Source organism: Corallococcus sp. CA054B (assembly GCF_003611625.1).
GTDB lineage: Bacteria > Myxococcota > Myxococcia > Myxococcales > Myxococcaceae > Corallococcus > Corallococcus coralloides.
In genome coordinates, this window is the sequence record NZ_RAVY01000065.1 from 1 (window position 1) to 43,828 (window position 43,828).

37 protein-coding genes are annotated in these 43,828 nt (G+C 69.9%); 21 read left to right on the top strand and 16 right to left on the bottom strand.

The window, feature by feature from the left end:
- On the top strand, positions 1 to 4,663 hold a 4,663-nt coding region (locus D7V80_RS41830), incomplete at its 5' end, for a response regulator receiver protein (RefSeq protein WP_120589294.1).
- Between the two features lie 53 nt (positions 4,664 to 4,716).
- The gene (gene def, locus D7V80_RS17740) at positions 4,717 to 5,244 is read left to right on the top strand and encodes a peptide deformylase (RefSeq protein WP_120589295.1); all 528 of its coding nucleotides are present in this window, start codon (positions 4,717 to 4,719) and stop codon (positions 5,242 to 5,244) included.
- Here the strand turns inward: def and nth are convergent.
- Positions 5,241 to 5,951, bottom strand: a complete 711-nt coding sequence (nth, locus tag D7V80_RS17745; protein ID WP_120589296.1) for an endonuclease III — start codon at positions 5,949 to 5,951, stop codon at positions 5,241 to 5,243. The two genes, def and nth, sit on opposite strands and share 4 nt — an antisense overlap.
- Positions 5,952 to 5,986: 35 nt before the next feature.
- Between nth and ltaE the strand changes: the two genes are divergently transcribed.
- Both ltaE and D7V80_RS17755 read left to right on the top strand, forming a co-directional pair.
- Complete coding sequence (gene ltaE / locus D7V80_RS17750) at positions 5,987 to 7,012, top strand: low-specificity L-threonine aldolase (RefSeq protein WP_120589297.1); 1,026 nt, start codon at positions 5,987 to 5,989, stop codon at positions 7,010 to 7,012.
- A gap of 156 nt (positions 7,013 to 7,168) precedes the next feature.
- Positions 7,169 to 8,182, top strand: a complete 1,014-nt coding sequence (locus tag D7V80_RS17755) for a M23 family metallopeptidase (RefSeq protein ID WP_120589298.1) — start codon at positions 7,169 to 7,171, stop codon at positions 8,180 to 8,182.
- Positions 8,183 to 8,212: 30 nt separating this feature from the next.
- Here the strand turns inward: D7V80_RS17755 and D7V80_RS17760 are convergent, their stop codons facing one another.
- Positions 8,213 to 8,482, bottom strand: coding sequence for an HU family DNA-binding protein (locus D7V80_RS17760; protein WP_014394187.1), 270 nt, complete (start codon positions 8,480 to 8,482; stop codon positions 8,213 to 8,215).
- 324 nt (positions 8,483 to 8,806) lie between these two features.
- Between D7V80_RS17760 and D7V80_RS17765 the strand changes: the two genes are divergently transcribed.
- A complete protein-coding gene (locus D7V80_RS17765; RefSeq protein WP_147447129.1) occupies positions 8,807 to 10,264 on the top strand; it encodes a hypothetical protein in 1,458 nt (485 codons plus the stop codon).
- On the opposite strand, the gene D7V80_RS17770 is transcribed toward D7V80_RS17765, so the two are convergent.
- Entirely contained in the window at positions 10,255 to 11,373 is a 1,119-nt protein-coding gene (locus D7V80_RS17770; RefSeq protein WP_120589300.1) for an alpha/beta fold hydrolase, read from the bottom strand. The two genes, D7V80_RS17765 and D7V80_RS17770, sit on opposite strands and share 10 nt — an antisense overlap.
- 116 nt (positions 11,374 to 11,489) lie before the next feature.
- Here D7V80_RS17770 and pssA point away from each other — a divergent pair, with 116 nt between their 5' ends.
- Genes pssA through D7V80_RS17790 form a run of 4 tightly spaced genes read left to right on the top strand, consistent with a single transcriptional unit; the run spans position 11,490 to position 15,730 of the window.
- Positions 11,490 to 12,344 (top strand): CDP-diacylglycerol--serine O-phosphatidyltransferase, encoded by an 855-nt coding sequence (pssA, locus tag D7V80_RS17775; RefSeq protein ID WP_120589301.1) that lies wholly within the window; start codon positions 11,490 to 11,492, stop codon positions 12,342 to 12,344.
- 57 nt (positions 12,345 to 12,401) lie between these two features.
- On the top strand, positions 12,402 to 13,667 hold the full coding sequence (locus D7V80_RS17780) for a CinA family nicotinamide mononucleotide deamidase-related protein (RefSeq protein ID WP_120589302.1): 1,266 nt from the start codon (positions 12,402 to 12,404) through the stop codon (positions 13,665 to 13,667).
- Positions 13,664 to 15,163, top strand: coding sequence for a hypothetical protein (locus D7V80_RS17785; protein ID WP_120589303.1), 1,500 nt, complete (start codon positions 13,664 to 13,666; stop codon positions 15,161 to 15,163). The genes D7V80_RS17780 and D7V80_RS17785 overlap by 4 nt, the downstream gene beginning before the upstream one ends.
- Before the next feature lie 57 nt (positions 15,164 to 15,220).
- On the top strand, positions 15,221 to 15,730 hold the full coding sequence (locus D7V80_RS17790; RefSeq protein WP_199738717.1) for a DUF1285 domain-containing protein: 510 nt from the start codon (positions 15,221 to 15,223) through the stop codon (positions 15,728 to 15,730).
- On the opposite strand, the gene recA is transcribed toward D7V80_RS17790, so the two are convergent.
- Positions 15,727 to 16,752 carry a recombinase RecA gene (recA, locus tag D7V80_RS17795; protein WP_120589305.1) on the bottom strand — a complete coding sequence of 342 codons (1,026 nt, stop codon included), beginning with the start codon at positions 16,750 to 16,752 and terminating at the stop codon, positions 15,727 to 15,729. The genes D7V80_RS17790 and recA overlap by 4 nt on opposite strands.
- Before the next feature lie 281 nt (positions 16,753 to 17,033).
- Between recA and D7V80_RS17800 the strand changes: the two genes are divergently transcribed.
- A complete protein-coding gene (locus D7V80_RS17800) occupies positions 17,034 to 18,413 on the top strand; it encodes an NAD(P)/FAD-dependent oxidoreductase (RefSeq protein WP_233585449.1) in 1,380 nt (459 codons plus the stop codon).
- Here the strand turns inward: D7V80_RS17800 and D7V80_RS17805 are convergent.
- The 5 genes from D7V80_RS17805 to D7V80_RS17825 form a co-directional block, all read right to left on the bottom strand.
- A complete protein-coding gene (locus D7V80_RS17805) occupies positions 18,336 to 19,973 on the bottom strand; it encodes a YifB family Mg chelatase-like AAA ATPase (protein WP_233585451.1) in 1,638 nt (545 codons plus the stop codon). The two genes, D7V80_RS17800 and D7V80_RS17805, sit on opposite strands and share 78 nt — an antisense overlap.
- Before the next feature lie 229 nt (positions 19,974 to 20,202).
- Positions 20,203 to 20,718: a biopolymer transporter ExbD gene (locus D7V80_RS17810; RefSeq protein WP_120566598.1), complete on the bottom strand. Its 516-nt coding sequence runs from the start codon at positions 20,716 to 20,718 to the stop codon at positions 20,203 to 20,205.
- Positions 20,718 to 21,131, bottom strand: a complete 414-nt coding sequence (locus D7V80_RS17815; protein ID WP_014394198.1) for a biopolymer transporter ExbD — start codon at positions 21,129 to 21,131, stop codon at positions 20,718 to 20,720. The genes D7V80_RS17810 and D7V80_RS17815 overlap by 1 nt, the downstream gene beginning before the upstream one ends.
- A 101-nt stretch (positions 21,132 to 21,232) precedes the next feature.
- The gene (locus D7V80_RS17820; protein ID WP_120589306.1) at positions 21,233 to 21,910 is read right to left on the bottom strand and encodes a MotA/TolQ/ExbB proton channel family protein; all 678 of its coding nucleotides are present in this window, start codon (positions 21,908 to 21,910) and stop codon (positions 21,233 to 21,235) included.
- A 75-nt stretch (positions 21,911 to 21,985) separates the two neighbouring features.
- Positions 21,986 to 22,729: an energy transducer TonB gene (locus D7V80_RS17825; protein WP_120589307.1), complete on the bottom strand. Its 744-nt coding sequence runs from the start codon at positions 22,727 to 22,729 to the stop codon at positions 21,986 to 21,988.
- A gap of 230 nt (positions 22,730 to 22,959) precedes the next feature.
- Between D7V80_RS17825 and D7V80_RS17830 the strand changes: the two genes are divergently transcribed.
- The 4 genes from D7V80_RS17830 to D7V80_RS17845 all read left to right on the top strand — a co-directional run bounded on the left by D7V80_RS17830 (position 22,960) and on the right by D7V80_RS17845 (position 29,692).
- Positions 22,960 to 26,157 carry a TonB-dependent receptor gene (locus D7V80_RS17830; RefSeq protein WP_120589308.1) on the top strand — a complete coding sequence of 1,066 codons (3,198 nt, stop codon included), beginning with the start codon at positions 22,960 to 22,962 and terminating at the stop codon, positions 26,155 to 26,157.
- Positions 26,158 to 26,187: 30 nt separating this feature from the next.
- Positions 26,188 to 26,994: a hypothetical protein gene (locus D7V80_RS17835; RefSeq protein ID WP_120589309.1), complete on the top strand. Its 807-nt coding sequence runs from the start codon at positions 26,188 to 26,190 to the stop codon at positions 26,992 to 26,994.
- Between the two features lie 115 nt (positions 26,995 to 27,109).
- Positions 27,110 to 28,654 (top strand): radical SAM protein, encoded by a 1,545-nt coding sequence (locus tag D7V80_RS17840; protein WP_120589310.1) that lies wholly within the window; start codon positions 27,110 to 27,112, stop codon positions 28,652 to 28,654.
- A gap of 99 nt (positions 28,655 to 28,753) precedes the next feature.
- A complete protein-coding gene (locus D7V80_RS17845; RefSeq protein WP_199738719.1) occupies positions 28,754 to 29,692 on the top strand; it encodes a hypothetical protein in 939 nt (312 codons plus the stop codon).
- 11 nt (positions 29,693 to 29,703) lie between these two features.
- Here D7V80_RS17845 and D7V80_RS17850 read toward each other — a convergent pair whose 3' ends face one another.
- Positions 29,704 to 30,318: a hypothetical protein gene (locus D7V80_RS17850; RefSeq protein ID WP_233585453.1), complete on the bottom strand. Its 615-nt coding sequence runs from the start codon at positions 30,316 to 30,318 to the stop codon at positions 29,704 to 29,706.
- A gap of 26 nt (positions 30,319 to 30,344) precedes the next feature.
- On the bottom strand, positions 30,345 to 30,920 hold the full coding sequence (locus tag D7V80_RS17855; protein WP_014394206.1) for a DUF4920 domain-containing protein: 576 nt from the start codon (positions 30,918 to 30,920) through the stop codon (positions 30,345 to 30,347).
- 89 nt (positions 30,921 to 31,009) lie between these two features.
- On the opposite strand from D7V80_RS17855, the gene D7V80_RS17860 reads away from it, so the two are divergent.
- On the top strand, positions 31,010 to 31,441 hold the full coding sequence (locus D7V80_RS17860) for a DUF2752 domain-containing protein (protein WP_014394207.1): 432 nt from the start codon (positions 31,010 to 31,012) through the stop codon (positions 31,439 to 31,441).
- Positions 31,442 to 31,464: 23 nt separating this feature from the next.
- Positions 31,465 to 32,043: a glycerol-3-phosphate 1-O-acyltransferase PlsY gene (gene plsY, locus D7V80_RS17865; protein ID WP_120589312.1), complete on the top strand. Its 579-nt coding sequence runs from the start codon at positions 31,465 to 31,467 to the stop codon at positions 32,041 to 32,043.
- On the opposite strand, the gene D7V80_RS17870 is transcribed toward plsY, so the two are convergent.
- The 3 genes from D7V80_RS17870 to D7V80_RS17880 form a co-directional block, all read right to left on the bottom strand.
- Positions 31,969 to 33,198, bottom strand: coding sequence for a class I SAM-dependent RNA methyltransferase (locus D7V80_RS17870; protein ID WP_120589313.1), 1,230 nt, complete (start codon positions 33,196 to 33,198; stop codon positions 31,969 to 31,971). The genes plsY and D7V80_RS17870 overlap by 75 nt on opposite strands.
- Before the next feature lie 42 nt (positions 33,199 to 33,240).
- Positions 33,241 to 33,525 carry an antibiotic biosynthesis monooxygenase gene (locus tag D7V80_RS17875; protein WP_120589314.1) on the bottom strand — a complete coding sequence of 95 codons (285 nt, stop codon included), beginning with the start codon at positions 33,523 to 33,525 and terminating at the stop codon, positions 33,241 to 33,243.
- 96 nt (positions 33,526 to 33,621) lie between these two features.
- Positions 33,622 to 36,702 (bottom strand): DNA translocase FtsK 4TM domain-containing protein, encoded by a 3,081-nt coding sequence (locus D7V80_RS17880; RefSeq protein ID WP_199738722.1) that lies wholly within the window; start codon positions 36,700 to 36,702, stop codon positions 33,622 to 33,624.
- A gap of 202 nt (positions 36,703 to 36,904) precedes the next feature.
- Here D7V80_RS17880 and D7V80_RS17885 point away from each other — a divergent pair, with 202 nt between their 5' ends.
- From D7V80_RS17885 to gatB, 4 genes are read left to right on the top strand one after another with little or no spacing between them, the layout of a single operon-like run.
- Positions 36,905 to 37,252 carry a zf-TFIIB domain-containing protein gene (locus D7V80_RS17885; RefSeq protein WP_120589315.1) on the top strand — a complete coding sequence of 116 codons (348 nt, stop codon included), beginning with the start codon at positions 36,905 to 36,907 and terminating at the stop codon, positions 37,250 to 37,252.
- Positions 37,253 to 37,279: 27 nt separating this feature from the next.
- Positions 37,280 to 37,567, top strand: a complete 288-nt coding sequence (gene gatC, locus D7V80_RS17890) for an Asp-tRNA(Asn)/Glu-tRNA(Gln) amidotransferase subunit GatC (protein WP_014394213.1) — start codon at positions 37,280 to 37,282, stop codon at positions 37,565 to 37,567.
- A 6-nt stretch (positions 37,568 to 37,573) separates the two neighbouring features.
- Positions 37,574 to 39,037: an Asp-tRNA(Asn)/Glu-tRNA(Gln) amidotransferase subunit GatA gene (gatA, locus tag D7V80_RS17895; protein ID WP_120589316.1), complete on the top strand. Its 1,464-nt coding sequence runs from the start codon at positions 37,574 to 37,576 to the stop codon at positions 39,035 to 39,037.
- A 27-nt stretch (positions 39,038 to 39,064) separates the two neighbouring features.
- Positions 39,065 to 40,510, top strand: coding sequence for an Asp-tRNA(Asn)/Glu-tRNA(Gln) amidotransferase subunit GatB (gatB, locus tag D7V80_RS17900; protein WP_120589317.1), 1,446 nt, complete (start codon positions 39,065 to 39,067; stop codon positions 40,508 to 40,510).
- On the opposite strand, the gene D7V80_RS17905 is transcribed toward gatB, so the two are convergent.
- Positions 40,507 to 41,544, bottom strand: a complete 1,038-nt coding sequence (locus tag D7V80_RS17905) for a carbon-nitrogen hydrolase family protein (RefSeq protein ID WP_120589318.1) — start codon at positions 41,542 to 41,544, stop codon at positions 40,507 to 40,509. The genes gatB and D7V80_RS17905 overlap by 4 nt on opposite strands.
- A gap of 109 nt (positions 41,545 to 41,653) precedes the next feature.
- On the opposite strand from D7V80_RS17905, the gene D7V80_RS17910 reads away from it, so the two are divergent.
- On the top strand, positions 41,654 to 42,601 hold the full coding sequence (locus D7V80_RS17910) for a hypothetical protein (protein WP_147447130.1): 948 nt from the start codon (positions 41,654 to 41,656) through the stop codon (positions 42,599 to 42,601).
- On the opposite strand, the gene D7V80_RS17915 is transcribed toward D7V80_RS17910, so the two are convergent.
- Positions 42,594 to 43,556 carry an isopenicillin N synthase family oxygenase gene (locus D7V80_RS17915; RefSeq protein ID WP_120589320.1) on the bottom strand — a complete coding sequence of 321 codons (963 nt, stop codon included), beginning with the start codon at positions 43,554 to 43,556 and terminating at the stop codon, positions 42,594 to 42,596. The genes D7V80_RS17910 and D7V80_RS17915 overlap by 8 nt on opposite strands.
- Positions 43,557 to 43,828: the final 272 nt, after the last annotated feature.

Genomic DNA, 43,828 nt, shown 5'->3' on the forward strand with positions numbered 1-43,828 from the left:
CTCTGACGGGACGGACTTCGGTTCGGTCGCGGACGACGTGGCGGCGGAGGAGGGCGCGCCCGCGGAGCCGACCGCGGAGGAGCTGGCGGCGGCGGGCCTGTCGAACTGGGACGTGCTGGAGGCGGACCTCAAGGCCTCCGCCGACGCGCGTGAGCGGGATGAGGAGTCCTCCTCTTCTAACGCGAAGCCGGTGGGGTCGGACTGGTTCGACTCGGAGACCGTCGAGGATGCGAAGACGGAGGGGTCCAAGCCCCTCCAGTGGGCGGAGCCGGCGGGCACCGGGAGCCCGACGGAGGCGGCACGCGCGAAGGGTGATGCCGCGAAGCCGGACAAGGCGGGGTCGCGTCCGGATGAGGCCAAGGCGTCGCGCGATGGTGGAGCGGCGGAGCGTGCGAGTCCCGAGCGGCCGCTGCGTGTCGCGGCCCGGGTCCCGCTGCGCTCGTCCGGGAAGAGCAGCGCGGGCGTCGTGGCGACTGTCGGCGCCTCGCCCGCGAGCTCGGGTGACGCAACAGGCGCGGGAAGCAGCTTGGGCAATTCGGCAGGTGCGGGCGTCAATGCCGCGGGCCTGAGCGACAAGGCCGGTGCTGCGGCATCGGACGGCACCTCCACGCGCCCGGGCGACGAGTCCGGAGTGGGCGATGCGGCGCGAGCTGGTGGCAGCGCCGCGGGCCTGAGCGACGCGTCCGGAACGGGTGAGTCGGCCTCCTCGAATCCGCGCGACGGGGCCTCGTCGCGCGCGGACGCACGGCTCGAAGCCCAGGCACCGTCGTCGCCGCTGCAGGTGCCCGGAGGACTGCAGCGGGCGAACAAGACGCGCACCCAGGAGCAGGAAGCCTCCGCGCCAGCGCGCACGGACGCGGCCGAGCCGTCGTCGGAGCTCGCCGCGGAGCTGGAATCGCTGCGTGAGGAACTCGCGCTGGCCCACGCCGCCATCGAGGAGGCAGAGGCCCGGGCCGCGGACGCGGAAGCCCTGGCCGAATCGGAGCAGTCGCTCCGCGTCGAGCTGGAAGAGCGCATCGCGAGCGAAGAGCGGGCACGCGAAGACGCGCGGCTCGAAGCGGACGCGGAGGTCGAGGCCCGGAGCGCCGTGGAGGTGCGGGCCGAAGCGGAGGTCCACGCCCGAGCCCGAGCCGAGTCCCTGTTGAAGCAGGCCTCGGAGGCGAAAGAGGCCTCGGAAGTCCGGGCCGTGTCGGCGACGGAGGCCCTCGCGGAGGTCGAGGCACGGCTCGCCTCCGAGGCTGGAAGCCGCGTGGAGGCCGAAGCCCGCGCGGAGGCCGAGGCGCGCGACCGCCGCGAAGCCGAAGCCCTCGCGGAGATGGCCCGGCTCGAACTCGTCGAACTCGAGAAGCGCCTGGCCACGGAGGTCCAGGCGCGCGAGGAGGCCGAGCTCCGAGCCCGCCAGGAAGCGCAGACGCGCGAGGAGGCCGAAGCCCGCGCCGAGCTGGAGCAGGCCGCACGCACGGACGTGGAAGCGCGGCTCGCAGCGGAGACTGAAGCAAGAATCGCGGCCGAAGCCCGCGCGGAAGCCGAATCCAGGGCCCGAGAGGACGCGCGTCAGCGAGCGCAATCCGAGTCCGAGCAGGCGGAGGGCCGCGACAGCAAGGACGCCGCGCTCCGCTCGGACCTGGAAACGCGGCTCGCCGAGGCGGAAGCCAGGGCCGAGGCGGAGGCGAAGGCGCGCACCACCGCCGAAGCGAAGGTGAAGCACTCCGCGCAAGCGCTGTCCCTGGTGGAGGTGCGAGCGCACCAGCTGGCCCAGTCGCTGGCCGAGTCCGAAGCGAAGTCGAAGCAGTCCGTGCAGGCGCTGGCCCAGGCGGAGACGCGGGTGCAGCAGGCCACGCAGGCGCTGGCGCAATCCGAGGCGAAGGCGAAGCAATCCGCGCAGGCACTGGCGCAGGTGGAGGCCAGGGCGCAGCAACTGGCGCAGGTGCTGCTCCAGGGTGAAACCAAGGCAAGACAGTCCGCCCAGGCCGTGAGCCAGGCCGAGGAGGCCCGAGCCGCCGCGGAAGCCACCGCTGAACGAAACGCCGAAGCCCTGGCCCAGGCGGAAGCCCGTGCCGCGAAGGCCGAGGAAGCCCTGGCCGAAGCCCTGGCCCGAGCGGAAGACGCGGATGCGGCGAGGCAGCAGAACGAGGCGCGGTTCGCGGAGACGCTGAACCAGGCCAACGCCCGCATGGAGCAGCTCAAGCAGGCCCGCCAGCGAGCCGAAGCCCAGGCCGCGCAGCCCGCCGAAGCACTGCTCCAGGCGGAGGCCCGCGTGGAGCAGCTGACGCAGGCCCTGAATCAGGCCGAAGCACGAGCCACCGAAAACACCGAGCAGCTGAAGCAGGCCCTGGCCCGCGAAGAGCAGCTCAACGCCGAAGCGAAGAAGACCGCCGAGCAGCTGGAGCAGGCACGTGCCGAAGCAGCGGCGCGCGCGGATCAGCTCACGCAGTCGCGCACTGAAGCCGAAGTTCGCATCGAAGAACTCGTCCGCGCGCGCACCGAAGCGGAAGCCCAAGCGGAACAGCTTGAGCAGGCGCGCACTGAAGCCGAAGCCCGAGCAGATCAGCTCACGCAGGCACGTGCCGAAGCCGAATCGCGCATCGAGCAGCTCACTCAGGAACACGCCGAAGCGAATGCCCGTGCGGAACAGTCCCTTCAGGCGCGCACCGAAGCAGAGGCCCGCGCGGAGCAGCTCCTTCAGGCGCGCACCGAGGCCGAAGCCCGCATCGAACAACTCACGCAGGCACGAGCCGAAGCAGAGGCCCGCGCGGATCAGCTAGCGCAGGCGCGCACCGAGGCCGAAGCCCGCATCGAACAACTCACGCAGGCACGAGCCGAAGCAGAGGCCCGCGCGGAGCAGCTCGCGCAGGCGCGCACCGAGGCCGAAGCCCGCATCGAGCAGCTCGCCCAGGCGCGCACGGAGACCGAGGCGCGCGCGGAGGAATCCACCCGCGTTGGCACCGAGGCCCAGGCCCGCATCGAGCAGCTCACGCAGGAGCTGAACCAGGCCAAGGCCCGGGCGGATCAACTCGCGGAGTCCCTCGCCCAGGCGGAGGCCCGCGCGGAGCAGTCCACGCACGCCCGGACCGACGCGGACGAACTCGCACGGACCCGCCTGGCCCAGGCCGAACAGGCCCGCGCCGAAGCGGAAGCCACCGCCGACCAGCAGCTCCAGGCCCGCACCGCCGCGGAAGCCCGCGCCCTTCAGGCCGAGCAGAAGGCCGCCGAAGCCACCGCCAAAGCCACCTCCGAGGGGCGGCTGCGCACCGTGCTGGAAGTCCGCCTCGACTCCGAGGCCCGTGCCCGCCAGGACCTCGAAGCCCGCCTCGAAACCGAGTCCCAGGCCCGCACCGCCGCGGAGTCCCGCCTCGCCGCCGAGACCCAGGCGCGCACCGAAGCCGAAGCCCGCGCTCGCTCCGAATCCACGGACCTCACGCAGGCCAGAGACACCCTGCAAGCGCAGCTCGACCAGCTCCGCGAGGAGCTCACCCGCGAGCGCGAAACCCGCGCGAGGCTCGAAGCGGAAGCCGTCGAACAGCGCCTCCAGGCCGAACGCGAGCGCGAAGAACTCGAAGCCCGAGCGCAGCGGGACGCGGAGGAAGCCGCGGCCCAGGCCCGCGCCACCATCATCCCCCTCGAATCGCCCGGCCGTCCGGAGATGGCGGTGGCCCGCAGTGGCAGCCTCACGCAGGAAGGCCTCGCGCGCCTCATCCTGCGCCTCTGCGACGCGCGCATGGAGGTGCGCCTGGAACTCAAGGTGATGAACGCCTTGCGCGTCCTCTGGCTGCGCGACGGAGCCCTGGTCGGCGCCGCGTCCTCCGCGCAGGGGGAATCCCTCGTCGACCGCGCCCGCGCGGACGGCCTCATCGACGCGCGCCAGGAAGCCGAGCTGCGGCTCGTGCGCAGCGCCACCACCGGCACGCTGCTGGAAGCCCTGCGAGGGCGCGGCTACGTGCGCGAAGCCGAGTCCGTCCCGCTGGTCCAGCGCTACACCGAACAGGTCTTCCTGGACGCGCTCTCGGAGCCCTCCACGCTCTACCGCCTGGTGCCGGAGCCCGCGCCCCACGAGGTGGCGCTCGCCGCCGCCACGCGCCCGCCGCTGCACCTGCTCGCGGAAGGGCTGCGCAACACGCTCACCGCCGAATCGCTCCTGGACGCGGCGGGTTCCCTGCGAGCCCAGGTCGCCCGAGGCGACGCGCACATGCCCCCCGCGGACTTCGGCCTCTCCGCCCGCGAGCTCCAGCTCCTCCAGGCCGTGGACGGCGAACGCACACTGGAGTCACTGCTCCTGGGCGCGGGCCTGCCGCAGGACGGCGCGCTCAAGACGCTCGCGGTGGCGAGGACGCTGGGCCTCATCGCGCTGCATCCGCCGTCGGAGGACGCCCAGGGCAACCTGCCGCCGGAGCTGGACGTGCACCGCCTGGAAGCCAAGTTCGAGGAGATCCAGGACGCGGACTACTTCACCGTGTTGGGGCTCGCACGCTCGGCTGGAAGCGAGGAGGTCAAGCGGGCCTACGCACTGCTCGCCGCCGAGTTCCACCCGCTGCGCTTCGCCGGCCATCCGGACCCCGCGCTCCAGCACCGGGCGCAACAGATCCGCGCGGTGTTGACGGAAGCCGCCCGGGCCTTGGGAGACGACCGCCTGCGGGGCGAGTACGCCCGTAATCTGCTCGACTGATGCCCGGTGGAACGGTTGCCCGTCGCGGTCCGGAGGGGTTAAGAGTCCCCTCCATGGTTCGCGAGATTCTCATCTGGCCCGACCCCATCCTGAAGCAGAAGGCCAAGCCGGTGGCGAAGGTGGACGACAAGGTCCGCGCGCTCATCAAGGACATGTTCGAGACCATGTACGCCGCCGAGGGCGTCGGTCTCGCCGCCCCTCAGGTGGGCATCCTCCAGCGCATCATCGTCCTGGACACCCGGCCGCAGCAGCCGGACTCCAAGCCCCTGGCGATGATCAACCCGGAGTTCGTCCTGCTCGAAGGGGAGACGACCTACACGGAGGGCTGCCTCTCCATCCCCGGTGAAGCCGAGGACGTGGACCGCGCCGCCTTCGCCACGGTGCGCTACCTGGACGAAGAGGGCCAGGAGCAGACGCTGCGCTGTGACGGCCTCCTGGCCATCGCCGTGCAGCATGAGACGGACCACCTGGACGGCACCGTCTTCGTGGACCACGTCTCCACGCTCAAGCGCGAGTTCATCCGCAAGCGCATGAAGAAGCTCAAGGCCTCGCGCGAGCAGGGCGCTCCGGCGTCCGCTTAGGCCTTCGCGGTGGCGCGCACGCCCTTCTTCGGGCACCGGTCCGCCACCACGCAGGAGCCGCAATCGGGCGAGCGCGCGAAGCACGTGCGCCGCCCGTGCCACACCAGCAGCTGATGCCCCAGCGTCCACCGCTCGCGAGGCAGCAGCGCCTGCAGGTCCTTCTCCACCTTGTCCGGGTCTTCGTGGGTGGTGAAGCCCAGCCGGTACGCCAGCCGCTTCACGTGCGTGTCCACGGGGAAGGCCGCGTCGCCGCCCAGGTGGATGCACACCACGCCCGCCGTCTTCAGCCCCACGCCCGGCAGCTGCGCCAGCGTGTCGCGCGTCAGCGGCACCTGTCCGCCATGCTCCGCGACCAGCGCGCGCGCCGTGGCGACGATGTTCTTCGCCTTCGCGCGGTACAGCCCGCAGGTGCGGATGAAGGGCTCCACGTCCGTGGGCTCGACGCGCGCGTAGGCCTGGGCATCCGGGAAGCGGGCGAACAGGGCAGGGGTCACCAGGTTGACGCGCTTGTCGGTGCACTGCGCGGACAGGATGACGGCGACCAGCAGCTCCAGCGGCGTGCGGTAGTCCAGCTCGATGCGGGCGTCCGGCATGGCTGCTTCCAGACCGTCCAGGACCGACACCGCACGCTGCCGCTTCTCACCCACTGTCTCTCGCCGGGCCACGCGGGCGTTGTATGTCACGGGGCGGCCCCGCCCAAGCGCCATGGCGGGGCATCCCTTTTCACGCAGCGAGGAGAACCATGAAGCCCATCGACTTCCGCTCCGACACCGTGACGAAGCCCACGCCCGCCATGCGCAGGCTCATCGCCGATGCGGAGGTCGGTGACGACGTCTACGGCGAGGACCCCACAGTGCGCCGGCTGGAGGAGCGCGTGGCCGAGCGGCTCGGACTGGAGGCCGCCGTCTTCGTCCCCTCCGGCACGCAGGCGAACCAGATCGCCATCGGCGCGTACTGCCGCCCCGGCGACGAGGTGCTCACGGAGGAGGGCAGCCACATCCTCCAGTACGAAGGCGGCGCGGTGCCGGCGCTGTGGGGCGTGCAGCCGGGGCCCCTGCCGGGCGAGCGCGGCCTGCTGAAGCCGGAGACCGTCACGGCGGCGGTGCGCGAGGACAACATCCACAACCCGCGCACGCGCCTGCTGTCGCTGGAGAACACGCACAACCGCGGCGGCGGCACGGTGTGGCCGGTGGAGCGCTTCAAGGCGGTGGTGGAGGCGGGGCGCAAGGCCGGGCTCGCGGTGCACCTGGACGGCGCGCGGCTGTTCAACGCGGAGGTGGCGGCGGGCCAGCCCGCGTCCGCGTGGGCGTCGCTGACGGATTCGACGTCGGTGTGCTTCTCCAAGGGGCTGGGCGCGCCGGTGGGCTCGGCGCTCGCAGGCAAGAAGGACGTCATCCGCGAGGCGCGGCGGCTGCGCAAGCGGCTGGGCGGAGGCATGCGGCAGGCGGGCATCCTCGCGGCGGCGGCGCTGTACGCGCTGGAGCACCACGTGGAGCGCCTGGCCGAGGACCACGCCAACGCGCGCCGGCTGGCGGAAGGCCTGGCCCAGGTGCCGGGCGTGAAGGTGGACCTGGCGCGGGTGGAGACGAACATGGTGTTCGCGGACCTGGTGCGTCCGGCGGCGGAGGCCTCCGCGCTGCTGCTGAAGCAGGGCGTGCTCGCCAACCCCACCGGCCCGCACTCCATCCGCCTCGTGTGCCACCTGGACGTGTCCGCCGCGGACATCGACGACGCCCTGGCGCGCATCCGCAAGGCCTTCGCCGGCTGACCCGGGCAGCACTGGCCGCGGACGGGCAGCCCCGAGAGGCGAGCCACCCCGTCCACGCCACCAGGTGCGAACCGCACGCACCTGTGCGCCATGGGAAATGATCCACGCCCCCAGGGTGGGTGGACGGCCCGGCGCGCGTGGTAGGCTCGCCGCGCCGTGCGCCGACCCGCCGTCCTTGCCCTGTTGGCCCTCTCCGCCTGCGCGACGCCGCGGCCGGGGAAGATGAGCTTTGAAGAGCTGTACGCCACCTCGGGCGACAGCGGCTTCGCCAGCACCGGCACGCCCTTCCTTCCCCGCGAACCTGACCGCGCCCGTGGGCCCCTGACGCCCGAACGCTCCCCGGAGCTCGAAGCCGCCCTCGCCGCGTTCACGCAGCAGGCCCAGGCCTACCGCGCGAAGGTCCAGCGCGGCAGCGCCATGCCCGCCGAGCAGGTGCGCAACTGGGAGGCGATGAACGCGGCCCTGGACGCCTTCCTGGCCCGGCCGGTGGAGCACACCGACACCCGCGACCTGACGCGCGCCCGGGGCGTGATGGAGGCGGAGCTGGAGCAGGACGCGCGCCTGTACGGCGACATGCCGGGCTCGCTCGCGGAGGCCGTCGTGGTGCGCGTGGGCCGCCTCATCGTGCGCGCGTCCACGCTGCGCCGCTGGGAGCAGCCGCCGGAGCCCTCCGGCCCGCCGCGCCTCGCCTGGCCCGTGGAGCCGGTCACCATCACCAGCCTCTACGGCGACCGCTGGCACCCCATCACCGGGCGGCTGCGCCGCCACTCGGGCGTGGACCTGGCGGCGCGCCGGGGCCAGCCCGTGGGCGTCGCGGACCGGGGCGTCGTCCTGCGCGCCGGCTGGAACGGCGACCACGGCAAGATGGTGGAGGTCCAGCACGACGGCCAGTGGGTGACGCGCTACAGCCACCTGTCCGAGGTCCTGGTGACGACCGGCGAGGTGCTGGCGAGGGGCGAAGTCGTGGGGCTCGCGGGGGACACAGGCCTGGCGACCGGCGTCCACGTCCACTTCGAGCTCTGGCACGACGGCAGTTCGTTGGATCCGCTGGAGGCGCTCGTCGCCCCCGAGGCGGCCCCGGACGAGGAGCGTCCCGTGGCCCGCATCCCGGCGGAATCCCCCGTCCTCACGTCCCAGGGGCGTCACCCGGCCACGGGTTCGCGCCCCTGAGGGGGACGGGCCTTCACGACGGCCCTGCGACTACAGCGAGTTCTTCAGCTCCTTGGCCGGACGGAAACCGACCGTCTTCGACGCCTTGAGCTTCATCATCTCGTTGGTCTGCGGGTTGCGGATCTTCCGAGCCTTGCGCGAACGCAGCGACCACGTGCCGAACCCGGGGTAGCTGAAGCGGGTGTCCTTCTTCACCGCCTTGCCGATGTTGGTGAAGACGCTGTCGAGGATCTGGGCGGCCTGCTTCTTCGTGAGCTTCGACTGCGCAGCCACCACTTCCACGAGCTCTGCCTTGGTCATGACACCCCTCCCTCTTGCGTTGTCTGGCGTTGATCGAGCGGATGGCGGAGGTAACAAATCGAGGTTTCGACTGTCAATGCGCCACCTGCTCCCAGGCCGGAAAATCGGCCTCCGGATGAAAACTGGCCTCTGAAAATACCCCCTGTAGAGAGAGGGGAGGATCGCATCTTTTGATACATCCTCATACTCCCGCTTTCCACATCAGGGAATGTGATCGCCTGGTGATCGAATCCGCATGAAAGGCATTGGAAAATCGATCACTTAGCAGTCGCTGCTGATCCAGCTCCAGCAGGGTGCCATCAGGGGGCTAGAGTGCCTGCCCGCGTGCCCGCCCGACTGCTTCCATGGCTCCTCGTCCTGTTGTGCACCTGCTCGCGGCCGTCCCCACGGCCCCAGGCGACGGGCGAACTCTGGGTGGACGGAGGGGCCTCGGGCGGCGACGGCACCCGGGAGCGGCCCTTACGTTCGCTGGCTGACGCCCTGGCCCGCCCCGGTCCGAAGCGCGTGCACCTGGCCTCCGGCCGCTACGAAGGCCCCTTCCGGCTGCCGGAGGGCACCCGGCTCGTGGGAGAGGGGTCCTCTACGATCCTGATCGCAGCGGACCTCGACACCGCCGTGGTGGAGGCGCCAGGGGATACCGCCCTGGAGGCCCTGACGGTCGAGGGCGGCGGCTGGGGGCTGGAGGCCCGGGGCCCCGTGCGGCTCCAGACAGTGACCTTCCGGAATCAGGCCCGGGGCGCCATCCGGCTGGGCGCGGGTCCGCTGGAGGGCAGGGGGCTTCGCTTCGAGGCAGGGGCGGGCAGCCAGGCGCCGGTCGCGGTGGGCGTGCTCGTGGAGGCCGGACCCGTGGCGGGCTCCGCGCCGTCCCTGAGCCTCCGGGACAGCGCGTTCACAGGGGCCCACGACCGCGCGGTTCGGGTCCGGGGTGGGGCCACGGTGCGCCTGGAGGGGGTGGACTTCCAGGGCCCCCGGATGGCGCTGAGCCAGGACGGCGGCGTGGCGGAGGTCGAACGGGCGAGAGCCTCGGGGGGCTCGGGCACGGCGTTCTCCACGGTAGGGGGCGCGCTGACGCTGGTGGACGTTCGGGTCCAGGGACACGAGTACGCCGTGACGGCCCACCAGGCCCAGCTGTCGGTGCGGGGCTTCAGCTCGGAGCACGCCACGCGCGCGGGGATGGGGCTCACCGCGACGACCGGCCTGCTGGAGGACGTGGCGGTGAAGGACGCGGGCAACTACGGAGCGCTTCAGCTCACCGCCTCGGACCTGGAGGTGCGGCGCTTCCGCCTGGAGGGCTCACGGGAATACGGCGTGGTGGCGCTGCAGGGCCGCGTGCGCCTGCGGGACGGCGTCATCAAGGGCGTGAGCACCGCGGATGGCCTCGCGGGAGACGGGCTCCACCTGCGCCAGGTGGAAGCGGACGTCGACACCGTGACCGTCGAGGGGGCGAAGGGCACCTGCGTTCTGGCGACGCAGCGGGCCCGCGCGACGCTCCGCGGCGCCCGGCTCTCGGGCTGCGGGCTCGCCGCGCTGGCGGTGGATTCGAAGGCCACCCTGGAGTCCCGGAACGTCGACGTGCGCGACACCCCGGGCTCCATCCTGGTGGCCATCGAAGAGGGCCAGTTGCAGGTGGAGCACCTCACCGCGAAGGACGCGCGGGGCGAGCTGGTCTCCACCGACTGCGAGGGAAAGACGCGCGTCCAACTCCGCCACGTCGACGCGGGCACCCGGCGAGGACTGGGCTCCCCCTGCGTCCAACTCGACGCTCGCCCGCCTCAGCCCTGAGCGGGCGCGGGCGTGGGAGGCAGGGGCGTGGCGCGCTGTTCGAGCCACTCGCGAATGACGGGGTAGACCTCCATGGGCGCGCCGGTGCCGAAGATGAGGTCGCCGTGGCCGTAGTCCATCTTGTCCCCGCGGTCCCGGCCAAAGACATGCAGTGTGCGATCCGGTGACGTGAGCAGCGCGTACTGCGCTTCCACGTTGGCCGCGGTGGCCAGTCGGTCCGCGCTGCCGCCCATCACCAGCACGGGCAGCTGGAGCTTCGCGATGCCCGCGCGCCAGTCCGTCTTGCGGTCGTAGGAACGGAACGCGTCGTGGGAGATCCAGTCCTGGAACTGGAGCAGCACCTTGCGGCTCATCGCCGCCATCATGTTGACGGACAGCTGCCGCAGGACGCGCGGCGGAACATGCCGGGGGTTCACGACGATGTCCGACAGGGGCAGCGCGAGGTAGCCCAGGAAGGGCGCCATGCTGGCGCTCACCCACGACTGCCGGATGCTCCCGGGCCACGCCGCGCGCACGCCCAGCGAGACGAGCGTCCGCAGGAACGGCTCCGACTTGAGATACACCGGCGCGCCCAGCTCGAGCAGCCCCGCAAGCTTCCCGCCATCGGGCCCCTGCGCCACGCCGTACCCCACCAGGCCCCCCAGCGAGTGGCCCAGCCAGAAGGCCTGCTTCGCGCCGGTCTCCTTCAGCGCCAGCTCCAGCAGTGCCGGCCCATCGTGATGGATGTGGTCGTCCACGGTGAAGTCCGTGGGCCGCCGGCCCCTGGGCGGACGCTGCGAGTGCCCGGTGCCGCGCCACTCCACGCTGAAGCAGTCGAAGCCGGCCTCGGTGAGGTAGTGGGCCACGGAGTAGGGCGGCTCGAAGTCGAAGGTGAAGCGGTTGGCCGCCAGCCCGTGGCACAGCAGGACGGGCTCCGCGAAGCGGCGCACCGGCGCGCGCCGGGCGTGCACGGTCAGCTCCCACCCATCCGCGCACTTCACGCGCAGCAATTCGGGAAGGGGCCCCTTGAGGCGGTACCAGCGCCTCACGAGCAGGACCCACACCACGTTCACCAGCAGCAGGACGGCCGCCGCGGCCAATCCCCACAGGGCCCACTGCCCGTACGGCATTTCTCCTCCCATAGGACCGGGGACTGACTCCGGCGCGAATAAAACCCTGCTAAGGTCCGTTCCCTCGCCGTTTCTGCCACATGGGCAGCCGACCACCTGGGGAAGTCGAGGGAACGATGAAGCTGCGGAAACTGATGTTCGTGCTCCCGAACCTCTTCACCGTCACCTCCATCTTCTGTGGCTTCTACGCCATCACCCTGTGTTCGGGTGAGGCTGAACCGGTGCAGCTGTACCAGGCGGCCCTGGCCATCCTCTTCGCCATGTTCTTCGACGGGTTCGACGGACGGGTGGCCCGCCTGACGAAGACGCAGAGCGACTTCGGCATGCAACTCGACAGCCTCGCGGACGTCATGTCCTTTGGCGCGGCGCCGGCGCTCCTCGTCTACAAGTGGGCGTTGGCCCCCATGGGCTTCTGGGGCCTGTTCATCTCCTTCGCGTTCATGGCCTGCGGCGCCATGCGGCTGGCGCGCTTCAACGTGCTCGCCATGCGCAACCCGCACGGCGGTGGCGGCGGCTTCTTCGTGGGGCTCCCCATCCCGCTGGCGGCCGGCGTGCTCGTCTCCCTCATCATCTCCCACCACGTGGCCAGCCAGGGCGAGGCGCTCGGTGACGGCGCGCGCGTGCCGGTGGCGGTGGCGGTGGGCGCCCTGGCGCTGCTGATGGTGTCCACGGTGCGCTACCGCACCTTCAAGGACGCGCGTCCCAGCCGCAAGACGGCGCTCGTCTTCATGGCCATGGCCCTCACGGGCGCGTTCATCGCCCAGCAGTTCCACCCGGCCTGGGTGCTGGTGACGTACTTCGCCGCGTACCTGGTCATGGGGCTGGTGGAGTCCGCGGTCTCCGTGCGCAGCCGGCTGGCGTCGCGCAAGGTCGGCGCCGTCGCGGCGGTGGCGGTGGCGGCCGGGCTGGACGAGGACGACGACGAGGACTCCGAGCCCAACGCCACGGACGACGGTCCCGCGTTCCTCTGAGCAGTCAGGCGCGGGAGCCGGGACGCGGACCGTGCTGGCCGCTAGGATGCCCGGCCCATGCGCGTCGAGCTGCTGTGCACCGGTGACGAGCTCGTCACCGGCCTCATCACGGACACCAACAGCACCTACCTGGAAGCCCGCCTCTTCGACCTGGGCGTGAAGGTCGCACGGGTGACGCTGGTGGGCGACGTGCGTCCGGACATCACGGGCGCGCTGCTGGAAGCCTCGGCGCGCGCGGACGTGGTCATCGTCTCGGGAGGCCTGGGGCCCACCGCGGACGACTTCACGCTGGAGTGCGCTGCCGCGGCAGCGGGCGTGTCCATGGAAGAGGACGCGCGGGTGCTCGGCTGGCTGAAGGAGCGCTACGCCGCGCGGGACATGGCCCTGAATCCGGGCGCCCTGCGCATGGCGCGCATCCCCGCGGGCACCGAGCCGGTGCGCAATCCCCAGGGCTCGGCGCCGCTGGTCATCCAGCAATTGGGCCGCGCCCACCTGTTCTTCCTCCCTGGTGTCCCGCGCGAATACCGCGCCCTGGTGGACGGAGAGGTGCTGCCCCGCGTGCGGACCTGGCTCGCCGCCGAGTCCGGTCGCACGTTCCGGGCCTTCCGTCTGCTGCGGACCGTGCGCCTGCCCGAGTCCGTGCTGAACGAGCGGGTGATGCCCCTGGCCCCCAGCCACCCCAGGGTGGTGTTCGGCTTCCGGACGCACGCACCGGAGAACCACCTGAAGCTGATGGCGGAAGCCCCCACGCAGGCGGAGGCCGACGCCGCGCTCGCGACCGCGGAGGCCGCATGCCGGCAGGCGCTGGGCACGCACGTCTACGGCGCGGATGGCAGCGAATACGCTCCCGTCCTCCTCGACCTGCTGGCGCGCGGCGGTCACACGTTGGCGGTCGCGGAGAGCTGCACGGGCGGCCTCGTCGCGCAGGAGCTCACGGCCGTCCCGGGCTCCAGCCAGGTCTTCATCGGAGGGGCGGTCGCCTACTCGGAGAAGATGAAGTCCGCCTGGGTGGGCGTGCCCCCGGACATCCTCGCGAAGCACAGCGCCGTGTCGTCCCAGACAGCGCTCGCCATGGCGGAGGGAGTCCGCGCCGCCTGCGGTGCCACGTTCGGCCTGTCCGTCACGGGCTACGCGGGGCCCGGCGGAGGCACGCCCGAGGATCCCGTGGGCACCGTGTACTGCGGGCTGGCCGGTCCCGGAATGGAGCCCCGCTGCGAGCGGATCTCGCTCTCGGGTGACCGGGACCGGGTCCGCCTGTTCGCCGCGTCCCACGTGCTGGAAATGTTGAGGTTGCACCTGCTCGCCGTCCCCGTGTCGCCATGAGTCGCTCCAAATCAAAGCGTCCCCGTCCTTCCGCCCTGGAAGCGCCGTCCACGGTGCCCCCGGACTCCGCCACCGCGGGCGAACCCGTCGCTGCCACGCCCGAGCCCTCCGCGCCGCTCGCCAGCCCCACGACGGCGACGGAGTCCACCAGCCCTCCCACGTCGCCGCCCGGAGCAGGAGCGCATCCGGTGCGGAGCGCGGTGCGCCTGTGGCTGTCCGCCTACCGGGTGGAGGTGGTGCTGTTCCTCATCGCGTTCGCGGTGCTGTCCAGCTTCAGCTCGCAGCGCTTCCTCCGGCAGAGCGCCGCGCCGCACTTCATCTACCAGGCGCAGTCCTGGCTGGAGGGGCGGCTCGACGTGGACCCCAAGGTGCTGCCCAACCTGGAGGACTGGGCCTGCGTGCGGCTGGTGGACGGCCACAAGGTGCGGTGCGAGGGGCGCCCGCTCCGCGATGACCGCTGGTTCGTCAGCTTCCCGTCCTTCCCCGCGGTCGCGATGCTCCCCTTCGTCGCGCTGCACGGCTACCAGTTCAACGACACCTCCTTCGGCGTCTTCGTGGGCGCGCTCGCGGTGGCGCTCTTCTATTCGCTGCTGCGCTTCCTCGCGCAGGAGGGGGAGACGGAGCGCAACCGCGACGACAACGTGGCGCTGTCGCTGGTGCTCGCCTTCGGCACGCTGTTCTTCTACTGCGCCATCCGGGGCGAGGTCTGGTTTGGCGCGCAGGTGATGGGCGTGGCGCTCACGTGTCTGTACGTGCGCAACGCCGTCAAGGCGCGGCGCCCCGTGCTCGCGGGCCTCTTCTTCTCCATGGCCGTGCTCACCCGCACGCCGCTGGTGTTCGCGGGCCTCTTCTTCGTCCTGGAGGCGCTCTGCCCCGGGCCGGACCGGCTGGCCCAGCTGAAGGCCCTTCCCACCGCGTGGAAGCCCGCCCTCCGCAAGCTCGTCCTCTTTGGCGCGGGGGCCGCGCCCCTCGCCGCGCTCGCGGCCGCGTACAACGTCTACCGCTTCGGTAAGCCCGGCGAGTTCGGCCACTCGTACCTCTTCAACAACCGGGTGAACGTCGACATCGACCGCTTCGGGCTCTTCAACATCGAGTACCTGTCGCGCAACCTCCAGGCCGCGTTCCTCAAGCTGCCGCAGGTGTCGCTGTCTCCGCTGAAGCTGTCGTACGACCCGCATGGGCTGACGCTGCTGCTCACGCTGCCCCTGCTGGTGTTCCTGCTGGTCCCCCGCACGCGTCCCCGGCTGCACTGGCCCCTGTGGCTGACCGTGGCGGTGTGCGCGCTTCCGGGGCTCTTCTACCAGAACACCGGTTACATGCAGTTCGGCTTCCGGTTCAGCCTGGACTACACGCCCTACCTGTTGTTGCTCTTCGCCATTGGCGGATGGTCGCTGCGCAACCGCGCGGTGATTGCCGTGCTGGCGCTTGGCGTGCTGGTGAACTTCTGGGGCGCCGTGGCCTTCCGTGGCTACACGGAGTACGTGCGGAACTGGTAGGCATCGAGGCTCCGGCGGCTTGAATCCGCCGGCCTTTCTCCGCACATGAAGGGCGACATGCAACCTCCCACTGGTCAGCCCCCTCCAGGCAAGCGTTGGCACACCCGTGAGGACAGCGGCATCCGTCTGGATGCGGCGTTGCGCTGGTGGCACGACGACGAGCCCATCGAGCACCCGAAGATCATCGAGCTCTTCAATGCCTCGCTGGTCCTGGATGACGACGGGCGCTACCAGCTCCGCATCGCCCAGGACTGGTGCTACGTCCAGGTGGAGGACGCGGCCTACGAGGTCCGCACCGTGGACATCACCCCGGACGAGCGTGTGTCCCTGCGGCTGAGCGACCGGACGGCCGAAGCCCTGGACCTGGGGTCGCTCCAGCTCTCGCCGGACGGAGTCCTCACGTGCCGCGTGAAGCAGGGCAGGGCGAAGGCCCGCTTCTCTCGCGATGCGCAGTACCAGTTCGGCGAGCTGCTGGAAGAGAGCCCCGAAGGGCACCTGGTGCTGCGCGCGGGCGAACGCCACTGGGAGGTTCCCCTCTCGCTGGAGGCACTCCAGGCCGCGACCTAGGCCGCCGCGGCGTCCCCGGCCGGCACGGCGGGCGCGGTGGTTCCCACCAGGTCGCGAGCGAGGGCCTCCAGGACGTCCGGGTGCTCCCGCAGCCACTCGCACGCCCGCTCACGGCCCTGGCCGATGCGCTCACCCCGCAGGCTGAAGTGGCTGCCCGACTTCTCCACCACGCCCGCGCTCACGGCCAGGTCCAGCACCTCGGCGGCGCGGTGGATGCCCGTGCCGTAGAGCACGTCGAACTCCGCCTCCTGGAACGGAGGGGCCAGCTTGTTCTTCACCACCTTCACGCGGGCCCGTGAGCCCACCACCGCGTCGCCCTCCTTGATGTTGCCCGTGCGGCGGATCTCCATGCGCACCGACGAATAGAACTTCAGCGCGTTGCCACCCGTCGTCGTCTCCGGGTTGCCGAACATCACGCCAATCTTCATGCGGATCTGGTTGATGAAGATGATGCAGGTGCCGGAGCGGCTCACCGCGCCCGTGAGCTTCCGCAACGCCTGGCTCATCAGCCGCGCCTGGACACCCATGTGCGCGTCACCCATCTCCCCTTCGATCTCCGCCCGGGGAACCAGCGCCGCCACGGAATCCACCACGATGAGGTCCACGGCGCCCGAGCGCACGAGCTGCTCGGTGATTTCGAGCGCCTGCTCCCCGGTGTCCGGCTGCGCCACGAGCAGTTCCTCCGTACGCACCCCCAACTTGCGCGCATAGGACAGGTCCAGCGCGTGCTCCGCGTCGATGAAGGCCGCAACGCCTCCCACGGCCTGCACCTGCGCGATGGCATGCAGGGTGAGTGTCGTCTTGCCGGAGGACTCGTTGCCGAACAGCTCCACCACGCGCCCTCGCGGATAGCCCCCCACGCCCAGCGCGCGGTCCAACCCCACCGAGCCCGTGGGAATGACCGCCACCTTCTGCTCCGGTGCGTCCGCGCCGAGCGTCATCACCGCGCCCCGTCCGAACTGTTTCTCGATGGACGCCACCGCCGCCGCCACTGCCTTCAACTTCTCCGTCAGCCTGCTCATCTCGTCTGCCTCCCTCGCCGCCCTGCGGGCTGGATGCCTCGGGGGTGGGCAGAGCAACGCGCATGCCGCGCGGGCTTCCTGGCGGAAGGACCTGCAAGGGCGTCCAGGTTCGCCGGAGCCGTCCGAAATGGCGGAGCGGCGTGGCTGTCTCCCGTGTGCTGAGAAGGCGCAAAGGTGGGGGCGTCTCCGCATAAGCAGACACGAGGGAAGGTGACAGTCCGGCTTGAGGGGATGGAAGGCTTTACGTTGAAACCCTGGCGCGTCGCCGTGACATTTCTCACGTGAATACGACCCGTGAGAACCTTCCCCATGTGGTCATCCTGGGAGGCGGCTTCGGCGGCCTCTACGCGGCCCGGTACCTGCGAAAGGCAGGGGTTCGCGTCACGATGGTGGACCGTCACAACCACCACCTCTTCCAGCCGCTGCTGTACCAGGTGGCCACGGCGACGCTCAGCCCCAGCGACATCGCCGCGCCACTGCGGGCGATGCTCGGGCGCGATCACGTCCAGGTGCTGCTCGCGGAAGTCACTGGCGTGGACACCGCGCGCAAGCGCGTCCTGCTGGCGGACGGCGAGCTGGCGTATGACTTCCTCATCGTCGCCACCGGGGCGACGCACTCGTACTTTGGCAATGACGCCTGGTCGCGACACTCGATGGGATTGAAGACCGTCGAGGACGCGCTGGAGGTCCGCCGCCGCGTGCTGCTTGCCTTCGAGCAGGCCGAGCGCGAACCGGACCCCGAGCGCCGCCGCGCGCTGCTTACCTTCGCCATCATTGGCGCGGGTCCCACGGGCGTGGAGCTGGCGGGGGCGCTGGCGGAGATCAGCCGCAATTCATTGTCGGGTGACTTCCAGAACATCGACCCACGGGATGCACGCGTCATCCTCATCGAGGGAATGGACCGCGTACTCCCCACTTATCCCGAGAACCTCTCGGCGGAGGCCCGCCGGGTGCTGGTGGGGCTCGGCGTCGAGGCCCGCACGGGCACCCGGGTCACGAACATCGACGCCGCGGGCGTGGACATGGGCCCTGAACATCTGGCGGCCCGCACGGTGCTCTGGGCCGCGGGGGTGGAGGCCTCGCCCGTGGCCCGCTCGCTCGGCGTGACGCTGGACAGGGCAGGGCGCGTCCCGGTGACGCCGGAGCTCACCGTGCCCGGGCATCCCGACATCTTCGTCGTGGGGGACCTGGCGCTCGTGAAGCAGGAGGACGGAAGCGCAGTGCCGGGAGTTGCGCCCGCGGCGATGCAGGAGGGCAAGCACGCGGTGCTCAACCTCCGCCGTCAGCTCGCGGGTCAGCCCATGCAGTCCTTCCACTACTGGGACCGGGGAACCTACGCGGTCATCGGCAGGGGCCATGCCGTGGGTGTGGCCTTCCGCCGGGTGAAGCAATCCGGCTTCGTCGCGTGGTTGGCCTGGCTCTTCATCCACATCACCTTCCTCATCGGTTTCCGGAGCAAGCTGGCCGTGCTGCTCAACTGGGCGTACTCGTACCTGACCTTCGGCAGGTCCGCGCGCATCATCACCGGCCCCGCTCCCCGACTGGAGGAGCGGGTCGTGCAGCCCCTGCCCTCGAGTGGAAGGTCAGCCCAGGTCGAAAGGAGCCCTGAGCCGTCCATCCAGCTCGGAACCCTGGTGCCTGACAAGAGTGGGACGGGATGAGGCATTCACCGCGCCCCGGGTATTGGCGTGGAGCCAGCCCCGGCGGTCCAGCATCCGGCAATCGACGGCGAGCCGCATGTCCACGTCTTCGATACGTCCGTGTCCCTCCAGGTCCGCGCGCGTCAGCGCGAGCTTGAGGATGCGGTCATGCGCCCGAGCGGACAGGCCGAATTGAGTGACCGCGCTCTTCAGCTCCTCCTCCGCCTTCGGTGACAGGGCGCAGTAACGGCGCAGCAGGTGCGAGGGCATCTGGGCATTGCAGTGCACCCCTGGCGTGTCGTGGAAACGGGCGCGCTGCCGCTCGCGCGCGGCCTCCACCCGCTGCCGGTAGTAGTGGCTGGGCAGTTCCTGGCTCTTTTCGGCGAGGTGGTGGTACTCCACCGGCCGCGTCTGCACGGTGATGTCGATGCGGTCCAGCAGCGGCCCGCTGATGCGCGAGTGGTAGCCAAAGATGCGGTGCTCAAGGCAGCTGCACGTGCGTCCGGGGACGTTGAAGTAGCCGCACGGGCAGGGATTCATCGCCGCCACCAGCATGACCCGGCAGGGATAGGTGATGTGCTGTGTGGCCCGCGCCAGATGGATGGCGCCTTCCTCCAGGGGCTGGCGCAGCACCTCCAGCACGTTCTTTCGGAACTCCGGCAGCTCGTCGAGGAACAGCACGCCATGGTGGGCCAGGGACAGCTCGCCTGGACGGGCCATGGGGCCACCGCCCACGAGCCCCGCATCGGACAGCGTGTGATGGGGCGCGCGAAACGGACGCTCGCGGATCAGCGCCTGCTCGTCTCCCAGCAGCCCCTGGATGGAGTAGACCTTCGTGACCTCCAACGCCTCGTCGAAGGTCATCTCGGGCAGGATGCCTGGCAGCCGTCGCGCCAGCATCGTCTTGCCCGAGCCTGGCGGTCCGGCCATCAGGATGTTGTGGCCGCCCGCCGCCGCGAGCTCCAATGCCAGCTTGAGCTCCGGCTGCCCCCGCACGTCGGCCATGTCCGCGGCCACCGTGCGAGGACGGCTCAGCGCGCTCCCCGTGCGCGTCAGCGGCGTCAGCGGGGCCTTGCCAGTAAGGTGTCCCACGGCCTCTTTCAGGTGGGCCACGGACAGCACCTGGAGGCCTTCCACCAGTGCGGCCTCCGCCGCGTTGGCTGCCGGCACCATGACCCCCTGGAAGCCGCCATTCCGGGCCGCCACGGCCAGCGGAAGCACTCCCTTGATGGCCTTGATGGAGCCATCCAGCGACAGCTCTCCGCCAAAGAGGTAGCGCTCCAGCGGTTCCTCCTCCAGCAACCGCGCCGCCGCCAGGACGCCCAACGCGATGGGCAGCTCGAAGGCCGCCCCTTCCTTGCGGATCTCCGCGGGCGCCAGGTTGACCGTGATCCGCTTCTGCGGAAGGTCGAAGCCCGCGTTCTTCAGCGCGGAGACCACCCGGACCTTCGACTCCCGGGCTGCTCCCTCTGGCAGCCCCACGACGTTGAAGTAGGGCAGCCCGAGGGCCATGTCGACCTCGCACTCCACCACCACCGCGTCGATGCCCATCAATGCCCCCGACCGCACCCTCGCCAGCATCGTCTCCCCCTTCCAACAACCCGTACCGAGGAGGGGAGAGCAATGCCCATACCGGCGCGCTGCCCTCACAGGCGGCCATCCGCGGCCATCCCACGCGGCAGACGTCGGGTCCCGAGCGGGGACATGGGAGGCCTGAAAAGAAGAAGCCCGCTGGCGTCGGAACGCCAGCGGGCTTCGGATGGAATCGGTGACGGCGTGTCCGCGCGTCAGCCCTGACGGAAGGCGCTAATCAGGGCGTCGGCGGGGCAGGGGGCGCGGGCGGCGCACCGTCCGGCGTGGTCTGCGTACCCTGGATGACCGCGTTCTGGGGAAGCTCGGTGGCCATGCCCAGGATCTTCGCTCCCGCGGCACGGGCGCCATCCAGCGCCACCACGAGCTTGCCGTAGTTCGCCGCGTCATCCGCCATGAAGAAGACGACCTTCTCGTCCGGCTTCTTGGCGTTCAGCATCCGCTTGAGGCGGGCGACGTAGTCCGACGCGGGGATCTGCTCCGTGTTGATGGAGTAGGCGCCGCTCTTGTCCACCTGCACGACGATCTGCTGATCATCGGGCTCCGGCGGCGGCTGGTTCTCCTCCACCTCCGTCTCCGGGACGCGGACGAGGATGTCCTTCTCCAGGAGGGGCGTCACCACCATGAAGATGATGAGGAGCACCAGCACCACGTCCACCAGGGGCGTGACGTTGATCTCCGAGTTCGGCGCGGACGCGGGCTTGACCCACTGACGCTGCTTGTGTCCTCGGGACATTACTTCTTCTCCTCCACACCCAGGGCGATCTGCTTCGCCTTCGCCTTGCGGGCCGTGTCCAGCACCTTGCGCACGTCGCCCACGTTCAGGGCGTTGTCGCCCTTCAGGAGGATCTTCTTGCCCGGATCCTTCACCAGCTCCGCGGCGATCTTCTCCTGGAGCCCCTTCTCGTCGACCTCATCGTTCTCCACGAACATCTTCTTGTCCGGGGTGATGGAGAGGATCAACGGATCGGCGTCCGTCTTGCCTTCCTTCTCAATCTCCGTGGCCTTGGGCAGCTCCACGGACTTTCCGCGCTGGAGCATGGGCGTCACGACCATGAAGATGATGAGGAGCACCAGCACCACGTCCACCAGGGGCGTGACGTTGATCTCGCTCTTGATGCCCCCTTTGGGGCCTGCTGACATTCCCATGCGTGCACCTGTATCCGGGAAGGAACGCCCACCCCGGGGCAGCGCGGCTTCTCAGCCGGACCGCCCACATGGGTGGGGACGTCCCAGGGTGGGGCTTAAGACTAGGCCGTGTGCGACGAACCGCCGCCCACGTGCCGGGCCACCACGTCCAGGAACTCGTTGGAGGACTCGGAGATGTCCACGGAGCGGGCATCCACCCAGCCCTGCAGGAAGTTGTAGGCCATCACCGCGGGGATCGCCACGAGCAGACCGAACGCCGTGGTGATGAGCGCCTCGGAGATACCGGCGGAGATCGTCGCCAGACCGCCGGAGCCCGCCGCCGCCATCAGCTGGAAGGCGTTCACGATACCCATCGTGGTGCCCAGCAGGCCGACGAACGGCGCCGTCGAACCGACCGTGGCCAGCAGGCCCAGGCCGCGCTTGAGGCTCTGCACTTCGCGCTGCGCCTGGCGCTCCAGCGCGCGGGCCACGGACTCCACCGCCAGGTCCTTGTTGCCGGGGGTGATCCGGTACGCCGTCAGGCCGGAGTTGATCACGCGGCCCAGGTGGCCCACGTCCTTGCCCAGGTTGGTGTTCGCCGCGGTGGTCAGGTCGCCCTTCGCGAGGATGGCGCCCATCTTGGCGGCGAAGTTGCGGCTGTCCGAGCGGGTCTTGCGGAAGACGATCATCCGCTCCGCCATGACGACCAGCGACGCCACCGACATGATGGCGAGGGTGAAGATGATCATGCGGGCGAAGAGGCCCGTGTGGTTCCAGATATCAAGCAGAGTGAATTGCATGGCTGTGGAGCGCTCCTCCTCACGAGCGCGAAGTGATGTTCGGCGGACTGCTCAAGCGGGGCTGCCTGCCTTGGATCAGCGCGGCAGCTTCAGGTTGAAGTTGAACGTGTACTGCACTTCGACCGGCCTGCCCTGGAACGTGACCGGCTTGTAACGTGAGGCGGTGAGCACGTCCATCACGGCCTGCTCCATGTGAGGGAGCGGCTTGATCGTGCGGCAGCGCTCGACCTTTCCCTCGGTCGTGATCACGCACTTCACGATCATCAAGCCCTGCACGCGAGCCTCGAGGGCCTCACGCGTATAGGACACTTCCGGACCCGCGATCTTCTCAGGACGCGTCATGCCCTGGCCGAACGCCAGCACGTCCGTGCCCGTTCCACCCAGCTGACCGCCCACCACGCCACCGATCACGCCGCCCACCACGCCACCCACCACACCGCCCGCGACGCCACCTTCCACGCCACCCTCGACCTCGGACTCGCTCGCCTCTTCCTCGGGCTCGGGCGCGGTCTCCGTCTCCTGCGGCTTCTGCTGCGGGATCTCCTTCGGCTGTACGATCACGTCCTTGGGCTTCTTGGGCGTGACCTTCTTCTCCGTCTTCGGCTTCGACGCCGGGGGAGGCGGAGGAGGAGGAGGCGGCGGAGGCGCCATCGTGGCCTTCAGCGTGACCTCGACTTCCTTCTCCTCCACGGGAGGCGGACGCGTGGAGAGATAGGCCACAAGACCCAGCAGGCCAACGTGGAGCAGCGTGGAAACGCCAGCACCCACGCCGAAGCGCGACCTGGGTCCTTGCCCGCGGTCAAGGACTGAATCGAACATGCAAGTAACTCCTCTTCACCAGTGGACTACCCGTCCCCGCCATGCCCGGATTGAAGGGCGGCCACCATACAGAAAAGGGTTCCGGGTTCAAGCAACCGTGTCTGGCGCCGCTGCGTGATCGCGCCAATGCCCCACTGGTCACCAAAAAGCAACGGTCTATTGACAACTGCTTGACCTCGGATATTTTCCCAAGTCATTTTCGGTTGCAGCCCACCTTGGAGGGGTTAGGTATGCAAGTGAAACAAGTACTTCGGGAAACCGGAGTCGTCCTTGCTGCAGGTCTGTTGTACGGATCCGCAGCTTTCGCGCAGTCCAGCGTCATCATCGGCACTGTCATCAATACTGAGGACAAGAAGCCGGCAGCTGATGTCGTTGTGACCGCCACCTCGCCCAACCTGCAGGGCGAGCAGACCGTGGTTACCGACGCACAGGGTAACTACCGTATTCCCCAGCTCCCGCCGGGCACGTATACGTTGCGGTTCGAAAAGGAGTCGTTCAAGCCTTTCGCCCGCCCTGAAATCCAGCTGCTGCTCAACCGCACCATCCGCGTGAACGTGGAGCTGCTCCCTGAGAGCTTCTCGTCGACGGAGACCATCGTTGGCGCCCCGCCGACGATCGACGTGGGTTCGACGAACCAGGGCGTCAACGTTGATCAGGAGTTCATCAAGCGCATCGCGGTGGCCCGTCCGGTCGGCAAGGGTGGCGCGACGCGCTCCTTCGAGTCCCTGGCCGAGCTCGCCCCTGGCGCCCAGTCCGACCAGTACGGCGTGTCCATCAACGGCACGACCTCGCCTGAGAACGGCTACGTGGTGGACGGTCTGTCCACGAACGACCCGGCCTTCGGCGTGAACGCCAGCCCGCTCAGCATCGAGTTCGTGCAGGACGTGAACATCATCACCGGCGGTTACATGCCGGAGTTCGGTCGCTCCACGGGCGGTGTGATCAACGCGGTGACCCGGTCCGGTTCCAACGAGTTCCACGGCTCCGTGTTCGCCAACTGGACGCCGGGCGCCCTGGAAGGCAATCGCAAGCTGGTCATCGAGGACGGCACCACGATCACCGGCCTGAACGCCCTGAGCAACCTGGGCGACTTCGGCGCCACCCTCGGCGGTCCCATCCTCAAGGACAAGCTCTGGTTCTTCGCCGGCTTCGCGCCGTCGTTCCAGCGCTACGAGCACACCCGCGCCCTCAACGCCTTCACGCTGGATGACGACGGCGCGGTGGCGAAGGATGCGAACGGCTTCAGCGTCGTCCAGGAGATCCCGGGTTCCCAGCGGAAGTACTTCGCTGACTCCCGCACGATCCAGTTCATGGGCAAGCTGACGTACCTCATCAACCAGGACCACAACGTGTCGTTCGCCCTGAACGGCACCCCGACCGTGTCGGGTGGTCTGGGCAAGCTGCGGATCGACCCCCGTTCGGGCGGTCTGCCCGCGGCGCAGAACTCGCGCCCCGAGGACATCGGCCAGACTGAGACGCGCGCCAACACCACGGCGCTCGCCCTCAAGTACGCCGGCGCCTTCATGGACAAGAAGATCCTGGTCGACGCCAACCTCGGTTGGTTCCACCAGACCGCGGGCACGCCCCCGGCGGACGGCAGCGCCATCGGCTCGACGGAAGGCCTGGCGGGCTACTCGCTGGCCATGTACACGCGCCGTCGCGCGATCACCACGTTCGAGAACGTCCCCAACGCCGCGGAGTACTGCGGCACGGACCCGGCGGAGCAGGCCGTGCGCTGCCCGACGACGAACTACTACGTGGGCGGCCCCGGCTTCATGTCCGAGGCGACCCTGGATCGCTACCAGATCAACGCCAAGGCCACCTACCTGCTGAACGCCCTGGGCACGCACGTGTTCAAGGCGGGCGTGGACACGGAGTTCCTGACCTTCGATCAGAAGAAGGCCTACTCCGGTAGCGTGTTCCTGCAGGAGGCCGGTTCGGCCAGCGACGTGCGGCTCAACGGCGTGACCCGTCGCATCTGGACGGACAACCGCCGCTACGGCTACCAGACGGCCCCGGACACCCCGGTGTTCGAGACCCTGCAGGCGTCCTCCACGAGCGGCACCACCATCGGTGGTTTCCTCCAGGACAGCTGGTCCATCGCCAACCGCGTCACCCTGAACCTGGGCGTGCGCTACGACGTGCAGAACATGTACGGCGGCAACGACCAGCTGGCGCTGAAGCTGGCCAATCAGTGGTCGCCCCGCATCGGCGCCGTGGTGGATCCGTTCGCCAACGGCCGCGCGAAGCTGTTCGTGAACTTCGCCCGTTACTACGAGCAGGTTCCGCTCAACATGATGGACCGCGCCTTCCCGGGTGAGCGCCGCTTCAGTGCGCGTCGCTACCTGACGGAGCCGGGGTCGGATGTTCCTGGCTGCGATCCGTCCACGCTGGAAGGCCAGCGCGGCAACTGCTCGGACCGCCAGTACATCGTGCCGCGCGCCGAGTCGACGCTGAACTCCAACCAGTACTTCAGCGGCGGTCTGGTGCAGAGCGAGCCGGTCGATCCGGACATCGAGCCCCAGTCCTCCGACGAAATCGTGGTCGGCGGCGAGTACGAGCTCCTGGCGAACACCCGCCTGGGCGCGACGTACACGCACCGCGACATGAACAAGGTCATCGAGGACATGAGCCGCGATGACGGCAACACGTACTTCCTCGGTAACCCTGGCAGCGGCTTCGCCAAGGAGTTCCCGACGCCGGTGCGTGACTACGACGCGGTCACCGTCTACCTGAACCGCACGTTCACGGACGGCTGGCTGGCGCAGGCGAGCTACACGTGGTCCCGCCTGTACGGCAACTACCCCGGTCTGTTCCGTCCGGAGAACAACCAGCTCGACCCGAACATCCTCGCGGACTTCGACCTGGTGGTCCTCCTGAACAACCGCTCGGGTCTGCTGCCCTTCGACCGTACGCACGCCATCAAGGTGTTCGGCGCCAAGGAGTTCAACATCTCCAACGCGCTGTCGGCGAGCATCGGTCTGTCCTACCGCGGCAACTCCGGTACGCCCATCAGCTACCTCGGCGCGTACCCGGGCTACGGCCAGGATGAGACGTTCATCCTGCCGCGCGGCAGCGGCGGTCGCACCCCGTGGATCAACAGCGTTGACTCCAACGTGGGCGTGAACTACCGCGTGAGCAAGGACAGCGTGGTGTCCTTCACCCTGGACGTGTTCAACCTCTTCAACTTCCAGGGCGTGGACAGCGTCGACGAGTCCTACACCTTCGAGCAGGTGCTCCCGGTGTACGACGCGAAGACGAACACCCCGGGTAGCGTGTCGGACCTGCCCACGGCGGACAGCGCGGGTAACGTCCCGGCGGCGGCGGGTGGCAAGCTGGCCTACGAAGACGTGAACCAGAACTACAAGAACCCGGACCGCTACCAGGCCCCGCGGCAGATCCGCTTCGGTGTCCGGTACACGTTCTAATCACCTGACCACGTGAGGAAGATCAGCATCATGCGCAAGAGCATTCTTTCATCGCTGGTGATGGTGGCGGCCGCGGGCAGCCTGACTGCTTGCGACGTCGAGCAGCCGGATCCGGGATGCATCGTCCAGGACGCGAGCTTCGCGAACTGGTGGGCGAAGTACGACGTGGTGAGCCCGCCGACCGGTACCAAGACGGACGGCAGCGCTTGCGGCGCGACCGAGGCGCTCGAGGTGGGTGACAACCTGGGCGTGTGGAAGTTCTCGGACCCGAAGTCGGGGAGCAACATCCTCGTGGTTCGGCCGCAGTACATGGCCCGGTTGGGCGCGGCGGATGCGAACAATGCGTTCGACAGCCTCCAGGTCACCGGTGACCTGAGCGCTGGAACCACGGACGACTTCTGCCTGGCTCCGTCGTTCAACACGGCGACCGTGAACCCCACGGTGACCGGGGTGACCTCGTCGGTCGCCTACACGCTGGCGAACGTGAAGGTGTACTCGTCGCCCAGCTCTCCGGGCACCCAGATGACGGGTGAGGTCACGTTCACGCGGGATGGCTGCACCTCCACGTACGTCATGCGTGCGGTGTGGCCGGCGACTGTCTGCGATCCCCGCGAGGACCAGACGGATCCGGAGCTGGGCTACGCCAACTGCGGCGAGGGCTCCGGCATCAACCCGGACTTCGCCGTGGAGTGCGAGGCGGTTCCTCGTCGCTTCTTCACCTGCGCGTTCTGCACGGATGATGAGTACGAGTACTACCTGGAGAACGGCACGCCCCCGGCCAGCTACACCACCGAGGGTAAGTGCATCCCGTCGAACAAGATCCCGTCGTTCAAGTAATCGGCACTGACCGACCTTGAAGGCCAACGCGGCCCCGGCAGCCCCTCCCCCACGCGGGAGTGGCGGTCCGGGGCCGCGCTGTTGTTAGGTGTCTGGAATCCACGTCGGGAGGACCATGGAGGGCCGTTACGAACTCATCGAGCACGTCTGCTCACTGCTGGCGGACGAAGCCGGGACGCTCCGCAAGGAGGCGCCCTACCGGGTCGCGCTCTGCTACCCGAGCCCCTACCACGTGGGCATGAGCTCGCTGGGTTACCAGGCCATCTACCGGGAGGTGCATGCGCACGCGGGCGCGACCGCCGAGCGTGTCTTCCTTCCCGATGATGTCGAGACATACAAGAGAACACGGACGCCATTGTTTACCTGGGAATCCCAGGCACCCGTGTCTAGCTTTGAAATGCTTGCCTTTTCGGTTGCCTATGAATTGGAGCTTTCAGGCTTATTCACGATGTTGGAGTTGTCTGGTTTGCCGGTTCTTTCATCAGAACGGGATGCCAGGCATCCGCTGGTGGTGGCGGGCGGCCCGCTGACGTTCTCCAACCCGGATCCGCTGGAGCCCTTCGTGGACGTGCTCGTCCAGGGGGAGGCGGAGGATCTGATCCACGTGCTGCTGGAGGCCGCGGCCTCCATGGAGCGCGAGGCGCTGCTGGACCACCTGGCGAAGGTCCCCGGCTTCCGGGTGCCCGGGCGGGGTGGAGCGCGCTACCACGTGGCGAAGGCGACGGACGCCCGGCTGCCGGCGCGCACGCAGATCATCACGCCCCACACGGAGCTCCGGTCGATGTTCCTCATCGAGCCGGAGCGGGGCTGCTCCCGTGGCTGCCACTACTGCGTCATGCGCCGCACCACGAACGGCGGCATGCGCACGGTGCCACCGGAGCGCATCCTGTCGCTCATCCCGGAACATGCGAAGCGCGTGGGCCTGGTTGGCGCGGCGGTGACGGACCACCCGCGCATCGTGGAACTCCTGCGCACCATCGTGGACTCCGGGCGCGAGGTGGGCGTGTCCTCGCTGCGGGCGGACCGGCTCACGCAGGAACTGGTGGATCAGCTCCGGCGGGGCGGGGCGACGAACCTCACGGTGGCCGCGGACGGGGCGTCCCAGAAGATGCGGGACCTGGTGGACCGCAAGCACTCCGAGGAGCAGATCGTCCGAGCGGCCCGGTTCGCTCGCACGGCGGGCATGAAGCAGCTCAAGGTCTACAACGTGGTGGGCCTGCCCCATGAGGAGGACGCGGACATCGACGAGCTGATCCGCTTCACCACGGAGCTGTCGCGCATCCTGCCGGTGGCGCTGGGGGTCGCGCCCTTCGTGGCCAAGCGCAACACGCCGCTGGACGGGGCGCCCTTCGCGGGCCTGCGGGAAGTGGAGAACAAGCTGGAGCGGCTGCGCAAGGGGCTGCGGGGGAGGGCGGAGGTGCGGCCTACGTCCGCGCGCTGGGCCTGGGTGGAGTACATGCTGGCCCAGTGCGGTCCGGAGGCGGGGCTCGCGGCGATGGACGCCTGGCGCGCGGGGGGCAGCTTCGCCGCGTGGAAGCGGGCCTTCCAGGAGCGCGGGTGCGAGCCGTACATGGCCCGCCGGGTGGAGGACGGGCGGCGCCAGCCCACGGTGTGGCCCATCGTGCCGGGCCGCCCGCCGCCCCAGCCGTCCGCCGCCTGACGGGGCCCGCAAAGGCCGTATTCGCCGGGCTCCGCTTTCGCTAGAAGACGGCAAAGCGGGGCCGATGGCCGGCACTCGCATGGCCTCGGAGAGCATCTGGTGAGCACGCAGCGCGTGGAAAAGTCGTGGCAGAAGACGGGCCTCAAGGACTACTCGACGGAGGCCCTGTTGGGCACGCTGGGGCACTACGGCATCCCGGTGGGTGAAGAGGACTACCGCAAGCTGGCGGAGTCCGCCTATCCGCTCGGCATCGCCCAGCAGTGGGCGGCGAAGTGGAAGGGCACCGGCCCCTTCAAGGACTACGTCGTGGCCGCGGCCGTGGAGCTGTGGCGCCGGTGGATGCCGGACCGCGTGTCCCCGCAGGAGTTCACCACGTCCCTGGCGACGTTGATGCAGGTGCTCGTGCACAAGCTCAACGGCGCGAAGGAGGCCCCGGTGGCCTCCTCCTTCGAGCACCTGAAGGCCCTGCGCTCGAAGCTGGCGGTGGATGACAAGGGCGCGCTGCCCCAGCCGTTCCTCCAGGAGGCGCTGGCGCCCTTCTCGGAGAAGGACGCGGAGCTGTTCGACAGCCTGGCGGAGTCGCTGGCCGCGCAGGGGCACCTGGACGACGCCACGGCGTTCGCCGAGGTGGAGGAGTTCCTGCTGCCCGACCGGCGCGGCATCTCCCAGGCGGTGGTGCGCGCCGCGAAGGGTGAGCGCGAGCCCGCCATCCAGGACCTCAAGAACCTCATCCACGACGTGGCGCGCGCGCCCATCTCGCGCCTGCTGGCGGTGGACGGCCTCATCCACCTGCAGGCCTGGATCGACGCGTCCGTCGAGGGCCGCGGCCTGCTGGCGGAGGCGGAGAAGTCCAACGACATCCACCTGGCGCTGGACCTGGTGCCCCGCCTGGAGCACGTCTTCAAGCAGCAGAACGACCGGTCCGCGCTCCTGGAGCTGATGGGCACGCAGGAGCGGCTGGAGGCCCTGCACGACAAGATGCACCCGGGCCACCGGGCGCACCGGCACCAGCACGCGCAGCCGCAGCGCCGCCGCTAGTCGGCCGGGCTTCAGGTCCCCGTGCGCCGGGGGCTCCGGGCTTCCGGGGCCTCGGGCGCTTGGGGTTCGCTGGCCGCGGCGGGCGTCGCGCCTTCTGCGTCCGGCGTGCCGGGCTTCACGCCGGGCTGCCCAGGCGCCGCGCGCTTGAGCTTCACGATGGTGACTCCGGGCACGCCTTCCGACACGTCCCGCACGGGCACCACGGCGCCCACGGTGGTGTAGCGGATGGCGCCCGTCTGCGTGAAGGCGTGCTTGAGGGCGTACTCCTTCGCGCGGGGGAGGAACCACTCGCGCACCCGGGGCAGGGGCAGGGCGTGCAGCTCTCCCTGCGTGAGGAACACGTACAGCATCAGGTCCGCGCCGCTGTAGAGGAAGCAGCCCGGCGTGTCCTTCTCCAGGTTGGAGATGAGTTCGAAGAAGTAGCGGCGGCGGGTGGCCTGGCGGTCGCCCTTCACTTCAATGCCGCGCACCTCTCCGGAGGGCAGCTCCCAGAGCAGGTCCACGCCCCGGTGCTGGAAGCGCGGGTCCAACTGCACGTCGTGCACGCGCGAGCCGGGCTCCGCCTCCAGGAGCCACGCGCGGGCGTGCTGCACGGCCCGGTCGGCCGCGCCCTGCACACCCCGCATGCTGAAACTGCGGCCTCCCATCGCGGCTAGCGGCGCAGCTCGACGCCGGAGGCCACGAGCTGCACCTCGCGGGGCTTGCCGTCGGTGCCGCGCGGGACGATGGCGCCCTCGGCCTCGTAGTGCTTCGCGTGGGCGTCGCTCAGCTCCGCGACCTTCACCACGCCCTCCACGCGCGCCTGCGAACCCGCCGAGTCCAGCGGGACGAAGAAGCCGTAGTCCTTGAACGTCACGCGCACACCGGGGCTCTTGGCGTCCTGGGCCAGCTCCATCCAGCAGCCCTTCTTCTCACATGCCTTGCGCACCTGGCCCTCCACGCGCACGACCTTGCCGTCGTGGGCCTGGGGCTTCGCGAGCAGCTCCGACAGCTTCACCGTCTTCTCGCCCTTGAGGGGCTCGCCGCGGGTGAGCGTCCAGTCGCCAGGGTTCGCGGCCTTGGCGGCCTCGGGCGTCTTCGCGTCGGCGGGGTGGTGGCAGTCGCTCGCCGCGGCTTCGGCCTTGGACGCTTCCGCGGCCTTGGCGGCGGGCTTGGGCGTCTTGTCCGCCGCGAGGGCCACGAGGGGCGCGGCGACCAGCATCACGAGGGCGGTGCGGAGCATGTGCATGCCCGTTCGCTTAGCCCAGGTTTCCGGGGCCCGGCAAGGCACCCCTTCCATCCTCGCGACTTGTCCCGCACACTCGGCGCGAGGTGCGCATGAAGGTCACCATCCCCGCTCCCAACCGCCGGTTGGGCACATTCGAATGGCTCGGGCTCGTCGGGCTCGGGGGGCTGCTCCTGGGGCGCTACGTCCCCGTGGCCCGCATCATCCCGTTCTGGGGCTGTGTGCTGCGCGAGCACACGGGCTGGCCCTGCCTGGGCTGTGGGCTCACCCGCGTGGCGGACCGCGTCGCGCACTTCAACATCCCGGGGGCGTGGGAGGCCAACCCCCTGGGCACCGTGTGCGCGCTCTTGTTCGCGCTGGCCGCGGTGGCGACGGTGCTGCACTTCCTCTTCGCGATGCCCATCCCGGAGGTGGAGCTGGAGGAGCGCGAGTGGCGGTGGATCCGCATCGCGTTCCCGCTGGTGTTGCTGGTCAATTACGCCTACGTCGTGGTGCACACCCGTTTCCCGCACCTGCTGTCCTGAAGGGCGGGACCCTGTCCTCTTCCGTGCTCTCCGCCTTCCTCCTGCTGGGCTACCTCTGCGGCTCCGTCCCCTTCGGCGTGCTGCTGACGCGGTGGCTGCGCGGGGTGGACGTGCGCGCCAGTGGCAGCGGCAACATCGGCGCCACCAACGTCACGCGCGTCGCCGGCAAGAAGCTGGGCGCGGTGGTGCTGCTCCTGGACGCGCTCAAGGCCGTGCTGCCCGTGGCGCTGGCCGTGCACTACCTACCCGGCGACGCGAAGGCGCACGCGCTGGTGGGCCTGGCCGCGGTGCTGGGGCACGTGTACCCGGTGTGGCTCAAGCTCCAGGGCGGCAAGGGCGTGGCGTCCGCGCTGGGCGTGTTGGTGGTGCTGGTGCCCAAGGCGGCGCTCGCGGGGGCCATCATCTACGGGCTGGTGGTGGCCCGGTGGCGCGTGAGCTCCGTGGGCTCGCTGTCCGCCGCGGTGGTCGCCATCGCCACCGCGTTCTTCACCGCGCCCTCCCGCGAGTACGTGCTGCTCACCGCGGGGCTATTCGTCCTGATGCTCTGGACGCACCGGAGCAACCTCCTGCGACTCGCCCGGCGCACCGAGCACCGGCTTTGAGCCGGGAGGCAGCGGCGGGGCGCGGTAGCCCAGGAGCGTGCAGGGGATGGGGCCGTTCCACACGTCGCGCCGGGCCATGGGGCGCGCGTGGAAGGCGCTCTCGAAGGCAGGGTTGCCGGACAGCACCCAGACGCGCCAGCCCGGCAGCGCGCGCAAGCTGTCACCCAGCTTGAAGTAGAAGGTCTTCATGCCCTTCTGGCCGCCGGAGCCGAGCCGGTCGCCATAGGGCGGGTTGGTGAGGACGAGCCCGCCGCCCTCGGGCAGGGGCGGGAGCTTCGTCGCGTCGCCTTCCGCGAGCTGGATTTCCTCACCCAGGCGCGCCGCCTTCACGTTGCGGTCCGCGGCCTCCAGGGCCTCGTCGCTCTTGTCGAAGCCGAGGATGGGGACCTCCACCTTGCGCTCGTTGCGCCGCGCGTCCGCGCGCAGGTCCGCGAGCAGCTCCTTCGCGCGCGCGCCCAGGTGCGGCCAGCGCTCCACCGCGAAGCCCCGGTTGATGCCCGGGGCCCGCTTGCGCGCGATGAGGCCGCCTTCGATGACGATGGTGCCCGAGCCGCACATGGGGTCCACCAGCGCCTCCGTGCCGGTGTAGCCCGCGGCGCGCAGGAGGGCCGCGGCCAGGTTCTCCTTCAGGGGCGCCGGGGTGGGGCGCACGCGGTAGCCGCGCCGGTGCAGCGGGTCGCCGCACAGGTCCAGGGAGAGGGACAGCTTCTCCTTCACCAGGTGCGCCACCACGGACACGTCCGGGTTGCGCGTGTCCACGTCCGGCCGCGAGCCCAGCTTCTCTCGCAGGCGGTCCACGATGGCGTCCTTCACCTTCAGCGCCACGAAGCCGGAGTGCGCGTGCTCGGTGTCCTTCAGGTTCGCGTCCACGGCGAACGTCACGTTCGTCGTGAGGTGCTCCTCCCACGGCACGCTGGCCACCGCGTCGTAGAGCCCCTGGGCACCATGCGCTTCGAACTCGCCCAGTGGATAGAGCACGCGCATGCCAATGCGGGACCAGAGGCAGACGTTGAGGGCCTCGTCGAGCGAGGCCATGAAGCGCACGCCGCCCCGGTCCTGGCGGATGCGTTTGGCGCCGAGCTCCTTCAGCTCCTCGGCGAGCAGGTCCTCGGTGCCGCGCGCGGCGGTGGCGAATAGGGCAAGACGTTCAGCCATGGTGCACCGCCCTTAGACGACCCGGGGGCGATTGGGAACTGCTCAGGTGGCCACGACCTCGTACATCGTAAAGGTTGCGTCCTCCTGGGCCGCGCTGGCCCCCTTCGCCCGCTGGAAGTCCTCCGACTGGAAGTAGGCCTTCATGGCGTCCCGGTCCTTCCAGCGCGTGACGAGCAGGATTTCAGGCGAGCGCTCGAACGAACGCAGCACCTCCAGGCCCAGGAAGCCCGGGTGGCCGTCCACGCGCCGCGAGCGCTCCTGGAGCCGGTGGACCCAGCCGTCGGCCTCTTCGGGGGAGGCGCGGAAGCGGGAGATGGCGACGATCATTCGGCCGTCCGGAGGAAAGAGAGCGGGGGCGCCCGGAAGCTCTTTCCGTGGCGCCCCCGAGGGAAAACCGCTGGAGAACGGAGGTCCGTTCCCGGGCTACATCGCCCCGGCGCCGGGCATGTCGCCCAGGCCGCGCAGCAGCACCTCGCGGGGCTTGGCGCCGTCCGCGGGGCCCACCACGCCGTCGCGCTCCATGCGCTCAATCATTCGCGCCGCGCGGTTGTAGCCGATGCGCATCTTGCGCTGGAGCATGGAGATGGAGACGGAGCGCATCTCGCTGACCGCCGCGAGCGCCTGGTCGTAGAGCTCGTCGGACAGCTCGTCCTCCTCGCCACCGCCGCCCTCGCCCTCGTCGTCGCGCGGCTTGAGGATGGACTCGTCGAAGACGGGCTTGCCCTGGGCCTTGAGGTGGTCCACCGCCTTCTTGATTTCCTGCTCGGAGACGTAGGCGCCGTGCACGCGCTGCAGGTGGGCGCTCGTGGGCGGCATGATGAGCATGTCGCCCATGCCCAGCAGGGCCTCCGCGCCCACCGTGCCCAGAATCGTCATCGAGTCCGGCTTCGAGCGCAGCATGAAGCTGATGCGCGTGGGGAAGTTGGCCTTGATGATGCCCGTGACGACGTCCGTGGACGGACGCTGGGTCGCGACCATCAGGTGGATGCCGGCCGCGCGCGCCATCTGCGCGAGGCGGGCCACGTAGGTCTCCACCTCGCGGCTGGCGACCATCATCAGGTCCGCGAGCTCGTCGATGATGACCACGATGTAGGGCAGCTTCTTGAGCTCCTTCTTCTCCGTGGAGGCGGCCTCCGCCGGCGTGGACTCCTCGCCGTCCTCCTCGAACTCCGCGTCCTCCTCGCCGTCGGCCTCCAGGGCAGGGGAGGCCGTGGGCTCGGAGACGATGGCCTCACGCAGGTCCTCGTCGTCCTCGCGCGGCATGGCCACGCCCAGCCCGTCGCTGGCGGAAGCGGGAGCCACCGTCTCGGCGCTGCCCTCCACGACCAGCACCTTCTTGGGCTTCTTCTTCTTCGCGGCGGGCGCGGCGACGGCGGGCTTCTCCTCGGAGGCCTGCGTCTCCACCAGCTTGTTGAAGCCGGCGATGTTGCGCACGCCGGCCTCGGACAGCATCTGGTAGCGGCGCTCCATCTCCTCCACCGCCCAGCGCAGCGCGAGCGCGGCCTTCTTCGGGTCGGTGACGACGGGGAGCAGCAGGTGCGGGATGCCCTCGTAGACGGAGAGCTCCAGCATCTTCGGGTCCACCATGATGAAGCGGACCTCCTCGGGCGTGGCCTTGAGGAGGATGCTCATGATCATCGAGTTCACCGCCACGGACTTGCCGGAGCCGGTGGTGCCCGCGATGAGCAGGTGGGGGGCCTTCACCAGGTCGAAGACGTACGGCATGCCTTCGATGTCCTTGCCCACGCACATGGTGAGCTTGCTGCCGCTCTTCTGGAACGTGTCCTGCTCCGCGATCTCCTTGAGGAACACCGTCTCGCGGTCGCGGTTGGGGACCTCGATGCCGACCACGCCCTTGCCGGGGATGGGGGCCACGATGCGCACGCGCATGGCCTCCATGGCCATGGCCAGGTCGTCCTGGAGCGCGGCGATCTTGCTGACCTTGATGCCGGGCCCGGGCAGGAACTCGTACATGGTGACGACGGGGCCGGGGCGGATCTCCACCACCTCACCCACGATGCCGAAGTCCGCCAGCTTCGCGCGCAGCTTCTCCGCCGTGACGAGGAACGCGTCCTTGTCCAGCGCGGAGCGCTCCTTCTTGTCCGCCTCCAGCACGTCCAGCGGCGGCAGGGAGAAGCTCTTGCGGTCACCCACGAACTCGAACTGGTCCTGCGGCCGCTTCATGGCGGTGGGCTTGGGCGGCGCCTTGGGCTCCACGATGAGCGGCATGCGCGCCAGCGCGGAGGGCGGCGCGGGGATGAGGGCGTTGCCCGGCGCGGCGGCGGCCGGCTTCTCCGCGGCCAGGGGCTTCGCGGCGGGCTCGGCGGCCGGAGGCGTGAGCGACGCGGCGGGCACCGGCGGCGTGGACGGAGCGGACGGAGGGGTGACGATCTGCGGCGTCTTGCGCGCGCGGCGGGGCGGCTCGTCCGCGTTGGCGGGCAGCTGCGGCTGGGGCGCGAGGAAGGACGCGGCCCAGGCGGGGTCGGCGCCCGGGGAGCGGCGCTCGGCGCGCTCGGACGGCAGCGAGGGCTGCTCGTCGGAGGCGTCGTCGTTCTCGTCCTCGGACGGCTCCTCGCGGGCGAGCTTCTTCTCCAGCTTCTCGCGGTCCTTCTGCTCCTTGAGCGCCTTCTTCGCGTTGGCGAGCTGCTCCTTCTCGTTCTGCCGGGCCAGGCGCACGGCCTCCTCGGCCAGGGCTTCGGCCTCGGCGGCCTCGGCCTCGGCGGCCAGGCGCTCGGCCTCGGACAGCTCCTCCTCCTCGGCCTCCAGCTCCGCGAGGAACGCGGCCTCCTCTTCCTTCTCCTGCGCGAGCCGCTCCTGGCGGGCCGCGTAGTTGACCTTCTGCTGCTCCCAGAAGACGTGCGCGTTCTCGGAGATGCGGCGGCCCAGGACGGTGAGGCCGGCCCACACCAGCGAGCACAGCTTGAAGAACGTGTACTGGGTGCCCACGATGAGCGCCGCCGCGCTGATGGCGGTGACGAGGATGATGGTGCCGACGGTGGAGAACATCCCCTCCATCAGGCCGCCCAGGCTCGCGCCCAGCGCGCCGCCGGGCGGGTGGGCCCAGCCCTTGTCCTTGGCGAACATGAGCTGCGCGAGCACGGACACGCTGCAGGTGAGCAGCGCCAGGGAGATGATCTGCGGCATGCGGCGCCGCTCGCGGTTGCCCACGAAGAGCACCACGGCGGTGTAGATGCCACCCGCGGGGATGAGGTAGGCGCACACGCCCAGCGCGCCGCGCAGGGTCTCCGCGATGAGGTGGCCCATGGGGCCGACCGCGTTGTGGAAGCCGGGCCCCACCCGGTCATGCGCGTCGAACGTGGCGACCGCCAGCAAGGCGAGCAACGAGGCGGCCAGGATGAAGACGCCCACGAGCGCCCGCTTGGCGGGACTGGCCGCGCCCGGGGCCTTCATCTTCTTGTTGTTGAGCGCCTTGCGGCGCGTCGCGATCTCCTGCCGGGAGAGCACCGCCTTCTCCCCCCGGCCACCCTTCTTTGCCGCTGTCATGGACCCCTGTTCCCTCTGCCCGATTCCAGCCGCGTAGCGAGCTGTAGCAATCCGCCCGGCGAGAATAGGGAGGGAGGGGGCGGGGTCAATTTTCCGGCAGGCGTCCAGGGGGGCCCCGAGGAGGCGGAAGCAGGGCCTACATTTCGGGCGCGTCCCCGCGGCGAGAGGGTATGGTGCCTGCCGCCAAGGAGAACCCAAGACCATGTCCGACCTGAGCCCCGACAAGCCCTCCCACAACGAAGACGACTACTTCGCGCGCGAGGAGATTGAAGCCAAGCGCAAGCTGGCCCTCCAGCAGTCCCAGGAGATGGCCGCCCAGCAGCGCGAGTCGCTCAAGCAGCTGCACTACATGAAGTGCCCCAAGTGCGGCATGGACCTGCAGACGCTGAAGCAGGGCAACGTGGAGCTGGACAGCTGCTTCAACTGCCACGGCGTCTGGCTGGACGCGGGTGAGCTGGAGCAGCTGGTCAAGCAGCACGGCCACGAGGGCAGTCAGAGGGTGATGGGCTCCATCCTCAACCTCTTCAAGCGCACGCCGCCGTCCCCGTAGCACCGCCAGTCCGGAGGAGGCTTCCCCATGGCCCTCACGCTCGAGCAGGTCCGGCACGTGGCCACCCTGGCGCGGCTGTCGCTGACGCCGCAGGAGGAGGAGCGCTACGCCACCCAGTTGTCCGCGGTCCTGGACGCGGTGGCGGAGCTGGAAGCGCTCGACGTGAGCCAGGTGGAGCCCACCTCCCACGCGACGCTCGCGTCCTCGCTGTTGCGCGAGGACGTGCTGCGTCCGTCACTGCCCCCGGAAGCAGGGCTCGCCAACGCGCCGGCGAAGGTGGGCAGCGCCTTCGCGGTCCCGAAGATTCTGGAGTAGCCCGCCATGTCGTCGCTGACCGACCTGTCGATGCTGGAGCTGGCGGCGAAGCTGGCTTCGCGCGAGGTGTCCTCCGTGGACGCCACGCGCGCGAGCCTCCAGCGCATCGCCCAGGTGGACCCGAAGGTGCGCGCCTTCCTGCGCGTGGACGAGGCCGGGGCGCTGAAGTCCGCCGAGGCCAGTGACTCGCGCCGCAAGGCGGGCAGCCCGCTGAGCGTGCTGGACGGCGTGCCCGTGGGCCTCAAGGACATCTTCCTCACGCAAGGGGTGGAGACCACCTGCGCCTCGCGCGTCCTGGAGGGCTTCGTCCCCCCCTACGACGCCACCGTGGTGCGCCTGCTGAAGGAGGCGGGCCTGCCGCTGTTGGGCAAGCTGAACATGGACGAGTTCGCCATGGGCTCGTCCAACGAGTCGAGCGCGTACTTCCCCACCCACAACCCGTGGGACCTGACGCGCACGCCGGGCGGCTCGTCCGGTGGCTCGGCGGCGGCGGTGGCCGCGCGCGAGGTGTTCGGCGCGCTGGGCACCGACACGGGCGGCTCCATCCGCCAGCCCGCGGCGCTCACCAACACCGTGGGGCTCAAGCCCACGTACGGCAGGGTGTCGCGCTACGGCGTCATCGCCTTCGCCTCGTCGTTGGATCAGCCGGGCCCCATGGCGCGCACGGTGGGGGACACCGCGGCGCTCTTCCAGCTCATCGCGCGGCATGATCCGCTCGACTCCACCTCCGCGGACGTGGAGACGCCGGACTGCCTCACGGGGCTGGAGGACGGCGTGCGGGGCCTCAAGCTGGGCGTGCCTCGCGAGTACTTCGCGGAGGGCATGGACCCGGAGGTGGCGGGCACGCTGCGCGCGTCGCTGGAAGAGCTGGAGAAGCTGGGCGCGACGCTGGTGGACGTGTCCCTGCCGCACACGAAGTACGCGCTGGCGACGTACTACCTGCTGGCCTCTTCGGAAGCGTCCAGCAACCTGGCCCGCTACGACGGCATCCGCTACGGGCAGCGGGCGAAGGACGCGCGCGGGCTCAAGGAGCTGTACACGCAGACGCGTGGGCAGGGCTTCGGCGCGGAGGTGAAGCGCCGCATCATGCTGGGCACCTACGCGCTGTCCGCCGGCTACTACGACGCGTACTACCTGCGCGCGCAGAAGGTCCGCACGCTCATCCGCGAGGACTTCACGAAGGTGTTCCAGCAGGTGGACGCCATCGTGTCGCCCACGTCGCCGGTGCCGGCGTTCAAGCTGGGCGCGAAGGTGGACGACCCGCTGTCCATGTACCTGATGGACGTCTACACGCTGCCGTGCAACCTGGCGGGCCTGCCCGGTCTGTCCGTGCCGTGCGGCTTCACTCAAGGCGGGCTGCCCATCGGCATGCAGCTCTTGGGGCGCCCCTTCGACGAGGCCCGCCTGCTCCGCATCGCCCGCGCGTTCGAGCGCGAGCACGACTTCTTCCGCCGCGCCGCCCCCGTCTAGCGGGCGCGGCACAAGGGTGACACCGCCATGCCCCTGAGCGACTTCCAGACGGTCATCGGCCTCGAGGTCCACGCGCAGCTGCTCACGCAGTCCAAGATCTTCTGCGGCTGCTCCACTGCCTTCGGCGCCGAGCCAAATCACCACACCTGCCCGGTGTGTCTGGGCATGCCGGGCGTGCTGCCGGTGCTCAACCAGCGCGTGGTGGAGTACGCGGTGCGCACGGGCCTCGCGCTCGGGTGCACGGTGAAGCCCACGAGCGTGTGGAGCCGGAAGAACTACTTCTATCCGGACCTGCCCAAGGGCTATCAAATCACCCAGTACGACCAGCCCATCTGCGAGTGGGGCGAGCTGGTCATCGACACGCCCTCCGGGGAGAAGACGGTGCGCGTGCGCCGCATCCACCTGGAAGAGGACGCGGGCAAGAGCGTGCATGACGCGTCCGCGTCCGCGGGGCAGAGCCTGGTGGACCTGAACCGCGCGGGCGTGCCGCTGATGGAAATTGTCAGCGAGCCGGACCTGCGCGATGCCGACGAAGCGGTGGAGTACCTCAAGGCGCTGCGTGACGTGCTGGTGTACCTGGGCGTCAACGACGGCAACCTGGAGGAGGGCAGCTTCCGCTGCGACGCCAACGTGTCGGTGATGCCCAAGGGCTCCACCACGTACGGGCAGCGGTGTGAGCTGAAGAACCTCAACTCGTTCCGCTTCCTCAAGCAGGCCATCGAGTACGAGGCCGCGCGGCAGGTGGACGTCATCGAGTCCGGCGGCAAGGTGGACCAGGAGACGCGCCTCTGGGACGTGAACAAGGGCATCACCCGGTCCATGCGCTCCAAGGAGGACGCGCACGACTACCGCTACTTCCCGGAGCCGGACCTGCCGCCGCTGCTGGTGTCGGACGCGCTGCGGGACTCGCAGCGGCAGTCGCTGCCGGAGCTGCCGCGCGCCAGGCGCACGCGCTTCATGGGCGAGTACGGCCTGCCGGCCTACGACGCGCGCATCCTCACCGCCGAGCGCCCGCTTGCGGACTTCTTCGAGGCGTGCGCGAAGCACGTGTCCGACGCGAAGAAGCTCTCCAACTGGTTCCTGGGTGAGCTGAGCCGCCTGCTCAAGGAGGAGGGCACGCCCATCTCCGCGCTGCGCTTCACTCCGGCGCAGCTGGGTGAGCTGCTCGCCACGGTGGAGAAGGGCACGGTGTCCGCGAACGCGGCGAAGGACGTGCTCGGGGAGATGTTCCGCACGGGCCGCCCGCCCGCGGACATCATCGCGGAGAAGGGGCTCGCGCAGGTCAGCGACGTGGGCGCCGTCGAGGCGGTGGTGGACGACATCCTCGCGAAGAACGCGGGCGAGGTGGAGAAGTACAAGGCCGGCAAGAAGAGCGTGTACGGCTTCTTCGTGGGCCAGGTGATGAAGGCCATGAAGGGCAAGGGCAACCCCGGCCTCGTCAACGAGCTGCTCAAGAAGAAGCTGGGCGATTAACGGGGCACCGTGACGTGGAGCACGTCCTCGCCGCGCGGATCCGCGGCCTGGGCGAGCACGTGCACGTCGTCCGGCCCCCGGCGCTCCAGGATGAGCGAGGGCGCCTCGAAGGTGTTGTCGAAGAAGCCTCCGGTGAGCTGCGGGTTCACCGCGTAGCGCACGCGCTTCAGGGTGCGCAGCTGCGTGTAGAGGCCCTCGTTGAACCACTGCTCGCGGCGCAGCTGCGTCTCGCCGGGCGCGTTGAAGGCCCAGGGCGCGTCCCAGCTCCAGGCGTTGGCGGAGGGCTGCGCGAGCACCTCCACGCCCAGCGCGTCCAGGTACTGCGCGCAGGGCACGAAATAGGGTTCGCCGGACGTATGGGGTTCGCGGAAGCCGTCGTAGCAGACGAGCGTCCCCAGCTTCCCGAACGGCGTGTCCAGCACGGGCAGGTCCTCCGGGCGGCCCGGGCTCAGGTGCAGCACGTCCTCCTGCGTGGGCACCAGGTTCACCTTGCGCGTGACGCCCACGCAGCGTCCGTCCGGTGAGAACGTGTAGCTGGTGTTGAAGGTGCGCGCGCCCGCGGGCTCGTACTCGGGGGTGTCCGGGCCCAGGCGGTTCGTGGGCAAGAGCGCGCTGCCGGCCACCACCCACAGGCCGAAGTCGCGCGCGATGCCGGAGAAGGTCTCGTACATGGCGCGGTGCACGCGCGGCGCCACCGTGGCGTAGAGGCACTCCTCCAGCGTCGGCGGATGGAAGGCGCTCCACGTGCGGAGCATGCCCCGCCACTCCGCGAGCGCCACGCGCGTCATCGCGCCGTTCGTCGTCTTGCGGCGGCGCACGCGCGACAGGTGCCCCATCAGTCCCAGCGCCGCGCCCACCATCTCCGGCCAGACGGCGAGCGCGGGGTTCAACGGCCGGCCAGAGGCGTCCCGGGGGCGCAGCGCGTCCACGCGGGCGGCGAGCGCCCGGTGGTGCGAGGCGAACGTCTCCTGCGAGGCATAGTCATCGAGCGTGACACGCGGCTGGATGGCGAACAGGTCGAGGGAGGTGCTCACGGTGCCGCGAGGATGGCAGCCACCCCCATGCCGCGCGAGCCTCGCGGCGATGGACCGTCAGGTTCCGGGAGTGCCACCGTCGAGGCCGTGCCCGGAGGCCGTGATGCGCATGAAGAGGACACTCCACGTCGAAGTGCACCCGTTCGTCGACGCGGCGGAGGCGCTCGCGGGACGGAACGTGAAGGCCCTGGGCGTGGCACCCGACAACACCGTGTGGTGGCTCGCGGACGCGGGAGGTGAGGGTGACGAGGTCCTCCACTTCGCGGACGGTTGGGACACCTGGGAGCGCTTCACGCTGCCTCGCGGTGCCCCGGACTTCCACTACGTCCAGCCGCTTCCCGATGGCGAGGTGCTGCTGGTGAACGGGCGCAGCCGTTACCGCTCGGAGACGGGATACGAGCGCAACGCCCACGTCTACTCGCCGGAAGGCACGTTGCTGCGGGAGCTGACCCTGGGAGACGGCATCGAGGACGTGCAGACGACGTCCGATGGACAGGTCTGGGTCAGCTACTTCGACGAAGGCGTGATCGGCGCCCTGGGCAGGGGGGGCGACACTTCAGGGCCTTCAGGGCGAGCCCTGGGCGCCGAGGGCCTGGAGCGCTTCGATGCGCTGGGGCAGCGGCAGGAGAGCGGTGTGTCGATGGCGCTTGGCCTGGGGCAGTACATCCTGGACTGCTACGCACTCAACGTCGCTTCGGAGCGGGAGACCTGGTTTTACAGCTACTCGGACTTCCCGCTCGTGCGCATGAGGCCCGGACAGCCCTCCACGGTCTGGTCCTCCCCGGTGCATGGCGCGCGCGCCATCGCCGTCAACGACACCCACGTGCTGTTCGGCGGGAGTTACGACGACAAGCCGCTGCTCCAGCTCTACCGGCTGGACTACCGGGGCGAGCAGCGCCTGGCTCCGCTGACCCGTGTCGTCCTCACGGACGAGACGGGCCGGGCGTGGCAGCCCTCGTGGCTCAAGGGCCGGGGCCCCTGGCTCCATGGCGCGGAAGGGACTCGCCACTTCCGCGTCCACATGGATGAGCTGCTCGCCCGCGCGGGGGCTACTTGAGGAAGCCCAGTTCGCGCAGACGCTGCTTGAGGAACGCGTCCGCGGTGATGGGCGGGTGGCGCGCGGGGTTGTCCGGCGTCTCCGTCTGCGGCAGCGGCTTCAGGATGCAGTCGGAGAACGGGTGCACGAAGAAGGGCATCGAGTAGCGCACGGTGTCCTGCTCCGTGCTGGGCGGGTTCACCACCCGGTGCGTCGTGGACGGGATGACGCCGTTCATCACCCGGCTGAGCATGTCGCCCGAGTCCACGACAATCTGGCCGCGCAGCGTGTCCACCGGAATCCACTCGCCGTCGCGCGTGAGCAGCTCCAGGCCGCCGGCCGTGCCCTCGCACAGGAGCGTGATGAAGTTGATGTCCTCGTGCTCCGCGGCGCGCACCGCGCCCGGGATGAAGCGGTCCTTCAGCGGCGGGTAGTGGATGAGCCGCAGCACGGAGTTGCCGTCCACCGTCATGTCGCTGAACGTGTTGCGCGCGATGCCCAGGTAGTCCGCCAACGCCTGGAGCATCACCGTCGCCGCGTCGTCCAGCTCCCGGTAGAGCGTCAGCGTGTGCTCACGGAAGGTGGGCACCTCCTCCGGCCAGACGTTGGGGCCGTAGTCGTCGCGGTACGGGTGGCCCACGGGCAGCTCGCGGCCCACGTGCCAGAACTCCTTCAGGTCCCCCACCTTGCGGTTCTTCGCGTGCTCCTGGCCAAACGCCATGAAGCCCCGCTGCCCCGGACGCTCCGGCACCGCGTAGCGTGTCTTGGTGGACTCCGGCAGCTGGAAGAAGCGCTCCACGTCCGCGTACGTGCGGCGGATGAGCGCGTCCTCGACGCCGTGGCCCTCCACGGTCACGAAGCCGAACTCCTTGAGCGCGTCGCCAAACACCTGGACGAAGCGGGCCCGCTCCTCGGAAGTGCCGGAGCGGTAGTGGGACAGGTTCACGGTGGGGATGCGTCGGGCCGAGCGGGACATGCGCGCATCCTATCCGCGTGACACCTTCCTGACACGCCGCAGTCCTCCGCCCAACCGTCACCCCGGCCCATGGGCGGGGTGCCCTCCTCACTTTGCGACACCCACCCTTGGCGGCAGTGGATGCCGGGCTTCCGGGATGTACAGATTGGGCAGGGAATAGGCCAGGGGGGCGCGGTATGGCCGAAGTCGCGAGGAACGAGCGCACGTGCACAGCGTGCGGGCGGGGACATGGCGAGGGGACGTCGTGCGACACGCTCGTCCGGGAGGCGGGG

What these genes read in the sequence shown, in the direction of transcription:
- def (WP_120589295.1), top strand. Translation starts at nt 4,717, where the DNA reads ATGGTTCGCGAGATTCTCATCTGGCCCGACCCCATCCTGAAGCAGAAG.
- nth (WP_120589296.1), bottom strand. Translation starts at nt 5,951, where the DNA reads ATGGCGCTTGGGCGGGGCCGCCCCGTGACATACAACGCCCGCGTGGCC.
- ltaE (WP_120589297.1), top strand. Translation starts at nt 5,987, where the DNA reads ATGAAGCCCATCGACTTCCGCTCCGACACCGTGACGAAGCCCACGCCC.
- D7V80_RS17760 (WP_014394187.1), bottom strand. Translation starts at nt 8,482, where the DNA reads ATGACCAAGGCAGAGCTCGTGGAAGTGGTGGCTGCGCAGTCGAAGCTC.
- D7V80_RS17770 (WP_120589300.1), bottom strand. Translation starts at nt 11,373, where the DNA reads ATGCCGTACGGGCAGTGGGCCCTGTGGGGATTGGCCGCGGCGGCCGTC.
- pssA (WP_120589301.1), top strand. Translation starts at nt 11,490, where the DNA reads ATGAAGCTGCGGAAACTGATGTTCGTGCTCCCGAACCTCTTCACCGTC.
- D7V80_RS17780 (WP_120589302.1), top strand. Translation starts at nt 12,402, where the DNA reads ATGCGCGTCGAGCTGCTGTGCACCGGTGACGAGCTCGTCACCGGCCTC.
- D7V80_RS17785 (WP_120589303.1), top strand. Translation starts at nt 13,664, where the DNA reads ATGAGTCGCTCCAAATCAAAGCGTCCCCGTCCTTCCGCCCTGGAAGCG.
- D7V80_RS17790 (WP_199738717.1), top strand. Translation starts at nt 15,221, where the DNA reads ATGCAACCTCCCACTGGTCAGCCCCCTCCAGGCAAGCGTTGGCACACC.
- recA (WP_120589305.1), bottom strand. Translation starts at nt 16,752, where the DNA reads ATGAGCAGGCTGACGGAGAAGTTGAAGGCAGTGGCGGCGGCGGTGGCG.
- D7V80_RS17805 (WP_233585451.1), bottom strand. Translation starts at nt 19,973, where the DNA reads ATGCTGGCGAGGGTGCGGTCGGGGGCATTGATGGGCATCGACGCGGTG.
- D7V80_RS17810 (WP_120566598.1), bottom strand. Translation starts at nt 20,718, where the DNA reads ATGTCCCGAGGACACAAGCAGCGTCAGTGGGTCAAGCCCGCGTCCGCG.
- D7V80_RS17815 (WP_014394198.1), bottom strand. Translation starts at nt 21,131, where the DNA reads ATGGGAATGTCAGCAGGCCCCAAAGGGGGCATCAAGAGCGAGATCAAC.
- D7V80_RS17820 (WP_120589306.1), bottom strand. Translation starts at nt 21,910, where the DNA reads ATGCAATTCACTCTGCTTGATATCTGGAACCACACGGGCCTCTTCGCC.
- D7V80_RS17825 (WP_120589307.1), bottom strand. Translation starts at nt 22,729, where the DNA reads ATGTTCGATTCAGTCCTTGACCGCGGGCAAGGACCCAGGTCGCGCTTC.
- D7V80_RS17830 (WP_120589308.1), top strand. Translation starts at nt 22,960, where the DNA reads ATGCAAGTGAAACAAGTACTTCGGGAAACCGGAGTCGTCCTTGCTGCA.
- D7V80_RS17835 (WP_120589309.1), top strand. Translation starts at nt 26,188, where the DNA reads ATGCGCAAGAGCATTCTTTCATCGCTGGTGATGGTGGCGGCCGCGGGC.
- D7V80_RS17840 (WP_120589310.1), top strand. Translation starts at nt 27,110, where the DNA reads ATGGAGGGCCGTTACGAACTCATCGAGCACGTCTGCTCACTGCTGGCG.
- D7V80_RS17850 (WP_233585453.1), bottom strand. Translation starts at nt 30,318, where the DNA reads ATGCGGGGTGTGCAGGGCGCGGCCGACCGGGCCGTGCAGCACGCCCGC.
- D7V80_RS17855 (WP_014394206.1), bottom strand. Translation starts at nt 30,920, where the DNA reads ATGCACATGCTCCGCACCGCCCTCGTGATGCTGGTCGCCGCGCCCCTC.
- D7V80_RS17860 (WP_014394207.1), top strand. Translation starts at nt 31,010, where the DNA reads ATGAAGGTCACCATCCCCGCTCCCAACCGCCGGTTGGGCACATTCGAA.
- D7V80_RS17870 (WP_120589313.1), bottom strand. Translation starts at nt 33,198, where the DNA reads ATGGCTGAACGTCTTGCCCTATTCGCCACCGCCGCGCGCGGCACCGAG.
- D7V80_RS17875 (WP_120589314.1), bottom strand. Translation starts at nt 33,525, where the DNA reads ATGATCGTCGCCATCTCCCGCTTCCGCGCCTCCCCCGAAGAGGCCGAC.
- D7V80_RS17880 (WP_199738722.1), bottom strand. Translation starts at nt 36,702, where the DNA reads ATGACAGCGGCAAAGAAGGGTGGCCGGGGGGAGAAGGCGGTGCTCTCC.
- D7V80_RS17885 (WP_120589315.1), top strand. Translation starts at nt 36,905, where the DNA reads ATGTCCGACCTGAGCCCCGACAAGCCCTCCCACAACGAAGACGACTAC.
- gatC (WP_014394213.1), top strand. Translation starts at nt 37,280, where the DNA reads ATGGCCCTCACGCTCGAGCAGGTCCGGCACGTGGCCACCCTGGCGCGG.
- gatA (WP_120589316.1), top strand. Translation starts at nt 37,574, where the DNA reads ATGTCGTCGCTGACCGACCTGTCGATGCTGGAGCTGGCGGCGAAGCTG.
- gatB (WP_120589317.1), top strand. Translation starts at nt 39,065, where the DNA reads ATGCCCCTGAGCGACTTCCAGACGGTCATCGGCCTCGAGGTCCACGCG.
- D7V80_RS17910 (WP_147447130.1), top strand. Translation starts at nt 41,654, where the DNA reads ATGAAGAGGACACTCCACGTCGAAGTGCACCCGTTCGTCGACGCGGCG.
- D7V80_RS17915 (WP_120589320.1), bottom strand. Translation starts at nt 43,556, where the DNA reads ATGTCCCGCTCGGCCCGACGCATCCCCACCGTGAACCTGTCCCACTAC.